General features: G+C 57.1%; 55 protein-coding genes and 1 pseudogene (1 of these 56 running past the window's edge). 33 read left to right on the forward strand and 23 right to left on the reverse strand.

From position 1 onward, the window contains the following. Nucleotides 1-52: 52 nt before the first annotated feature. Nucleotides 53-508: a MaoC family dehydratase gene (locus JL015_RS12410; RefSeq protein WP_201018657.1), complete on the reverse strand. Its 456-nt coding sequence runs from the start codon at nt 506-508 to the stop codon at nt 53-55. 207 nt (nt 509-715) lie between these two features. Between JL015_RS12410 and JL015_RS12415 the strand changes: the two genes are divergently transcribed. Genes JL015_RS12415 through JL015_RS12425 form a run of 3 tightly spaced genes read left to right on the forward strand, consistent with a single transcriptional unit; the run spans nt 716 to nt 2,394 of the window. Beyond that, nucleotides 716-1,078, forward strand: a complete 363-nt coding sequence (locus JL015_RS12415; protein WP_201018658.1) for a CidA/LrgA family protein — start codon at nt 716-718, stop codon at nt 1,076-1,078. Nucleotides 1,079-1,080: 2 nt separating this feature from the next. After that, nucleotides 1,081-1,791: an LrgB family protein gene (locus JL015_RS12420; protein ID WP_201018803.1), complete on the forward strand. Its 711-nt coding sequence runs from the start codon at nt 1,081-1,083 to the stop codon at nt 1,789-1,791. Between the two features lie 12 nt (nt 1,792-1,803). Continuing rightward, complete coding sequence (locus tag JL015_RS12425; protein ID WP_201018659.1) at nt 1,804-2,394, forward strand: LON peptidase substrate-binding domain-containing protein; 591 nt, start codon at nt 1,804-1,806, stop codon at nt 2,392-2,394. A 37-nt stretch (nt 2,395-2,431) separates the two neighbouring features. On the opposite strand, the gene JL015_RS12430 is transcribed toward JL015_RS12425, so the two are convergent. Together JL015_RS12430 and JL015_RS12435 are read right to left on the reverse strand one after the other, a co-directional pair. Beyond that, a complete protein-coding gene (locus tag JL015_RS12430; RefSeq protein WP_201018660.1) occupies nt 2,432-3,748 on the reverse strand; it encodes a bifunctional DedA family/phosphatase PAP2 family protein in 1,317 nt (438 codons plus the stop codon). Nucleotides 3,749-3,751: 3 nt separating this feature from the next. Next, the gene (locus tag JL015_RS12435; RefSeq protein WP_201018661.1) at nt 3,752-4,423 is read right to left on the reverse strand and encodes a DNA-3-methyladenine glycosylase; all 672 of its coding nucleotides are present in this window, start codon (nt 4,421-4,423) and stop codon (nt 3,752-3,754) included. A 274-nt stretch (nt 4,424-4,697) separates the two neighbouring features. On the opposite strand from JL015_RS12435, the gene JL015_RS12440 reads away from it, so the two are divergent. From JL015_RS12440 to lipA, 12 genes are all read left to right on the forward strand, one after another. After that, entirely contained in the window at nt 4,698-5,969 is a 1,272-nt protein-coding gene (locus JL015_RS12440; RefSeq protein WP_201018662.1) for a glutamate-5-semialdehyde dehydrogenase, read from the forward strand. 22 nt (nt 5,970-5,991) lie between these two features. Then, on the forward strand, nt 5,992-6,651 hold the full coding sequence (nadD, locus tag JL015_RS12445; RefSeq protein WP_201007140.1) for a nicotinate-nucleotide adenylyltransferase: 660 nt from the start codon (nt 5,992-5,994) through the stop codon (nt 6,649-6,651). A gap of 60 nt (nt 6,652-6,711) precedes the next feature. Further along, on the forward strand, nt 6,712-7,098 hold the full coding sequence (gene rsfS / locus JL015_RS12450; RefSeq protein WP_201007093.1) for a ribosome silencing factor: 387 nt from the start codon (nt 6,712-6,714) through the stop codon (nt 7,096-7,098). Nucleotides 7,099-7,107: 9 nt separating this feature from the next. Next, nucleotides 7,108-7,575: a 23S rRNA (pseudouridine(1915)-N(3))-methyltransferase RlmH gene (gene rlmH, locus JL015_RS12455; protein ID WP_025261972.1), complete on the forward strand. Its 468-nt coding sequence runs from the start codon at nt 7,108-7,110 to the stop codon at nt 7,573-7,575. A gap of 28 nt (nt 7,576-7,603) precedes the next feature. Further along, entirely contained in the window at nt 7,604-9,499 is a 1,896-nt protein-coding gene (gene mrdA, locus JL015_RS12460; RefSeq protein ID WP_201007095.1) for a penicillin-binding protein 2, read from the forward strand. Between the two features lie 31 nt (nt 9,500-9,530). After that, nucleotides 9,531-10,634, forward strand: a complete 1,104-nt coding sequence (rodA, locus tag JL015_RS12465; protein WP_201018804.1) for a rod shape-determining protein RodA — start codon at nt 9,531-9,533, stop codon at nt 10,632-10,634. 5 nt (nt 10,635-10,639) lie between these two features. Further along, nucleotides 10,640-11,659 carry a lytic murein transglycosylase B gene (gene mltB / locus JL015_RS12470; protein WP_374005052.1) on the forward strand — a complete coding sequence of 340 codons (1,020 nt, stop codon included), beginning with the start codon at nt 10,640-10,642 and terminating at the stop codon, nt 11,657-11,659. After that, the gene (locus JL015_RS12475; protein WP_201018663.1) at nt 11,659-12,672 is read left to right on the forward strand and encodes a septal ring lytic transglycosylase RlpA family protein; all 1,014 of its coding nucleotides are present in this window, start codon (nt 11,659-11,661) and stop codon (nt 12,670-12,672) included. Before mltB ends, JL015_RS12475 begins: the two co-directional genes overlap by 1 nt. A gap of 234 nt (nt 12,673-12,906) precedes the next feature. Continuing rightward, nucleotides 12,907-14,067, forward strand: a complete 1,161-nt coding sequence (locus JL015_RS12480) for a D-alanyl-D-alanine carboxypeptidase family protein (protein ID WP_201007101.1) — start codon at nt 12,907-12,909, stop codon at nt 14,065-14,067. 89 nt (nt 14,068-14,156) lie between these two features. Next, a complete protein-coding gene (locus tag JL015_RS12485; protein ID WP_025261966.1) occupies nt 14,157-14,432 on the forward strand; it encodes a DUF493 domain-containing protein in 276 nt (91 codons plus the stop codon). Continuing rightward, nucleotides 14,432-15,079 carry a lipoyl(octanoyl) transferase LipB gene (lipB, locus tag JL015_RS12490; RefSeq protein ID WP_201018664.1) on the forward strand — a complete coding sequence of 216 codons (648 nt, stop codon included), beginning with the start codon at nt 14,432-14,434 and terminating at the stop codon, nt 15,077-15,079. The genes JL015_RS12485 and lipB overlap by 1 nt, the downstream gene beginning before the upstream one ends. A 1-nt stretch (nt 15,080) precedes the next feature. After that, on the forward strand, nt 15,081-16,088 hold the full coding sequence (lipA, locus tag JL015_RS12495; protein WP_236124366.1) for a lipoyl synthase: 1,008 nt from the start codon (nt 15,081-15,083) through the stop codon (nt 16,086-16,088). Nucleotides 16,089-16,157: 69 nt separating this feature from the next. On the opposite strand, the gene JL015_RS12500 is transcribed toward lipA, so the two are convergent. From JL015_RS12500 to leuS, 5 genes are all read right to left on the reverse strand, one after another. Continuing rightward, nucleotides 16,158-17,477 carry a lytic murein transglycosylase gene (locus JL015_RS12500; RefSeq protein WP_201007105.1) on the reverse strand — a complete coding sequence of 440 codons (1,320 nt, stop codon included), beginning with the start codon at nt 17,475-17,477 and terminating at the stop codon, nt 16,158-16,160. An 84-nt stretch (nt 17,478-17,561) separates the two neighbouring features. Further along, nucleotides 17,562-17,717: an alternative ribosome rescue factor ArfA gene (gene arfA, locus JL015_RS12505; RefSeq protein ID WP_198728013.1), complete on the reverse strand. Its 156-nt coding sequence runs from the start codon at nt 17,715-17,717 to the stop codon at nt 17,562-17,564. A gap of 187 nt (nt 17,718-17,904) precedes the next feature. Then, nucleotides 17,905-18,942, reverse strand: coding sequence for a DNA polymerase III subunit delta (gene holA, locus JL015_RS12510; RefSeq protein WP_201018665.1), 1,038 nt, complete (start codon nt 18,940-18,942; stop codon nt 17,905-17,907). Between the two features lie 41 nt (nt 18,943-18,983). Then, nucleotides 18,984-19,589 carry an LPS-assembly lipoprotein LptE gene (locus JL015_RS12515; RefSeq protein ID WP_201007109.1) on the reverse strand — a complete coding sequence of 202 codons (606 nt, stop codon included), beginning with the start codon at nt 19,587-19,589 and terminating at the stop codon, nt 18,984-18,986. An 89-nt stretch (nt 19,590-19,678) separates the two neighbouring features. Further along, entirely contained in the window at nt 19,679-22,285 is a 2,607-nt protein-coding gene (gene leuS / locus JL015_RS12520; protein ID WP_201018666.1) for a leucine--tRNA ligase, read from the reverse strand. Nucleotides 22,286-22,599: 314 nt separating this feature from the next. On the opposite strand from leuS, the gene JL015_RS12525 reads away from it, so the two are divergent. Together JL015_RS12525 and JL015_RS12530 are read left to right on the forward strand one after the other, a co-directional pair. Continuing rightward, nucleotides 22,600-22,971, forward strand: a complete 372-nt coding sequence (locus tag JL015_RS12525; RefSeq protein WP_201018667.1) for a hypothetical protein — start codon at nt 22,600-22,602, stop codon at nt 22,969-22,971. 84 nt (nt 22,972-23,055) lie between these two features. Then, nucleotides 23,056-23,814, forward strand: a complete 759-nt coding sequence (locus tag JL015_RS12530) for a YdcF family protein (RefSeq protein ID WP_201018668.1) — start codon at nt 23,056-23,058, stop codon at nt 23,812-23,814. 73 nt (nt 23,815-23,887) lie between these two features. Here the strand turns inward: JL015_RS12530 and lnt are convergent, their stop codons facing one another. The 5 genes from lnt to miaB form a co-directional block, all read right to left on the reverse strand. Continuing rightward, nucleotides 23,888-25,408, reverse strand: a complete 1,521-nt coding sequence (gene lnt, locus JL015_RS12535; RefSeq protein WP_201018669.1) for an apolipoprotein N-acyltransferase — start codon at nt 25,406-25,408, stop codon at nt 23,888-23,890. A gap of 17 nt (nt 25,409-25,425) precedes the next feature. Next, the gene (locus JL015_RS12540) at nt 25,426-26,268 is read right to left on the reverse strand and encodes an HlyC/CorC family transporter (RefSeq protein ID WP_201007118.1); all 843 of its coding nucleotides are present in this window, start codon (nt 26,266-26,268) and stop codon (nt 25,426-25,428) included. Nucleotides 26,269-26,273: 5 nt separating this feature from the next. Beyond that, on the reverse strand, nt 26,274-26,774 hold the full coding sequence (gene ybeY, locus JL015_RS12545; RefSeq protein WP_201018670.1) for an rRNA maturation RNase YbeY: 501 nt from the start codon (nt 26,772-26,774) through the stop codon (nt 26,274-26,276). Beyond that, complete coding sequence (locus tag JL015_RS12550; RefSeq protein WP_201007121.1) at nt 26,767-27,789, reverse strand: PhoH family protein; 1,023 nt, start codon at nt 27,787-27,789, stop codon at nt 26,767-26,769. The genes ybeY and JL015_RS12550 overlap by 8 nt, the downstream gene beginning before the upstream one ends. 141 nt (nt 27,790-27,930) lie before the next feature. Next, on the reverse strand, nt 27,931-29,262 hold the full coding sequence (miaB, locus tag JL015_RS12555; RefSeq protein WP_201018671.1) for a tRNA (N6-isopentenyl adenosine(37)-C2)-methylthiotransferase MiaB: 1,332 nt from the start codon (nt 29,260-29,262) through the stop codon (nt 27,931-27,933). Nucleotides 29,263-29,393: 131 nt separating this feature from the next. Here miaB and JL015_RS12560 point away from each other — a divergent pair, with 131 nt between their 5' ends. Further along, a complete protein-coding gene (locus JL015_RS12560; RefSeq protein WP_025261951.1) occupies nt 29,394-29,720 on the forward strand; it encodes a DUF1820 family protein in 327 nt (108 codons plus the stop codon). Nucleotides 29,721-29,752: 32 nt separating this feature from the next. On the opposite strand, the gene JL015_RS12565 is transcribed toward JL015_RS12560, so the two are convergent. Continuing rightward, the gene (locus JL015_RS12565) at nt 29,753-30,301 is read right to left on the reverse strand and encodes a tetratricopeptide repeat protein (protein WP_201007132.1); all 549 of its coding nucleotides are present in this window, start codon (nt 30,299-30,301) and stop codon (nt 29,753-29,755) included. 189 nt (nt 30,302-30,490) lie between these two features. After that, on the reverse strand, nt 30,491-31,774 hold the full coding sequence (hemL, locus tag JL015_RS12570) for a glutamate-1-semialdehyde 2,1-aminomutase (protein ID WP_201018672.1): 1,284 nt from the start codon (nt 31,772-31,774) through the stop codon (nt 30,491-30,493). Nucleotides 31,775-31,966: 192 nt separating this feature from the next. On the opposite strand from hemL, the gene JL015_RS12575 reads away from it, so the two are divergent. After that, on the forward strand, nt 31,967-33,412 hold the full coding sequence (locus JL015_RS12575) for an AlkA N-terminal domain-containing protein (RefSeq protein WP_201018673.1): 1,446 nt from the start codon (nt 31,967-31,969) through the stop codon (nt 33,410-33,412). Beyond that, nucleotides 33,409-33,930: a methylated-DNA--[protein]-cysteine S-methyltransferase gene (locus JL015_RS12580; RefSeq protein WP_095067784.1), complete on the forward strand. Its 522-nt coding sequence runs from the start codon at nt 33,409-33,411 to the stop codon at nt 33,928-33,930. The genes JL015_RS12575 and JL015_RS12580 overlap by 4 nt, the downstream gene beginning before the upstream one ends. A gap of 139 nt (nt 33,931-34,069) precedes the next feature. Here JL015_RS12580 and thiE read toward each other — a convergent pair whose 3' ends face one another. Beyond that, nucleotides 34,070-34,693 carry a thiamine phosphate synthase gene (gene thiE / locus JL015_RS12585; RefSeq protein WP_095067783.1) on the reverse strand — a complete coding sequence of 208 codons (624 nt, stop codon included), beginning with the start codon at nt 34,691-34,693 and terminating at the stop codon, nt 34,070-34,072. A 22-nt stretch (nt 34,694-34,715) separates the two neighbouring features. Next, nucleotides 34,716-35,513, reverse strand: a complete 798-nt coding sequence (locus JL015_RS12590) for a hydroxymethylpyrimidine/phosphomethylpyrimidine kinase (protein ID WP_095067782.1) — start codon at nt 35,511-35,513, stop codon at nt 34,716-34,718. A 366-nt stretch (nt 35,514-35,879) separates the two neighbouring features. On the opposite strand from JL015_RS12590, the gene JL015_RS12595 reads away from it, so the two are divergent. From JL015_RS12595 to JL015_RS12610, 4 genes are all read left to right on the forward strand, one after another. Next, nucleotides 35,880-37,868 (forward strand): sensor histidine kinase, encoded by a 1,989-nt coding sequence (locus tag JL015_RS12595; RefSeq protein WP_201018674.1) that lies wholly within the window; start codon nt 35,880-35,882, stop codon nt 37,866-37,868. Nucleotides 37,869-37,997: 129 nt separating this feature from the next. Then, nucleotides 37,998-39,647 (forward strand): acyl-CoA dehydrogenase family protein, encoded by a 1,650-nt coding sequence (locus tag JL015_RS12600; RefSeq protein ID WP_201018675.1) that lies wholly within the window; start codon nt 37,998-38,000, stop codon nt 39,645-39,647. 52 nt (nt 39,648-39,699) lie between these two features. Continuing rightward, complete coding sequence (gene amn, locus JL015_RS12605; RefSeq protein ID WP_201018676.1) at nt 39,700-41,163, forward strand: AMP nucleosidase; 1,464 nt, start codon at nt 39,700-39,702, stop codon at nt 41,161-41,163. A 65-nt stretch (nt 41,164-41,228) separates the two neighbouring features. Further along, on the forward strand, nt 41,229-41,855 hold the full coding sequence (locus JL015_RS12610) for an rRNA large subunit pseudouridine synthase E (RefSeq protein WP_236250206.1): 627 nt from the start codon (nt 41,229-41,231) through the stop codon (nt 41,853-41,855). 137 nt (nt 41,856-41,992) lie between these two features. Here the strand turns inward: JL015_RS12610 and JL015_RS12615 are convergent, their stop codons facing one another. The 3 genes and pseudogenes from JL015_RS12615 to JL015_RS27955 all read right to left on the reverse strand — a co-directional run. After that, on the reverse strand, nt 41,993-42,199 hold the full coding sequence (locus JL015_RS12615; RefSeq protein WP_201006440.1) for a DUF2788 domain-containing protein: 207 nt from the start codon (nt 42,197-42,199) through the stop codon (nt 41,993-41,995). Nucleotides 42,200-42,211: 12 nt separating this feature from the next. After that, nucleotides 42,212-42,691 carry an Lrp/AsnC family transcriptional regulator gene (locus tag JL015_RS12620; protein WP_095067776.1) on the reverse strand — a complete coding sequence of 160 codons (480 nt, stop codon included), beginning with the start codon at nt 42,689-42,691 and terminating at the stop codon, nt 42,212-42,214. A 353-nt stretch (nt 42,692-43,044) separates the two neighbouring features. Then, nucleotides 43,045-43,503: pseudogene (locus JL015_RS27955) on the reverse strand (hypothetical protein); the annotation flags it as partial. Here JL015_RS27955 and JL015_RS12625 point away from each other — a divergent pair. Beyond that, the gene (locus JL015_RS12625) at nt 43,432-44,154 is read left to right on the forward strand and encodes a DUF6515 family protein (protein WP_177434646.1); all 723 of its coding nucleotides are present in this window, start codon (nt 43,432-43,434) and stop codon (nt 44,152-44,154) included. The pseudogene JL015_RS27955 and the gene JL015_RS12625 overlap by 72 nt on opposite strands. Here JL015_RS12625 and JL015_RS12630 read toward each other — a convergent pair. The 3 genes from JL015_RS12630 to JL015_RS12640 all read right to left on the reverse strand — a co-directional run bounded on the left by JL015_RS12630 (nt 44,151) and on the right by JL015_RS12640 (nt 45,790). After that, entirely contained in the window at nt 44,151-45,056 is a 906-nt protein-coding gene (locus tag JL015_RS12630) for a cation diffusion facilitator family transporter (protein ID WP_201018677.1), read from the reverse strand. The two genes, JL015_RS12625 and JL015_RS12630, sit on opposite strands and share 4 nt — an antisense overlap. Nucleotides 45,057-45,093: 37 nt before the next feature. Beyond that, a complete protein-coding gene (locus tag JL015_RS12635) occupies nt 45,094-45,513 on the reverse strand; it encodes a polyribonucleotide nucleotidyltransferase (protein WP_095067773.1) in 420 nt (139 codons plus the stop codon). Between the two features lie 103 nt (nt 45,514-45,616). Further along, nucleotides 45,617-45,790 carry a hypothetical protein gene (locus JL015_RS12640; protein WP_201018678.1) on the reverse strand — a complete coding sequence of 58 codons (174 nt, stop codon included), beginning with the start codon at nt 45,788-45,790 and terminating at the stop codon, nt 45,617-45,619. Here JL015_RS12640 and hrpB point away from each other — a divergent pair. The 8 genes from hrpB to JL015_RS12675 all read left to right on the forward strand — a co-directional run. Further along, the gene (hrpB, locus tag JL015_RS12645) at nt 45,774-48,308 is read left to right on the forward strand and encodes an ATP-dependent helicase HrpB (RefSeq protein WP_201018679.1); all 2,535 of its coding nucleotides are present in this window, start codon (nt 45,774-45,776) and stop codon (nt 48,306-48,308) included. The genes JL015_RS12640 and hrpB overlap by 17 nt on opposite strands. A 763-nt stretch (nt 48,309-49,071) precedes the next feature. Next, nucleotides 49,072-50,166 (forward strand): DUF6531 domain-containing protein, encoded by a 1,095-nt coding sequence (locus tag JL015_RS12650; RefSeq protein ID WP_201018680.1) that lies wholly within the window; start codon nt 49,072-49,074, stop codon nt 50,164-50,166. Beyond that, on the forward strand, nt 50,163-53,006 hold the full coding sequence (locus JL015_RS12655) for an RHS repeat-associated core domain-containing protein (RefSeq protein ID WP_201018681.1): 2,844 nt from the start codon (nt 50,163-50,165) through the stop codon (nt 53,004-53,006). Before JL015_RS12650 ends, JL015_RS12655 begins: the two co-directional genes overlap by 4 nt. Before the next feature lie 384 nt (nt 53,007-53,390). Then, nucleotides 53,391-53,801, forward strand: coding sequence for a hypothetical protein (locus JL015_RS12660; protein ID WP_201018682.1), 411 nt, complete (start codon nt 53,391-53,393; stop codon nt 53,799-53,801). A gap of 426 nt (nt 53,802-54,227) precedes the next feature. Further along, nucleotides 54,228-54,773: a hypothetical protein gene (locus tag JL015_RS12665; RefSeq protein ID WP_201018683.1), complete on the forward strand. Its 546-nt coding sequence runs from the start codon at nt 54,228-54,230 to the stop codon at nt 54,771-54,773. A gap of 337 nt (nt 54,774-55,110) precedes the next feature. Further along, nucleotides 55,111-55,590 carry a hypothetical protein gene (locus tag JL015_RS12670; protein ID WP_201018684.1) on the forward strand — a complete coding sequence of 160 codons (480 nt, stop codon included), beginning with the start codon at nt 55,111-55,113 and terminating at the stop codon, nt 55,588-55,590. A gap of 33 nt (nt 55,591-55,623) precedes the next feature. Further along, entirely contained in the window at nt 55,624-55,893 is a 270-nt protein-coding gene (locus tag JL015_RS27700; RefSeq protein ID WP_025261929.1) for a hypothetical protein, read from the forward strand. 582 nt (nt 55,894-56,475) lie between these two features. Beyond that, nucleotides 56,476-56,820, forward strand: the 5' portion of a protein-coding gene (locus JL015_RS12675; protein WP_201018685.1) for a hypothetical protein. 72 nt of this gene lie beyond the right edge of the window; only the first 345 of its 417 coding nucleotides appear in the window; its start codon is at nt 56,476-56,478; its stop codon lies off the right edge, out of view.

Genomic DNA, 56,820 nt, shown 5'->3' on the forward strand with positions numbered 1-56,820 from the left:
CGAGTAAGAGGGGTGAAACAGTCTGTTACGACTGTTTCATGTTTCATGGGTGCTACACAAAACACAGGGACAAAGGTTCAGCGATAAAGGCCGGTTTTTCCTGACCTTCGATTTCCAGGGTGGTCGTGGCCTTGAGCAGCCATTGCCCCGGTTTTTTCTCCGTGACTTCCGTCAGCTCGACTTTCAGCCGAACCCGTGAATCGACCTTCACCGGTTGAATGAAGCGCACGCTGTCCAGGCCATAGTTGACCACCATTTTCAGGCCTTCGGGCATGACCAGCAGGTCGCCCATCAGTTTGGGAATCAACGAGAGCGAGAGCAGCCCGTGTGCGATGGTGCTGCCGAAAGGAGTCTGTGCTGCCTTGACGGGATCGACGTGGATGAACTGGAAATCGCCGGTGGCTTCCGCGAACAGGTTGATGCGTTCCTGGTCGATGGTCAGCCATTCGGAACGTCCCAGTTCCTTGCCGATGTAGTTCTTGAGCTCTGTAGCAGGTACAAAAGGCATATCACTCTCCTTGATCTTCGGTTTTGCTTGCAGCTTGCAGTCCATACCCGTGCGGGACATTGTCTGCGGGCGCGTGACAAGATCAGCAGAGGGTTGCCGGTTGGTCAAGTGACTCCTTGTGTACGAATACCTGTCCATAGCCTTGAACGCAGCGTGTTTATAATGGCGCCGTGAGTTCACCGGGTTCATTTATCTTCTGGAGTTCCCATGCTGTTACGGGGTCTGACATGGCTGGTGCTGTTCCAATTGCTGGGGACGGCGCTCAATCATCTGTTCTTGTCGATACTGCCGGGGCCGATCATTGGTCTGGTTTTCATGATCGCGTACCTGATCTGGCGCGGTGAAGTAAGTGAGCCGATCAGTGTGGCTGCCAGCAGTCTGCTGCGTTATCTGCCTTTGCTGCTGGTGCCGCCCGCCGTTGGCGTGATGGTTTATGCCTCGGCCATTGCCGAGGACTTCTGGGCCATCTTTGGCACCCTGTCCGTGTCGCTGATCATTTCGCTGACTTTTGTCGGTTGGTTGATGCAGAAGCTTATCGAGCGTCAGGCACGCCGCCAGGAGCGCTCATGAGTCTGGATTGGCATGGGGCCTGGATGTCGGTGATTCATCACCCTCTGTTTGGCATCGCTATCACATTGGGTGCTTATCAACTGGCGATGGCTGCTTATGAGAAAACCCGCTGGTTGTTCCTGCAACCTGTGCTTGTCTCGATGGTTGTAGTGATCGGCATCCTGTTCAGTTGTGGTCTGGATTACGCCGAATACCGTAAAAGCACAGAGATTCTGGGCATTCTTCTGGGGCCGGCCACGGTCGCCCTGGCGGTGCCGCTTTATCTGAATCTACGGCGGATTCGTCAGTTGTTATGGCCAACCTTAACTACGCTGGTGATTGGTGGTGTTTTTGCCACCGGCTTGTGCTTGTCGTTGGGTTGGTTGCTGGGTGCCGATCACATGATCCTGATGACCATGGCGCCCAAGTCGGTTACTTCTCCGATTGCCATGCTGGTTGCTGAGCAGATCGGTGGTGTCGCAGCGCTGGCGGCGGTGTTTGTCTTGATCACTGGCGTGTTCGGCGCCATTTTCGGTCCTGGCCTGTTGTCACTGGCTGGCGTTGATAATCACGCAGCACGTGGCATGGCGCTGGGGCTTACCGCTCATGCGGTGGGAACCTCACTGGCTCTGCAGGAAGGCGAGGAGGCAGGCGCCTTTGCTGCATTGGCAATGAGCCTGATGGGTGTTGCAACAGCATTGTTTCTGCCATTGGCCGTGTCTTTGGCTGTTTAAGGGTACTTATTTATGACGTTGCCGCTGTTTCCGCTTAATGCTGTGCTGTTTCCGGGATGCGTGCTCGATCTGCAATTGTTCGAGGCGCGTTATCTGGACATGGTTAGCCGTTGCATGAAGCAAGGCGAAGGGTTCGGTGTGGTGTGCATCACTCATGGCAGCGAGATCGGTGTGGCGCCCGAGGGCTATTCGTTGATCGGCTGTGAAGCGCAGGTCACGGACTTTCAGCAGCAGGACAACGGCCTGCTGGGGATTCGTGTCGTCGGCGGTCGGCGTTTCAGAGTCATCAATGCCACTGTGCAGCGGGACCAATTGTTGATAGCCGATGTCCAGTGGCTGGACGAGCAGCAGGAGCGGCCATTGCAGGAGGAAGATGCCGATCTGGTGGCCTTGCTCGAAGCGCTGGGCGAGCACCCGATGGTCGCGTCCCTTAACATGGGGCTTGAGGCCAGTGGTCAGCAATCGTTGGCCAATCAGCTGGCTTACCTGCTGCCCTTCACTGAGCAGGACAAGATCGAACTGCTGGAAATCGACGATCCCGAAGAGCGCCTGGATGCGATCCAGGAGCTGCTCGACGAGATGCAAGGCGATTTACAGGCCTGATGTTGTAGAAGCGAATTCATTCGCGAAAGCCACTACCTCAATACTGATATCGCAATGTCGCATGGGCCAATGCATTGACTGCAAACAGGCCCAGCAGACCGGTTATGGCCGGTACGATCAGCCACCATACTTTTGCCGACATGGCTGGCAACGGCGTCTGATGCTGGATGAGGGTCAGGCTTGCGGCACAGATACAGAACGCCAGCATCATCCCGGCCAGGATATCCGTCGGCCAATGTACCCCCAGATAAACCCGTGACAAGGCAATGGCCAGCGCTGGAACCCCGCCCAGCAGCAGCCAGGTCAGGCGCAGCCTGATCGGTTGTCCACGTCCGGCCAGTACCGCCAGTGTCATGAACAGCGCAAACGCAGCCGAGCTATGTCCGCTGGGCATGCTGTAGGTGGTCAGAGGGTCGAGCAGTACGTCCGGACGGGCGCGGCCAAAAAACGTTTTGAGCGTGCCGTTCGCCACGGCTGTGCCCAGTGTTGTGGCGAGTGCGAAGGCGGCGTGGCGCCATTGCCGGGCTATCAGCAGAACAATGATCAGCAGTGCTGCAGCGAGCAGTTGGGCTTTGAAGTCGCCAATGCTGGTGACCAGCAGGACGATATTCTGGGCCGTCGCGCTGCGATGCTCCTGGACAAGCGTCATCAGGCCCTGGTCAAAATGGTTCAGGTACGGCCAGCCGATCAGCAGTCCGGCCAGCATCAGCACGCTCAACAAGGCAATCACCTTGGTCGCATGGCGCTGCTTGCGGATGCTGCTTTGAATGCTCAGCCCGAACAGAATGGCCAGGCCCGCGCCAATGAATGCGGCTTCGCTCCAGAAACCCTCAGGCAATGGCAGGCGAATGGCCGCGCCTGCTGCCCAGCCCGGCATCAGGTAAACGATCGACCAACCAGCGGCTGCGATGATGCTGACGATGGCAAAGCGCGGGAAGGGCATGTCGAACATGCCCGCAATCATGGGCAGCATCGGGCGCAACGGACCGATGAAGCGACCCACCAGCAGGCTGGCGATGCCGTAGCGATGGAAGTAGGTTTCTGCGCCCGTCAGCCATTCCGGGTGCTGACGCAGGCCGGGTAACTGGCGGATATTCTGATGGAAGTGCTTGCCGATGAAGTACGACACTGCATCGCCCAGCAGGCCCCCGAGAAAACCCAGCAGCAGCACTTCGCTCAACGACAGAATGCCGCTGCCCGCCAGTGCTGCGATGGCGAACATCAGAACAGTGCCTGGCACGACGATCCCGGCAATCGCGACACACTCGATGAATGCCACCACGAATATCGCTATCGCTACCCACGACGGGTTCGCGGTCAACCAGCCAGTAATGCCATCGAGCAGTTCGCCCATGGATCAGTTTCCTTGAGGGATTAGAAAATAGTCGCGGCCTTCGACCTGACCGCGACGTAGTGGGTTCCGCGTGCAGAAGCGGGCGTATTCGGCATCGACGAAGCGGTACATCAGGTGCTCGTCGCGGCCATGGGGAATACCCAGGCGAGTGGTTTGAACGATGAGCTTCGGCGTCTGGCCAATGTCTTCGACAAGCAGCTTTTGCGGATCGAAGCGCCTGGCGTCCCAGACCGGCACTTTCAGGCCCATGGCCTTGCACAGCAGCGTCTGGCCTGCGCACAACCGCTCCGGTGCGCGAAAGGCGCCGCTGGCATCCGGGTTGTTCAATTGCATCTGTGCCAGGGCATTGGCATCACTGAGTTCATCGACCCAGGCAAAGCCGGACTTGATCAACACGGCATTGCCTGGCCCTTCGGCGCTGAAGTTCAGCGAGTCTCCGCCACGGGCGTAATACATGTAGATGTGCCCGCCATCCAGAAACAGCGCCTTGCGTTTTTCGGTGTAGCCCAGCGAGGCATGGCTGCCTTTTTCGGCGCAGTAATAGGCTTCGGTTTCAATGATGCGCGCTGCCAGCCACAGCTCACCGACCTTGTGCCGGATGACCTTGCCCAGAAGATCGCGGGCCAGGACCTGGGCATCTCGATGGAAAAAGCTGTCGGCAAGAGCAACGGGCATAGGCGGACACATGAAGTGAGAGGGCGCAGATCATAACAAGCGCTGTCTTAAATGCAGCTGAATGTACCTTGAAGGCCAACTTTGTTGTTTCTGGAAATGACAAAAGTGCAGGTTTACTCGCAATCTTTCATCGTGAAGGGCCGTATGAGGGTGAAATAAGCCCGACATGGTCATTTTTTGCACTGTTATCGACCATCCGCCTGTCTGCGCTGTCGTTCGTGCGGCGTGACAGCTATAATCGGCCGCTTTCTTATCTGCCAAGACCTCTGAGACCATGAGTGAGTCCGTTCTTGACTACATGACCCGCCTGGGTCGCGCCGCCCGCGAAGCTTCGCGAGTGATCGGTCGTGCCAGCACTGCGCAGAAGAACCGCGCTCTGCAGGCCATTGCCGCCGCTCTGGACGAAGCCCGCGCCGAGTTGTCCGCCGCCAACGAGCTTGACCTGAACGCAGGTCGCGCCAATGGCCTGGCTCCCGCCATGCTCGAACGCCTGGCCCTGACCCCCGCACGTATCGACAGCATGATCGTCGGGTTGCGTCAGGTTGCCAGTCTGCCGGACCCGGTTGGTGCAATTCGCGACATGAGTTATCGGCCTTCGGGGATTCAGGTCGGCAAGATGCGTGTGCCGCTGGGCGTTGTCGGAATCATCTATGAGTCGCGCCCGAACGTGACCATCGATGCCGCGAGCCTGTGCCTCAAGTCCGGGAACGCGACCATCCTGCGCGGTGGCTCCGAGGCCATTCACTCCAACCGTGCGGTGGCTGCCTGCATCCAGCGCGGTCTGGCCGAGTCCGGTCTGCCTTCGGGTGTGGTGCAAGTTGTCGAAACGACAGACCGCGATGCCGTGGGCGCGCTGATCACCATGCCCGAGTATGTGGACGTCATCGTGCCTCGTGGCGGCAAGGGGCTGGTGGAGCGTGTCAGCCGTGACGCCCGTGTGCCGGTCATCAAGCATCTGGACGGCATCTGCCATGTGTATGTCAGTGCCTATGCTGATTTGCCAAAGGCTCAGAACATCGCCTTCAATGCCAAGACCTATCGTTATGGCATCTGCGGCTCGATGGAAACCCTGCTGGTGGATCAGGCCGTGGCTGCCGAGTTCCTGCCTGCAATGGCTGCCCGCTTCCATGAAAAGGGCGTCGAGTTGCGTGGCTGTGAGCGCACCCGCGAACTGATCGATGCGATTCCTGCGACCGAAGAAGACTGGCACACCGAATATCTGGCGGCGATTCTGTCGATTCGTGTGGTAACCGGTCTGGACGAAGCCATCGAGCATATCAACCACTATGGTTCGCATCACAGCGATGCCATCGTTTCCGAGCAGCAGGGCCAGATTCGCCGTTTCATGGCGGAAGTCGACTCCAGTTCGGTGATGATCAATGCTCCGACCTGTTTCGCGGATGGCTTCGAGTACGGTCTGGGTGCAGAGATCGGCATTTCTACTGATAAGCTGCATGCCCGTGGCCCTGTCGGCCTGGAAGGCCTGACCTGCGAGAAATACATCGTGATCGGTGACGGTCAATTGCGTGGCCAGGAGCCTGCCTGACTTGAGCGAGCCCGTAGCAGCCTTGCCCAGACGTATCGGCATGCTGGGGGGAACGTTCGACCCGGTACATATAGGTCATTTGCGCGGCGCACTGGAAGTGGCCGAGCTGCTTGAACTCGATGAGTTGCGCCTGACGCCCAGCGCCAGGCCGCCACATCGCGACATGCCGAGTGTGACTGCACAGGATCGTCTTGCGATGGTCCGGTGTGCGGTGGCCGGTGTGTCACCCTTGACGGTGGATGACCGTGAGCTGAAACGGGATAAACCGTCGTACACCATCGACACTCTGGAATCGATGCGGGCCGAACTGGCCGCAGAGGACCAGCTGTTTCTGTTGTTGGGCTGGGATGCCTTTTGCGGGCTGCCCACCTGGTATCGGTGGGAAGAACTGCTGGAGCACTGCCATATCGTGGTGCTGCAACGCCCGGACGCCGACAGCGAGTCGCCTGATGCCATGCGCAACCTGCTGGCGGCACGCGCAGTCAGCGATCCGAAGGCCCTGAAAGGGCCGGGTGGACACATTACATTCGTCTGGCAGACGCCGTTGTCGGTGTCTGCCACCCAGATCCGTCAACTGCTGGCCAGCGGTAAGTCGGTACGTTTTCTGGTGCCAGACGCGGTACTGGCCTATATCGATGTGCACAGGCTTTACTGTGCGCCGAACACTGATGGGACGCTCTGAAACTGCTTTTATAGATAAGCGTTTGGGCGTTTCCACACATATGAGCTGAATGAGTTTTTTATGACAAAGCAAAAACTGAGTAGTGAAGAAGTCGTAGCACTGGCAACGGCTGCACTGGAAGACGTCAAAGGTTCGGACATTCTGGCACTCGACGTGCGCGACAAGACCAGCATCGCTGATTACATGCTGATCTGCACCGGTACTTCCAACCGCCAGCTCAACGCGCTGGTTGATAACGTTCGCGAGAAGGTCAAGGCTGCCGGCCTGATGCCGCTGAGCGAAGAAGGCAAGGGCGACAGCGACTGGGTTCTGCTGGATCTGGGTGATGTCGTCGTTCACGTGATGACCGCTGCTGCACGCCAGTTCTATGACCTGGAGCGTCTGTGGCAAGGTGCCGAGCAGAGCCGTGCAGCCAGCGCTGCGCACCACACTCCGGGCCACGAATAAGGCATCGCTGTGCGTCTGCGCCTGATCGCCGTTGGTTCGCGTATGCCCAAGTGGGTGGAAGAGGGTTGGCATGAGTACGCCAAGCGTCTTCCTTCCGAACTTGCGCTTGAACTCGTGGAAATTCCGCTCAATACCCGTGGCAAGAACGCCGACGTGGCACGCCTGATCCGTCAGGAAGGTGAAGCCATGCTGGCCAAGGTGCAACCGGGTGAGAGGATCGTCACGCTTGAAGTGCAGGGCAAACCCTGGAGCACCGAACAGCTGGCGAGCGAGCTTGACCGCTGGCGTCTGGATTCGCGCACGGTAAACCTCATGGTCGGAGGGCCGGAAGGTCTTGCTCCAGAGGTTTGCGCACGCAGCGAGCAGCGTTGGTCGCTGTCACCACTGACCTTGCCGCACCCGCTGGTGCGTATCCTGATCGGTGAGCAGATATATCGCGCCTGGACAGTTCTGTCCGGGCACCCTTATCACAAGTAGCATTGCCTTTACTGTGAACGCGCCCTAGATGCCTCAGCCGATCCGCCTAAAAGACCATGAAAAAGACGCACGTCTGGTGCGCAGCAGGGTCGTGTTCGGGGCAGTGGCCATTATGTTGCTGGTGTGCGTCCTGATTGCACGCCTGTATTTCCTGCAGGTCATTCAGTACGACTACCACTCGACACTTTCGGAAAACAACCGCGTTCACGTCCAGCCGATTCCTCCGAGTCGCGGCCTGATCTTCGACCGCAACGGGGTTGTGGTTGCCGATAACCGGCCAAGTTTCAGTCTGAGCATGACCCGCGAGCGTGCCGGCGAGTGGTCCAAGGTGCTCGACACCATTGTCGAAGTGCTGCAACTCACGCCCGATGACCGCATCATCTTTGAAAAGCGCATGAAGCAGGGGCGTCGGCCATTCGAGCCTGTACCCATCCTGTTCGAGCTGACCGAAGAGCAGATTGCCCTTATTGCCGTGAACCAGTTCCGCCTGCCCGGCGTCGAGGTGGTGGCGCAACTGGTCCGGCACTATCCCCAAGGGCCGCACTTTGCGCATTCGGTCGGTTACATGGGCCGGATCAACGAGAAAGAACTCAAGGGCCTCGATCCCGTCAACTACAGTGGCACGCACCATATAGGCAAGACCGGTATCGAACGTTTCTACGAAGACGAACTGCATGGTCAGGTCGGTTACGAAGAAGTCGAGACCAACGCCCGTGGTCGTGTCTTGCGTGTTCTCAAGCGCACCGATCCGATTCCCGGCAAGGACATTGTCCTGAGCCTGGATATCAATCTGCAGGAAGCGGCCGAAGCTGCGCTGGGCGGTCGTCGTGGTGCCGTGGTGGCGCTGGACCCCAATACCGGCGAGGTTCTGGCGATGGTCAGCGCCCCGAGTTTCGATCCGAACCTGTTCGTCACCGGCATCAGCTTCAAGGCTTACGCCGAGCTGCGCGACTCCATCGACCGACCGCTGTTCAACCGTATCCTGCGTGGCCTTTATCCACCGGGCTCGACCATTAAGCCTGCGGTCGCGATTGCCGGGCTGGATGCTGGTGTCGTGACGCCGGGCTCTCGGGTATTCGACCCCGGTTATTACCAATTGCCGAACTATGACCACAAATACCGCAACTGGAACCGCACCGGTGATGGCTGGGTTGATCTGGATGTGGCGATCATGCGTTCAAATGACACCTACTTCTATGATCTTGCGCACAAACTCGGCATTGACCGGCTGTCCAGCTACATGAACAAGTTCGGGCTCGGGCAGAAAGTGTCCCTGGACATGTTCGAGGAGTCTCCAGGCTTGATGCCGTCCCGGGACTGGAAGCGGGCGACCCGGCGTCAGGCGTGGTTCCCCGGCGAGACGCTGATTCTCGGGATCGGGCAGGGCTACATGCAGGCCACCCCGCTGCAACTGGCCCAGGCGACTGCGCTGGTTGCCAACAAGGGCAAGTGGAACCGGCCGCATCTGGCCAAGAGCATCGAAGGCAAGGCGCCGGTGGATGATAACCCTATGCCGGACATCATCCTGCGCGACCCGGCCAACTGGGCCAGGGTCAACCATGGCATGCAGGAAGTGATGCACGGTGCGCGGGGTACGGCGCGCAAGGCTTCCATTGGTGCGCAATACCGGATCGCCGGTAAAAGCGGTACCGCTCAGGTTGTCGCGATCAAGCAGGGTGAAAAGTATGACCGCACCAAGGTTCAGGAGCGTCATCGCGACCACGCCTTGTTCGTGGGCTTCGCGCCAGCCGACAACCCCAAGATTGTTGTTGCTGTGATGGTGGAGAACGGTGAGTCCGGCTCTGGCGTCGCGGCTCCTGTGGTCCGTCAGGTGATGGATGCCTGGCTGCTCGACCAGAATGGCGCACTCAAGCCTGAGTACGCCGGCTCCCTGAATCCGGAGGCTGCGGCCCGTGAAGAGTAATTTCGACCGCATCCTTTCCAGCGAAGATGTGATGCGTCGCCGTGCGACCTTTCTGCAGCGTATTCATATCGATGGCCCGTTGCTGGTCATCCTGCTGACGCTGGCGGCGGGCAGCCTGTTCGTCCTGTATTCGGCCAGTGGCAAGAACTGGGACTTGCTCATCAAACAGGCCAGTTCATTCGGGATCGGGTTGACCGCAATGCTGGTCATCGCCCAGTTCGAGCCGCGTTTCATGGCGCGCTGGGTGCCCGTTTTATATGTCATGGGCGTGCTGTTGCTGGTGGTGGTGGATGTGATGGGTCACAACGCCATGGGCGCTACCCGCTGGATCAACATTCCAGGGGTGATCCGTTTCCAGCCATCGGAGTTCCTGAAAATCATCATGCCGGCGACCATCGCCTGGTATCTGTCCAAGCGGACCTTGCCGCCGCAGCTCAAGCATGTCGCGGTAAGCCTGGGGCTGATCGGGGTTCCTTTTGTGCTGATCGTGCGCCAGCCTGACCTGGGTACCTCCTTGTTGATCCTGGCTTCCGGTGCTTTCGTGCTATTCATGGCCGGGCTGCGCTGGCGCTGGATCATCAGCGTGCTGGCCGCTGCCGTGCCAGCGGCTGTCGCCATGTGGTTCTTCTTCATGCACGACTACCAGAAGCAGCGGGTACTGACCTTTCTCGACCCGGAAAGCGACCCGCTGGGCACGGGCTGGAACATCATCCAGTCCAAGGCGGCCATTGGCTCCGGCGGTGTATTCGGCAAGGGCTGGCTGCTGGGCACCCAGTCGCATCTGGACTTCCTGCCTGAAAGCCACACGGACTTCATCATTGCGGTGCTGGGCGAAGAATTCGGGCTGGTGGGGATCTGTGCGCTGCTGGTCATCTACCTGCTGTTGATCGGGCGTGGTCTGGTCATCACTGCGCAAGCCCAGACCCTGTTCGGCAAGTTGCTGGCCGGGGCGCTGACAATGACATTTTTTGTTTATGTATTCGTCAATATCGGTATGGTCAGTGGCCTGCTGCCGGTTGTAGGTGTACCGCTGCCTTTCATTAGCTATGGCGGAACTTCGCTCGTGACGCTGCTGTCAGCGTTTGGGGTTTTGATGTCGATCCATACACATCGTAAATGGATCGCTCAGGTTTGATTAAGGTGAAGAATTCAATGCAGGTAGTTCGCAACTGGGCTCGATATGCTCCGGTGGTCGGTCTGGTGAGCGTTCTTGGAACCGTACAAGAGGCTATCGCTGGCGACTACGAGGGTTCTCCTCAGGTAGCCGAATTTGTCGGTGAGATGACTCGCGAGTACGGTTTTGCCGGTGAACAGTTGATGAGCGTGTTTCGCGAGGTCGAGCGCAAACAGCCTATTCTCGATGCCATTTCCCGCCCGGCCGAACGGGTCAAGCAATGGAAAGAATATCGTCCGATGTTCATTACCGATGCCCGTATCGCGCGTGGCGTCGATTTCTGGCGTCAGCATGAGGCTGCTCTGGCCCGTGCCGAGCAGGAATATGGTGTGCCTGCGCAGATCATCGTGTCGATCATTGGCGTCGAGACCTTCTTTGGCCGCAACACCGGCAACTATCGGGTAATCGATGCACTGTCCACGCTGGGCTTCGACTATCCGCCCCGCGCCCCGTTTTTCCGCAAGGAACTGCGCGAGTTCCTGCTGCTGGCGCGTGAACAGCAGGTCGATCCTCTGACCCTCAAGGGTTCCTACGCCGGTGCGATGGGGCTGCCGCAGTTCATGCCGAGCAGCTTTCGTGCTTATGCCGTGGATTTCGACGGTGACGGGCATATCAATATCTGGACCGATCCGGACGATGCCATCGGCAGCGTTGCCAGCTACTTCAAGCGCCATGGCTGGGTGGCCGGGCAGCGTGTCGTCAGTCGTGCTTCGGCACGTGGCAGTCGGGTCGATGAGGGGCTGAGCCCTGGCCTGGACCCGATCATGTCGGTCGGGGAGTTGCGAGGTCTGGGCTGGGCGAGTCATGATGCGCTGCGCGATGACCTGCCTGTCACGGCATTTCGCCTTGAAGGCGAGCAAGGCCCCGAATACTGGATGGGGCTGAACAATTTTTATGTAATCACCCGTTATAACCGCAGTGTGATGTACGCCATGGCCGTGTATCAGCTGTCTGAATCGTTGGTTCAAGCTCGAGGCGTGAAGTAATGCGGCCATTGCCGATTCGTACACCTTTGAAATTGCTGGCTTATGCGGGGCTGGCATTGCTTATGGCAAGTTGCTCGTCCACTTCGCGTTCGCCACAGCAGAGCGGCACAGCCGTGCGTTCTGCACCAGGGCTGGATATCAACCGCGCGCACAAGGACGGGGCTCCCTGGTGGGATGTCGATGTCTCGCGTATCCCCGATGCCACGCCAACTGTCCACACCGGTGCCTACAAGGCCAACCCTTACACGGTACTGGGCAAGACCTATTTCCCGATGAGCGAATCCAAACGCTATGTCGCCTCGGGTACGGCTTCCTGGTATGGCACCAAGTTTCATGGCCAGAACACCGCCAATGGCGAGGTCTATGACCTGTATGGCATGAGCGCCGCTCACAAGACCCTGCCGCTGCCCAGTTATGTCCGGGTGACCAACCTGGACAACAACCGCACGGTGATTCTGCGTGTCAACGACCGTGGGCCGTTCTACTCCGACCGGATCATCGACCTGTCCTACGCGGCCGCCAAGAAGCTCGGTTATGCCGAAAGCGGTACTGCGCGGGTCAAGGTCGAAGGTATCGATCCACAGGAATGGTGGGCGCAACGTGGTCGTCCGGCGCCCCTGGCGCTTGATCAGCCACAAGTCGTGGCTCAGGCCGCTACGCCAGCGTTTACAGCCTCTACCGGGGCTGTCGAGCAATACACACCGCCGCCCCAGCAACACGCTGCGCCAGCCGTGCCTTTGCAGGCTGACGCAAAAAAAAACGCTTCCGGACAAGCCTCTGGGCTATTTCTCCAGGTGGGAGCCTTCGCGAATCCAGACGCTGCCGAGCTCCTGAGGTCGAAACTGAGCGGGATGGTTCGGGCGCCGGTTTTCGTGAGTTCGATAGCCCGCAATCAACAGACGCTTTATCGGGTCCGGATGGGGCCGATAGGCACGCAGGGTGAAGCCCAGCAATTGCAGGATAGTGTCAGATCGGCCAACCTTGGTCAGCCGAGCCTTGTAACACTGGATTGAATGAACAGTCGTTCTTGGCGGTATGAAGAGCGATTTGCAGTGGCCCGCAATGCGGACTTGCCGTCAGAGCAAGTGTTGCAGGCACTGCCCGCAGGATCGTGTGTCGAACAGGCGATCTTGTCAGCCAGGGCTTTAGCCTGGCGCCACGGGCCGCAGTGAAGTGCATGCGCTTCGCCGGCCTGTTCCGCTTTGCCCGTGAGGGCATGTTTGCCCATTAGCAATTTCGAGAGACGGATGAACATCACCACCTTTGCAAAACGTTTGTGCCTGCTTGTGCCACTGATTATCGCCCCGGCTGCCTGGGCCGCAGAACAGATGACGCCTGCTGCGCCGCAACTGGCCGCCAAGTCCTACGTGCTGATGGATGCCTCCAGCGGCAACGTTCTGGTTGAAAACAATGGTGATCAGCGCCTGGCTCCTGCGAGCCTGACCAAGCTGATGACTGCCTATATCGCGACCCTGGAAATCCGTCGCGGCCAGATCGGCGAGAACGATCCGGTGACCGTCAGTGAAAACGCCTGGCGTACAGGCGGTTCCCGGATGTTCATCAAGGTTGGTAGCCAGGTGACGGTCAGCGACCTGCTGCACGGCATTATCATCCAGTCGGGTAACGACGCCAGCGTTGCAGTTGCCGAGCACATTGCCGGCAGCGAAGACGCTTTCGCCGACATGATGAACAAGACTGCTGGCGATCTGGGCATGACCAACAGCCACTTCATGAACCCGACCGGCCTGCCGAACCCTGAGCACTATTCGTCTGCTCATGACATGGCAACGCTGGCGCGCGCCATCATCCACGAAGACCCGGCTCACTACGCGATCTACTCGCAGAAAGAGTTCTTCTGGAACGGCATCAAGCAGCCTAACCGCAACCTGCTGCTGTGGCGCGACAAGACCGTCGACGGCCTGAAAACCGGTCACACCGAAGAAGCCGGCTACTGCATGGTGTCCTCGGCAGTGCGTGACGGCATGCGTCTGATCGCCGTGGTGTTCGGCACCAACAGCGAGCAGGCCCGTGCGGCTGAAACCCAGAAGCTGCTGACCTACGGTTTCCGTTTCTTCGAAACCCAGAACTTCTACCAGAAGGGCACCGAGCTGGCCCAGGCGTCCGTCTGGAAAGGCACCACCCGTCAGGTCAAGGCCGGTCTGGCAGAAGACCTGAGCATGACCATGCCCAAAGGCGACATGAAGAAACTCAGCGCCAGCATGACCATGAACCCGCAACTGGTTGCGCCAATTGCCAAGGGTGACGTGATCGGCAAGGTTGAAGTGAAGAAGGAAGACAAGGTTGTGCATACTGCCAACCTCATCGCACTGGAAGCTGTCGAGGAAGGTGGTATTTTCCGCCGCGTGTGGGATAGCATTCGCCTGTTCTTCTACGGCTTGTTCAACTGACCTTCTAGTAATCAATGCCGACCTTCTCGCGACCTGCTTTCTGAGCGGGTCGCGTGTCCGTCGTCACGGCTTGTGAGACCTTTACTGCCATGACCGATACCGACGTCAAGTCGCACAAAATCGAATTCCCCTGCGATGACTACCCGATCAAGGTGATCGGCGACACCAGCGTGGGTTTTACTGCTGCGGTGATCGAGATTCTCGGCAAGCACGCGAAAATCGACGTCTCCACGCTCGCCGAGCGTCAGAGCAGCAACGGCAAGTACACCACCGTACAACTGCATATCGTCGCCACCGGCGAAGACCAGTTGCGCGATATCAATAGTGCTCTTCGCGCTACGGGTGTCGTGCATATGGTGCTCTGATGGGCGAAATCCTGGGCTTTCGTGATCTTGGGCTGATCGATTACGAAAGCGCCTGGCATGCCATGCAGCGCTTCACCGATGGGCGTGACCGGAACACCGCCGATGAAATCTGGCTGGTGCAGCATCCGCCGGTCTTTACCCAGGGACAGTCCGGCAAGGCGGAGCATTTGCTGTTGCCGGGCAATATTCCTGTCGTACAGGTCGATCGTGGAGGCCAAGTGACCTATCATGGCCCCGGCCAGCTGGTTGCCTATCTGTTACTCGATGTCAGGCGCCTTGGATTTGGGGTTCGTGATCTGGTCACCCGGATCGAAAACACCCTTATCGCCTTGCTGGACAGTTATGGGGTGACGGCGGCGGCCAAGGCCGATGCCCCAGGCGTATATGTCGACGGCGCGAAAATCGCGTCTCTCGGCCTGCGTATTCGTAACGGTTGCTCATTTCATGGACTGGCGTTGAACGTCGACATGGACCTGGAGCCGTTCCGCCGCATCAACCCCTGTGGATATGCCGGGCTGGCAATGACCCAGTTGCGCGATCACGCAGGGAAGATGGAATTTTCCGAGGTAAGTGCCCGGCTGCGTGCGCAGCTCGTCAAACACCTCGACTATGCTGAGCAGGCGACCCTTACGGGCGGAATAGAATGATATGACTGACACCGTGCAAACCCTGATCCCGACGCTGGATGTTTCCGAGCGCGCCCCCCGTCCGAAAGTCGAAGCGGGCGTGAAGCTGCGCGGTGCTGAAAAAGTCGCACGCATCCCGGTCAAGATCATCCCGACAGTTGAACTGCCCAAGAAGCCTGACTGGATTCGCGTCCGGATCCCGGTTTCCCCGGAGGTCGACCGTATCAAGCAATTACTGCGCAAACACAAGCTGCACAGCGTTTGCGAAGAGGCATCCTGCCCGAACCTGGGCGAGTGCTTCTCTGGCGGCACCGCGACCTTCATGATCATGGGTGACATCTGCACCCGTCGCTGCCCGTTCTGCGACGTCGGCCATGGCCGTCCGAAGCCTCTGGACACCGACGAGCCGAAGAACCTGGCGGTGGCGATTGCCGATCTGCGCCTCAAGTACGTGGTTATCACCTCGGTGGATCGCGACGATCTGCGCGACGGCGGTGCGCAGCACTTTGCCGACTGCATCCGTGAAATCCGTGCCCTGTCGCCGAATGTCCAGCTCGAAACCCTGGTCCCGGATTACCGTGGCCGCATGGACGTAGCGCTGGAAATCACCGCGGCCGAGCCGCCGGATGTGTTCAACCACAACCTGGAAACCGTGCCGCGCCTGTACAAGGCTGCGCGTCCGGGTTCGGATTACCAGTGGTCATTGACCCTGCTGCAACGTTTCAAGCAGATGGTGCCGCACGTGCCGACCAAATCCGGGCTGATGCTGGGTCTGGGTGAAACCGACGACGAAGTCATCGAAGTCATGCAGCGCATGCGTGAACACGATATCGACATGCTGACCCTTGGTCAGTACTTGCAGCCTTCGCGCAGCCACTTGCCGGTCCAGCGTTTCGTGCATCCGGACACCTTCGCCTGGTTCGCCGAGGAAGGTTACAAGATGGGCTTCAAGAACGTGGCTTCCGGGCCGCTGGTGCGTTCGTCGTATCATGCAGACGAACAGGCCAAGATTGCCAAGACACTGCTCTGAGGGGCATTTGACAGGCAATGAAAAACGGGCCGGATAGTGATATCCGGCCCGTTTTTTTATGGTGGCACGTCAGGGTTTGCGCAGGTTGTTCAGCAACTCGTGAGTCGGATAACCATCGGCAGGCCAGCCAAAGGATTGCTGGGCGCTGCGAATCGCCTTGCGGGTATTGGCGCCGATAATCCCGTCTGGAGCGCCTGCGTCGTATTTGCGGGCCGACAGCAGGGTTTGCAGCTCGATGCGCTCAGAACGGCTCAGCGGCAGGTCTGTGCGAGGCCAATTGCCTACAACGTAACCGCCACCCTTGAAACGGTCGGACAACAGGCTGATCGCCAGGGCGTATGACGTCGAATTGTTGTATCTGAGAATGGCGCGGAAGTTGTCCAGCACCAGAAAGGCCGGACCCCGATAGCCGGCAGGCAGCAGCAGTGCCGCTTGTTGCTGGCTGGCAGCGAGAGGCAACGCCGAGCCATCGGGAAGCTTCAGGCCGAGTTTTTGCCATTCCGGCAGGCTCTTGCGGGTCGATGCGTCAGCCAAGGCATAGTCGAAGTCCGAACTCAGCACCACTTCAAAGCCCCACGGCTGGCCACGCTGCCAGCCGGAGCTTTGCAGGTAGTGAGCGGTGGAGGCCAGGGCATCGGCAGGCGTGTTCCAGATATCGCGGCGGCCATCACCGTCGAAGTCCACTGCATGAGTGTTGTAGGTGGTCGGTATGAACTGCGTTTGCCCCATGGCGCCAGCCCAGGAGCCGATCATCTTGTCTGGTGTGATATCGCCGTGCTGGAGGATTTCCAGTGCCGCCAGCAACTGGCTTTGGGCGAAGTCTGGGCGGCGGCCTTCGTAGGCCAGCGTGGCCAGTGAGCGGATCACCGATTGCGAACCCTGGAATTGCCCGAAGTTACTCTCCATGCCCCATACCGCGACCAATGCCTGACGATCAACGCCATAGCGCTGTTCGATGTTTTGCAGGTCGGTGCTGTACTGGGAAAGCAGGGCCTGGCCCTTGCGTACCCGTGCAGCAGAAATTGCGCCGTCCAGATATTCCCACACCGGGCGGCTGAATTCCGGCTGGCTACGGTCGGCCTTGACCACGCTCATGTCCGGTGTCACGCCGCTGAATGCGCGGTCGAATATGTCTGCGCGGATGCCTGCTCTGAGTGCCTGATTACGAAAGCCTGCCTGCCATTCCGAGAAACTGATGACGGGTTGGATCGTGAGGTTCTCATCGACAACCAGCGTCGGTGTTGGCACCGCAACCGCCTGGGGCTTGCTGGCTTGAAGCGGAGTGGCATCGGCAGCAGTGGGTTTTTCTGCGCAAGCTACCAGAGCGATAAGGCTGGAGGCGGCGATGAGTTGGCGCAACTGCCAGGGATGGGTAAAACAAGAAGGCATGCTTGGGTCCAAAGGGATTACCGACAGATGCAGACCTTAACACGGCTGGGCGGTTGAAAGCGCCTGGAGGGTTGTTGCTCTTTATCACGCAGCCAGAAAGCAAGAAGCCTCCCAGCTTTTAGACTGGAAGGCTTCGCGGCGGTAGCTGCCTTTGCCCTTGGCTGGTCGTTCCTGACGACTGCGGAACAATGGCTGGGCAATGATGGACTTGGCCTTGTTCGGCCGCTTCGGTTTGCTCATGGCGGGGTACTCTCGGGTGGGGGTGAACGGTGCGCATGATCAGGCAGGGCGGGGCGTCTGTCTAATAGTTGTGTGCTATGGATTCGCAGTCTGCTGCTCCGGGCTTGCTCCCAACGTCGCGCGTAGGAGCGAATTCATTCGCGAGACGGCATTTCGCGAATGAATTCGCTCCTGCGCAGTCTGTTCGCTATTCGGCGGGCAGAGGGAGACGTTGACCTGCCATCAACAGGGCCAACCGACTCAGGCTGCTCCAGGGCGAACCGGCGGCCTGGCCTTTGATTTGTGCGTCGATACGTTGTGCATCCATCAGCAACTGTCCCCAGCGCTTGGCCGAGTAGCGTTGCAAGGCTTTGCTCATCAGGGGTTTGCGCTTGTCCCAGATCGGCGGTCGGGCCGAGCTGAAGACTTTATCCAGCGGTATGCCCTGGCTGTATTGCAATGACATGTTGGCCAGTACCCGAAGCTCGCGGGTCAGCGCCCAGAGAATCACTGGCGTCTCGACACCCTCGCCGCGCAGACCTTCAAGAATGCGCAAGGCATGGGCTGCTTCGCCATTGAGTACCGCATCGGTCAGGCCGAAAACATCGAAGCGAGCGCTGTCAGCCACCGCTGCTTGCACGGTGTCGACGGTGATCTGTCCTTCTTCGGCCATCAGTTTGAGCTTTTCGACTTCCTGCGCTGCGGCCAGCAGGTTGCCTTCGACACGCGCAGCAATCAGCTCGACGGCATCCTGAGTGGCGGACAACCCGGCCTGGGAAAGGCGCTGGCGAATCCACTGCGGTAACTGGCCGATATCAACCGGCCAGATCTGCAGGAATTGGGTCTGTGCGCCTTCGATCAGCGCCTTGCCCCACTTGGTCTTCTGAGCGCTGCCGTCCAGCTTGGGCAGGCTGATCAGCAGCAGCGTGTCTTCGGCAGGGTTGGCGCAGTATTCCATCAGCGCGGCAGCGCCTTTGTCGCCGGGTTTCCCCGAAGGCAGGCGCAGCTCCAGCAGGCGGCGTTCAGCAAACAGCGACATGCTGGCGCCCGCCTGCAGCAGCGTGCCCCAGTCAAAGCTGGCGTCGGCGCTGAATACCTGGCGTTCGTCAAAACCTTGCTGGCGTGCTGCCGTGCGGATGGCGTCGGCGGCTTCCTGGCAGAGTAGCGGGTCATCGCCGCTGATCACGTACACAGGCGCAAGTGCGCCTTGCAGGTGCTTGTTGAGTTGGGCGGGAGCGAGTTTCATGATTCAGATAATGTCAGGGCCAGCAAGCTGGCCCCGGACACTTACTTGCCTGGAATTTCGAGAGGCGACTGTTGAGGCGTCTCGTCACGCACTCGTTGAGCGGCTTCCAGAGCATCGGCCTGAGCCTTGGCGATGTCGTTGGCCTTTTGCTGCAATTGCGCCAGACGTTCCGGCGTCAGTTGTTGCAGGCGAGCCATCATCTTTTGAACCAGTTCGCTACGCATTTCATTGCGCACCTGCTGGGCTTCGTTATCGGAGCCGGTCAGGTTGTTGCCATCGTGGGAATAGATCTTGTCCACGCTGACTTTATCGCCCAGCAGGACGAGGTCTTTCTCGCCACGCATTTCATAGTTGAGCGTAGAGGTCAGCTGGATCTCGGCCGAGCGACCGGAGCCCGAGTAGCTGGCGGTGCGCTGGGTTTCGGCCTCGTTGGTCAGGATCAGCTTGTATGGCGCGCCGGTGTAGATCTTGACGCCCGAGTTGGTCAGCGTGCGATTGAGCTGGGTGACCGTCTCGCCGTACTGGTTGCGTGCGCTGAGATCCAGTTCCTTGATCGCCAGCTCGTTGGTGCCGGTACCACGCAGCTGGAAGCCACAGGCACTCAACAACACTGCGAGGCCCATTACCAGCAAATTGCGTTTGATCATCTTGATGCTCCCCTTGAATCCGTTTGGGCCGACCTTGCAGCCCCTGGAAATATGTCTGGTGCCCGACCTCTGCCAGGCGCCCGATCCAATCAGCTTGCGACGATATTGACCAGCTTGCCAGGCACTACGATCACTTTGCGGATCGTCAGGCCATCGATGAAGCGCAGTACGTTTTCATTGACCCGTGCAGCCGCTTCGATTTCTTCGCGGCTGGCGCTGGCTGGCATTTCGATCTGGCCACGCAGTTTGCCGTTGACCTGAATCACCAGTTGCAGGCTGTCCTGTACCAGTGCGCTTTCATCCAGCTTCGGCCAGCCCGCATCGATGACTGCATTCTCATGCCCCAGCTGTTTCCACAGCTCATGGCTGATGTGCGGCGTGATCGGAGCCAGCAGCAGCGCAACGGTTTCCAGACCTTCCTGAAGCAATGCACGATCCTGGGCAGTGGCCTGAGGGGCTTTTTCCAGCACGTTCATCAAGGTCATCACCTGAGCGACGGCCGTGTTGAATTTCTGGTTCTGACCAATATCCTGGCTCGCCTGCCTGATTGCCTGATGGATGGAGCGGCGAATGGCTTTCTGGTCGTCGCTCAGGGTCGTCAGATCAAGGCTGCCCGGCAGGCCCTGGCCAACATGGGCCTGAGCCAGACGCCATACGCGGCGCAGGAAGCGGTGCGAACCTTCGACGCCGGAGTCGGACCATTCCAGGCTCATGTCAGGCGGCGAGGCGAACATCATGAACAGGCGGCAGGTATCTGCACCGTACTGATCGATCATGGTTTGCGGGTCGATGCCGTTTTTCTTCGACTTCGACATCTTTTCGGTGCCGCCGATTTCCACCGGCAGGCCGTCGCTGGTCAATACCGCGCTGATGACCTTGGCCTTGGCGTCGCGCTCCAGCGTCACGTCGGCAGGATTGATCCAGGTCTTCTTGCCGTTGGCTTCCATGCGGAAGTAGGTTTCGGCGTTGACCATGCCCTGGGTCAGCAGGTTCTTGAACGGCTCGTTGGACGTTACCAGGCCTTCGTCGCGCATCAGCTTGTGGAAGAAGCGCGCATACAGCAGGTGCAGGATCGCGTGTTCGATACCGCCGATGTACTGATCCACCGGCAGCCAGTGGTTGGCTGCGTTCGGCTCGACCAGACCGCCCTCGTAGTGCGGCGAAGCGTAGCGTGCGTAGTACCAGGACGACTCGACGAAGGTGTCCATGGTGTCGGTTTCACGCTTGGCCGGTGCGCCGCATTTCGGGCAGCTGCACTCGTAGAACTCGGGCATGCGCGCCAGTGGCGAGCCAGCACCGTCGGGTACGACGTCTTCAGGCAGTACGACCGGCAGTTGATCTTGTGGCACGGGCACGTCGCCGCAGGTGTTGCAATGCACGATCGGGATCGGGCAACCCCAGTAGCGCTGACGGCTGATGCCCCAGTCGCGCAGGCGGAACTGGGTACGCGACTGGCCCAGGTTCTTCTTGAGCAGTGCGGCTTCGATGGCGTCGAAAGCGTCCTGGAAGTTCAGGCCGTTGAATTCGCCGGAATTGATCAGCTCGCCATGCTCTCCGTAAGCTTCCTGCCACGGCGCTGGTGTCTCGTCGCCCGCGCTGGTACGGACCACGGCCTTGATCGGCAGGTTGTACTTGGTGGCGAACTCGAAATCGCGCTCGTCGTGAGCCGGTACGGCCATGACCGCGCCGTCGCCGTAGTGCATCAGCACGTAGTTGGCGACCCACACCGGCAGTTTTTCACCGGTCAGTGGATGTTCGACGAACAGAGAGGTCGGCAGACCTTTCTTTTCCTGAGTGGCGACGTCGGCTTCGGCGACGCTGCCGCTCTTGCATTCATCGATGAAGGCTTGCAGTTCGGCATTGCCTTGCGCCGCCAGGGTCGCCAGCGGGTGCTCGGCGGCCACGGCCACGTAGGTGGCGCCCATCAGGGTGTCGGGGCGGGTGGTGAATACTTTCAGCGCGCCGGCTTCGCCAATCGAGGCTTGATGGTAAGGGAACTGGACTTCCATGCCACGGGACTTGCCGATCCAGTTGCGCTGCATGGTCTTGACCTGTTCAGGCCAGCCCGGCAACTCGTCGAGGCTTTGCAGCAGCTCATCGGCGTAGGCCGTGATCTTGAAGTAGTACATCGGGATTTCGCGCTTCTCGATCAGCGCGCCCGAACGCCAGCCGCGCCCGTCGATGACCTGCTCGTTGGCCAGTACGGTCTGGTCGATAGGGTCCCAGTTGACGGTGCCGTTCTTGCGGTAGATCACACCTTTCTCGAACAGGCGAGTGAACAGCCATTGTTCCCAGCGGTAGTAATCAGGCTTGCAGGTGGTCACTTCACGGGACCAGTCGATGGCCAGACCCAGGCTCTTGAGCTGGGCCTTCATGTAAGCGATGTTTTCGTAAGTCCACTTGGCCGGCGCGACGTTGTTGTCGATCGCGGCGTTTTCCGCAGGCATGCCGAAGGCATCCCAGCCCAGTGGCTGAAGGACATTCTTGCCTTGCATGCGCTGGTAGCGAGAGATCACGTCGCCAATGGTGTAGTTGCGCACATGACCCATGTGCAGCTTGCCGCTCGGGTAAGGAAACATCGACAGGCAGTAGTAGGTTTCCTTGCCTGGCTGCTCACTGACTTCAAAAGACTTTTGCTCTTCCCAAAAGGCTTGGGCGGCGGCTTCGATTTCGCGGGGCTGATAGAGTTCGTGCATGGCTACTTTTTACTAAAGATTGGTGACCCTTGACCTCTTCATTGCTTCGCCGAGTCAGCTTGGCACCCTTTGCCGGACAATCGTGACTGTCTTTGCGGTGCGTACAGGCTCATGGAGAGCGGAAGTGGAATTACAGGAAGCGCCGTAGCATACATGAGCGCTGTCTACCGAGGGAAACGCTGATTGTTGCACCGCTCCTCCAAAAACCGTTCAGACGGCTCTATCTGGCCGTTGGTCGCAGTATCACGCCTGTTTTTACAGCAGCGCTAAGCTCAATAGCGAGGGTATGTTCTTATCTTCAAAGAGGTGAGCGGATGACAGAGTTGCAGCACACAGTAAGCACTCCTGAGCTGTATGAACGTTTGATCCATCGTCTGGGGCTTGCTCTGGAAACGGCCAACACTGCGGTTCGACTCCGTAACGAGTCGCCCGTCGAGCTTGAACTTGAAGGTTTAAGCAATGCCGAGCTGGAGTTTATCGAGGCCTACCTTGAGAAAGGGACGATGGAGGCGAGCGGGGCTGTTAAGGGTAAGTCAGAGGGCAGTTTTATTGTTTCGCCGGAGCAGGCTCAGTCGATAGCGTCGCCCAAAGAGTCCGCCAGAATCATCTGGCTGAAGGACAAGAGGCGGGCAAGGGCGTCGACGGGGTCAGGCCGTTACACTTCAAATACCACGTTCAAGCTTTAACCATCGCGGGCTGCGGGTCCGCTTTATAAGCATTGCTGCTTAGTTATAAAAAACATAGGCTTCGGGCATCTCTGGAGATGCTCGATGCCTATACGCTACATACTCAAATCCCTTCTTTTACCACCGGGTATTTTCTTTCTGTTGCTGGCCAGTGCCTGGTGGTTGCGCCGCTCCCGCCCGCGTATCGCGGCTGTCTGTTTCACGCTTGGCCTGGGCGGCCTCTGGGTGATGACTCTTCCTGTGGCGGTTGAGTGGGCTGCGCGAGGTCTGGAAAACGAGCAGCCCTTGTCGCGCCAGCAGTGGGCGACGCTGGCGCAGCAGGCTGATGCCATTGTGGTTCTGGGCGCCGGGCGCGAGCGCAATGATCCGGCCTGGGGGGCCGATACGCCCACGGGTGTCGGGCTGGAGCGGTTGCGTTTTGCTGCGCAGTTGTCGAAGGCATCCGGTTTACCGATTCTGACCACGGGCGGCCTGCATTTCGGTGAGCCTCCGAGCGAGGCGGCGATCATGGCGCAATCGCTTCAAGATGACTTTGGTGTTGCGGTGCGCTGGCAGGAAGGGCTTAGCCGCACCACCTGGGAAAACGCGACGATGACAGCCGACATATTGCAGCCGTTGGGTATCAAGCGGGTCGTGGTAGTGACTCAGGCCTGGCACATGGCGCGCTCACGGTGGAGCTTCGAGGAGGCGGGCTTCACCGTTGTGGCCGCTCCCGTCGGATTCCTGAGCGGCGCCAATGACCAGCCACTGGGCGGCTGGATGCCGGAAGCCAAGGCGTTCATGCAGAGCTTGTGGTTGATCAATGAAGCGCTGGGGCAATTGTTTTATAGAGCAATTTATTGAGCCGCAAGCTTCAAGCTTCAAGCTTCAAGTCAAAAGCTTGTAGCTTGTAGCTTGTAGCTTGTAGCTCCCTTCCCTATACCGTCTTCGCAATACGCGCCGCCAGCAAGGCCCAGCCAAACAGCAGCCCGCAGACGATGATCAGCGGCCATGAGCGCCAGTGCAGGTAGGGTGTCAGTTCCTGCATCGGGACTACTTCGCCATACAGCACGCCGCGCTCGAATTGCGGTATCTGTGCCGTGATCTTGCCGAACGGGTCGATCAGGCCGGTGACGCCGTTGTTGGTGGAGCGGATCATCCAGCGACCGGCTTCCAGGGCGCGCATCTGCGCCATCTGCAGGTGTTGCAGCGGCCCAATGGAGGTGCCGAACCAGGTGTCGTTGCTGATGGTCAGCAGCACGTCGCTTTGTGCCGCAAGGCTGACCGCGAATTCCGGGTAGACCACTTCATAGCAAATGAACGGTGCAATCTGATAACCCTTGGCCTGCAGCATGCTCTGGTCGCTCGGGCCGCGGGCGAAGTCTGACATCGGCAGGTCGAAGAAGGCGATCAGCCCGCGCAGAATGTCCTGTAGCGGCACGTATTCGCCAAACGGAACGAGCTTCTGCTTCAGGTAGGTGCCATCTCCTTCGCCGGTTACCGTGATGCCGTTGTAATAACGGGACTCGCCGCGTTCGGTCACTTCACGCACCGGCACGCCGGTAATGAGCGCCGAGCCACGTTGCGCGGCAAACTTGCCCATCATCGTCAGATAACCTTCCGCCGACTCCTTGAGCACCGGTACGGCTGTTTCCGGCCAGACAATCAGGTCGGCCTGCTGCGAGTTGAACGTCATGTCGCGGTAAAGCGCCAGTTGAGCGTTCAACTGCTTGGGGTCCCACTTCATGCTTTGTTCGATGTTGCCCTGTATCGCGGCGACTTTCAGCGGTGCGCCCGCAGGCGAGGTCCAGGCATGGCCTTTGAGTGCGATGCCGGTAATCCAGGGGGCCAGCAATAGCACCACGCCTGCTGCGAGGAAGGACTTGCGTGCCCGTAAACGATGCAGATTGCTCAGCAAGGCAACGGTAAGAGCCAGGACGAAGGAGATGAGCCAGATACCGCCGACAGGTGCCAGACCGGCCAGCGGGCCATGAAGCTGGCTGTAACCCGAATACAGCCACGGGAATCCGGTCAGGAACCAGCCGCGAAAGGCTTCCTGTGCTGTCCACAGTGCCGCGAAGGCCAGAGCGTCGGCCAGTGGTGCTTCGTTGCGGCGAATCCAGCGCGCCCAAAGCCAGGCCGGCAGGGCAAAGAACAGGGCGATCAGGCTGATGAACAACAGCATCAACAAGCTGGCCAGTAGTGGCGAGGCACCACCGTAGGTGTTGATGCTGACGTAGATCCAGCTGGTTCCTGCGCCGAACAGCCCGAAACCGTAGCTCCAGCCCCGGACGAATGCCTGGCGCGGGCTCAGCTCGCGCAGGCCCAGATAGAAGAACGCCACCGCCACCAGAGCCAGAGGCCAGATGTCGAAGGGCGCCAGGGCCAGGGTCGTAAGTCCGCCAGCCGCCACGGCCAGCAGGTTACCGGGCCAGCCGGGGCGGGTTATCCAGCGCATGTCTATTCCTTGAAACGTTACGGGCGAGAGATAGGGCTCAGGCGTAGTAAGTGAATGCGACGGCTGTCAGCGCTCAGGATGCGGAAACGATAGGCACCGATTTCGGTGATTTCGTTGCGCTTGGGCAAATGACCGAAGGCATTCATGACCAGCCCGCCGACCGTATCGAATTCGTCATCGGAAAACTCGCTGTCGAAGAACTCGTTGAAGCTCTCGATAGGCGTCAGGGCCTTGACCAGGAAGTCGCCGCTGGGCAGCGGTTTGATGTAGCTGTCCTCTTCGACGTCATGCTCGTCTTCGATGTCGCCGACGATCTGCTCCAGCACGTCCTCGATGGTTACCAGCCCCGCCACACCGCCGTATTCGTCAATGACGATGGCCATGTGGTTGTGGTTGGCGCGGAACTCGCGCAGCAGCACATTGAGGCGTTTTGACTCGGGGACGAATGTCGCCGGGCGCAGCAGGCTTTTGATGTCGTCGCTGTCGCCGTTGGGCTTGAGAATCAGCGGCAGCAGATCCTTTGCCAGCAACACGCCGAGTACATCGTCGTGGCTCTCGCCGATCACCGGGTAGCGCGAGTGCGCAGCATCGATGACGGCAGGCAAAAACTCGCGGGGTGTCTGGGTCGCCTTGATGCTGATCATCTGCGAGCGCGGCACCATGATGTCGCGTACTTGCAGGTCAGCCACTTGAATGGCGCCTTCGACAATGGCCAGCGCTTCGCTGTCCAGCAGCTTGTTCTGTTGGGCTTCGCGCAGCAGCTCAAGCAGCTCCTGGCGGTTTTTCGGCTCGTGGACAAAAGCCTGGGTCAGTTTCCCCAGCCATGACTTCTGTCCGTTGCTCGATCGATCTTCGCTCATAGCCCTTACTCGTGATCCTTGCTTGTTGTTTCTGAATGTTGATGTTCGGCGCTTTCGTCGTCTGCATAAGGATCCGGATAGCCCAGCTCCTCAAGCAACGTTCGTTCCAGTGCTTCCATTTCCTCGGCTTCTTCATCGTCGATATGGTCGTAACCAAGCAGATGAAGGCAGCCGTGAATGACCATGTGCGCCCAATGCGCATCAACGGTCTTGCCTTGTTCCCGGGCTTCGCGATTGACCACTGCAACGCAGATGACCAGATCGCCCAGCAGCGGAATGTCCAACAGGTCGTCAGGCACGTCCGCAGGAAAGGAAAGCACGTTGGTGGCGTAATCCTTGTGTCGCCAGGTGTGATTCAGTTCGCGCCCTTCGGGTTCATCGACCAGACGGATGGTCAGTTCCGAATCGGCGCTGCGTTGACGCAAGCCCATCTCGCACCAAAGGCGGAACTGGGCTTCGCTGGGGGCTTTTTCTTCACTTGCCAGTTGCAGATCCAGCTCAAGCATCGCGGCGGCTATCCCGTGAGGAATTGAAGCTGCTGGTCTGCGTGTCGCTGAAGCGGTCATCGAAGCGCTCATAGGCTTCGACGATGCGCTGCACCAGCGGATGGCGAACCACGTCCTTGGGTTTGAAGTGGGTGAAGCTGATGCCTGGCACGTCCTTCAGGACATCGATGACATGTGTCAGGCCCGACTTCGTGCCTTTGGGCAGGTCGACCTGGGTAATGTCGCCGGTTATGACGGCGGTAGAGCCGAAGCCAATACGGGTCAGGAACATTTTCATCTGCTCGACGGTGGTGTTCTGACTCTCGTCGAGAATGATGAAGCTGTTATTAAGGGTGCGCCCGCGCATGTAAGCCAGCGGTGCAACTTCAATGACCTGCTTCTCGATCAGCTTGGCGACATACTCGAAGCCCAGCATTTCATAGAGTGCGTCGTAGAGCGGGCGCAGGTAAGGGTCGATCTTCTGTGCCAGATCACCGGGCAGGAAGCCGAGCTTTTCACCGGCTTCAACGGCCGGACGCACCAACAGGATGCGGCGGATCTGCTCGCGCTCCAGTGCATCCACCGCGCAGGCGACGGCCAGATAGGTCTTGCCGGTACCCGCAGGGCCGATACCGAAGTTGATATCGTTGCCGAGGATTTCCTTGACGTAGCGCTGCTGATTCAAGCCGCGAGGGCGAATCATGCCTTTTTTGGTGCGCAGGGCCACGCCGACTTCGGCGGCCGGATGGTTGTCCAGCCCTTCGACGCCTGATTCCTGCAGGAACAGGTGAACCATGTCCGGCGTCAGGTCTGTACCTTTGGTTTCACGGTACAGGCGGCGCAGGAGGTTTTCAGCCGAAGTGGTTTGTCGGGATTCGCCAATGAGCTCGAATTGATTTCCGCGATTGCGGATCTCGATGTTCAGGCGCTGTTCGATCAAGCGCAGATGCTCGTCGAGTTGCCCGCACAAGTTGGCGAAACGATGGGCCTCGAAAGGTTCGAGGATAAAGCGATGAGGTTCTGTGGGAGCGTTCAAGGTCGTTTTTAGCCGCCCGACGGCAATTGAGATGAATTGAAGAATACCCCTAGAGAACCTTGGGCGAAAGGTCTGAAGTCGTTCGCGAATGAATTCGCTCCCACCGGGCCATCCGTAGGGGCGAGTTCATTCGCGAAGAAATCATTGCTGCAACAGCGAACCCCGCAGCGAATGCGGCTGTGCGTCATCAATGTACACATCGGCAAACTGCCCGATCAGCTTGGGGTTATCGCAGCGAAAGTTGACGATCCGGTTGTTCTCGGTGCGCCCTTGCAGCTCGCCGGGGTCCTTTTTCGAGTAATCGGTCACCAGGATGCGCTGGATGCTGCCGACCATTTGTCGGCTGATCTCGAAACCTTGCTGGTTCAGGCGATGTTGCAGGGCCGCCAGACGCTCTTTCTTGAGTGCTTCCGGGGTGTCGTCTTTCAGATCGGCGGCTGGCGTACCAGGGCGCGGGCTGTAGATGAACGAGAACGAGAAGTCGAAACCCACGTCCTGAATCAGCTTCATGGTGTTCTCGAAGTCTTTCTCGGTTTCGCCCGGGAAGCCGACGATGAAGTCCGAACTGATGCTGATACCCGGCACGGCAGCCTTGAGCTTGCGCAGCTTGGACTTGTATTCCAGCGTGGTGTGGTTGCGCTTCATGGCCGCCAGGACACGGTCGGAGCCTGATTGCACCGGCAGATGCAGGTGTTTGACCAGCTCCGGCACTTCGGCGTGGGCCTGGATCAGGCTGTCGGAAAACTCCAGAGGGTGCGACGTGGTGTAGCGGATGCGGTCGATGCCGTCGACTGCCGCCACCACGCGGATCAGGTCGGCCAGATCGGCGACGCGGCCGTCATGGGTGGTGCCGCGATAGCCGTTGACGTTCTGGCCCAGCAGTGTGATTTCGCGTACGCCGTTTTCAGCCAGGTGAATCACTTCAGCCAATACGTCATCGAACGGACGGCTGACTTCTTCGCCGCGGGTATAAGGCACGACGCAGAATGTGCAGTACTTGCTGCAACCTTCCATCACCGACACGTAGGCACTCGGGCCATCGATGCGCGGCTCGGGCAGGTGGTCGAATTTTTCGATTTCCGGGAACGACACATCGACCTGAGGCAGGCGGGTGATGCGTGCGGTATCGATCATTTCCGGCAGGCGGTGTAGGGTCTGCGGGCCGAAGACCACGTCCACGTAAGGGGCGCGATCACGGATTGCCGCGCCTTCCTGGCTGGCGACGCAACCGCCGACCGCGATGACCATCTCGGGATTGGCCAGTTTCAGTTCGCGCCAGCGGCCCAGCTGGGAATAGACCCGATCCTGGGCGCGCTCGCGAATCGAGCAGGTATTGAGCAGGATCACGTCGGCATCTTCCGCGCGAGCGGTTACTTCCAGGGCCTGATGTTCGCCCAGCAGATCGACCATGCGCGAGCTGTCGTACTCGTTCATCTGGCAACCGTGGGTTTCGATATAAAGCTTCTTGGCCATGCGTGATCATCAGCTGATTCAAAGAACCGCGCATTATAGGGACGATGCTCACGGGTTCCTAGCGTTGGCTGTCTGATGGGCATGCTATAATTTGTGCCCTTTTTTCCATCCCCGATTGTTATCCGGCTTTTATGACCAAACGCGAAGCTCCAATCTACAAGGTGATTTTCCTCAACCAGGGCCAGGTGTTCGAGATGTACGCCAAGCAGATCTATCAAAGTGATCTGTGGGGCTTTCTGGAAGTGGAGGAGTTCGTCTTCGGCGAGCGTACGACTGTCGTGGTTGACCCCAGCGAAGAAAAGCTGAAGGCACAGTTCGAGGGCGTGGTGCGCAGTTTTGTGCCGATGCATTCGATCGTGCGGATCGATGAGGTCGAGCGCATGGGCACGCCAAAGATCAGCGAGGCACGTGGCGGTGGCAATGTGATGCCGTTTCCTATGCCGATGCCTGAAAAGTAGAAGTGAAGAAAGCCTGCCCTGACGCTATTCGATCAGGGCAGTGGAGAGAATGGAGAGCGTCCTTCGGCGGTTTGCAGCTCCATCAGGTACTTGCGGAAAATCTGGCCCAGGACCTGGGTCGCGACTTCCAGTTCATCGCGCTTCATCTTTGCCGACACTTCGTCAGCAGCATCCAGCGCTTCTTCCGAACCGTTGACCGCAGCCATCTTCAGCACGATATACGCCTGAATGTTATTGGCCTGCACGCCTTCGCCGCGAGCAAACATCAAACCCAGTTGATATTGCGCCTGCGCATGGCCCAGCAACGACGCCTGCTCGAAATAGTTGAGTGCCTGAGGCAGGTCGCGAGGGGTGTTCTGGCCCTCGTAATAGAACTCGCCCAGTTCGTATTGCGCTTGCGCATCCCCGGATTGTGCAGCTTGCTGGCATGCCGAAAGCGCAGCCGGAAGATTCTCGGGCTGAGTATTGAGGGTGCAACGACCCACCGCTGGGATTAACAACGAGTTGCCGCCTGCATTGGTCAGCAGGGGATAGACAAGCAACAGGCAGCCCAATGCAAGGGTGCGGCCGGTGCGGTTCATGGGAGTCGACTTACCTCTGAAAAAGGTGCGGGCGTACCCGTCCAGCGAAACGTGCTGGCTGGCCATTATGAAATAAGCAGGGCCAACCTTACAAAGTCTTTACGGATTTTCTGCTGCACGGCCCCGATTTATCTGGTTTAAACCCGTGGGAGCGAATTCATTCGCGAATGAATTCGCTCCTACATTAGCTTATTTCAGAGCGGCGAACGCTTTTTCGGCAGCATCGAGGGTCAGTTTCAGCTCCGCTTCGCCATGGGCGATGGAAGTAAAGCCTGCTTCAAATGCACTTGGCGCCAGGTACACGCCGCCTTCCAGCATCAGGTGGAAGAAGCGTTTGAAGCGGTCGGCATCGCTGGTCATGACGTCCTGGAAGGTCACGATTTCCCTAGCGTCACTGAAATACAGGCCAAACATGCCGCCCGCCTGAGTGGTCACGAACGGGATGCCCGCTGCATCGGCACGCTGTTGCAGGCCTTCGAGCAGGCGGCGAGTGTAGTCGCTCAGCTCATCGTGGAAGCCTTCGCGGCTGATCAGGCGCAACGTGGTCAGACCTGCGGCCATGGCCAGCGGGTTGCCCGACAGCGTGCCAGCCTGATAGACCGGCCCTAGCGGTGCGATGTGCGACATGATTTCGCGTTTGCCGCCAAAGCAGCCCACGGGCATGCCGCCGCCAATGATCTTGCCGAAGGTGCTCAGGTCTGGTGTAACGCCGTAGTAAGCCTGGGCGCCGCCGAGTGCCACGCGAAAGCCGGTCATTACTTCGTCGAAGATCAGCACCACGCCATGCTCGTCGCACAGGTCACGCAGGCCTTGCAGGTAGCCCGGTGCAGGCGGAACGCAGTTCATGTTGCCTGCGACCGGCTCGACGATGATGCATGCCACTTCCTGACCGACATCGGCCAGCAGTTGGCGGACCGCTTCCAGATCATTGAACGGCACGGTCAGGGTGTGCCTGGCGAACGCTGCCGGAACGCCTGGCGAGCTTGGCACGCCCAGCGTCAGTGCGCCGGAGCCAGCTTTTACCAGCAGGCTGTCGGAGTGACCGTGGTAGCAGCCCTCGAACTTGATGATGCTGTCGCGACCGGTGTAGCCACGGGCCAGACGAATCGCGCTCATGGTCGCTTCGGTGCCGGAGCTGACCATGCGCACCATTTCCATGGACGGCACGAGTGAGCAGACCAGATCGGCCATTTCGGTTTCCATGGCGGTCGGTGCGCCATAGGACAGGCCGTGTTCCAGTTGGCTGCGCACGGCGTCGAGCACTTGCGGATGGCTGTGACCCAGAATCATCGGTCCCCAGGAACCGACATAATCGACATAACGCTTGTCGTCTTCGTCAGTCACGTAAGCACCGGCAGCATGCTTGAAGAACAGTGGCGTGCCGCCAACGCTCTTGAAAGCGCGAACGGGCGAGTTGACACCGCCGGGAATGTGTTTCTGGGCGTTGGCGAAGAGTGTTTCGGAACGGGACATGATCGGGTCTCTGCTTTTGAACCGGGAAGTCGTTTCTACGCTGAGTGTGCAGCTCTGTGCATGGCTGCTTCGGTGACGTCACGAGGCCTGGAGGCGTAGGGAGTCGCACTATAGCAAATGCCACATGGCTGCCGGATGCACATGTCCGAATTCAGCCAGACTTTTTCCCGGTGCTGGAGTAGGGTCAGCCTTATGAAAACTCTTGATCCTGATGTGTGTTATGCAGCTTTTATCGCCCGGGACCGCCGTTTCGACGGCTGGTTTTTCATGGGCGTAGCGACGACCGGGATTTATTGTCGGCCGATGTGTCCGGTGCGGGCGCCGCTGGCGAAGAATTGCAGCTTTTATGCAACGGCGGCGGCCGCCGAGCAGGCGGGGTTTCGTCCTTGCTTGCGCTGCCGCCCGGAACTGGCGCCGGGTCACGGGCTGCTGGATGTCTCCAGCCGGTTGGCCCAGGCCGCCGCGCGACTGATTGAAGAAGGCTTCTTGAGCGGTAGAAGCCTCGATGCACTGGCTGACCGTGTGGGCGTTACCTCACGGCATCTGCGGCGGATCTTTGAGGCCGAGTTTGGTGTGTCCATGATCGACTTTGCCCAGACCCAGCGCCTGTTGATCGCCAAGCGTTTATTAACCGATACGGGGATGTCCATGGCCGAAGTGGCGCTGGCTTCCGGGTTCGGCAGCGTCAGGCGTTTCAATGATGTGTTTCAGGAACGCTATGGTCTTAACCCGCTGCGCTTGAGAAAGGCCACGCACCGCTCCGGTGAGGCCAGCATGCGTTTCGAGTTGTCGTACCGACCGCCTTTTTCATGGGATGGTGTGCTGGAGTTTCTGGCTCATCGCTGTATTGCAGGGGTTGAGCATGTCGCTGAAGACGCCTACACCCGGGTGCTCACCATCGAGCATGCGGGGCGTCGTCTGGCCGGTTGGGTGACCGTGAGCCATGCGCCGTTGCGTCATGCCTTGGTGGTGAGTGTATCGGCGTCTCTTCAGTCGGGTATTGCCCAGGTGTTGGGACGAGTGCGGCGGGTTTTCGACACCGGCTGCCGGCCCGATCTGGTGGATGCGCACCTTGGAGCACTGGTTGCCGAGTTGCCGGGCATGCGTGTACCGGGTGCGTTTGACGGTTTCGAGATTGCGGTCCGGGCGGTGGTCGGCCAGCAGATATCGGTGACTCAGGCCAGGTTGATTCTTGGCCGTATTGCCGAGCGTTTCGGTACGGCGGTGGATGAGGCACCTTTCGGGCTGCATCATGCGTTCCCGACGGCCGAAGTGATGGCTTGCCTGAGTCCTGAAGAGATTATTGCAACGGGTATTATCCGTATTCGCGCCGAGGCCATCATCGCGGTAGCCCAGGAGGTGGCAGCAGGACGCATCATGCTTGAGCCCTTGGTGCCTCTGGATGAAACCCTGTCGGCCTTGCGGCATATTCGGGGGATCGGTGAGTGGACCGTGCAATATATCGCCATGCGCGCCTTGGGCTGGCCCAATGCATTTCCGGAGGGCGATGCGGTACTTAAAAAACATCTAGGCTGTGCAACGGTCGCCCAGCTCAATGAATACGCAAGCCAGTGGGCACCCTGGCGCGCTTATGCGACGGTGCATGTCTGGCGTCAACGTGAGGAGGCCAAAAAATGATTCATGGCTATCTGCTTTCCAGCCCGCTGGGCGATGTTGCCTTGCGAGCCGAGGACGATGCGCTGACGGGCGTGTACTTCGTCGGCCAGAAATACTTTCCGCAACTGATATTGCTGCCCAACGATCATGCTGTCCCCAAGGTGATTCGCCAGGCTCAGGAGCAACTGACCGAGTTCTTCAATGGCCAGCGCCGGGTATTCGAGGTGCCGCTGCGTTTTCGTGGCACTTCCTTTCAGGAGCAGGTCTGGCGCGAACTGGCGCGCATTCCCTATGGCGAGGTACTGTCCTACGGTGCCATGGCCCGGAAAATGGGCCTCAGCCCAGGGCATTCCCGAGCGGTAGGCACGGCCAATGGCAAGAACCCGATTTCGATCATTGTGCCTTGCCATCGGGTCATCGGTTCAGGCGGGGATTTGACAGGCTATGCCGGTGGCGTTGATCGCAAGCGAGCGTTACTGGCGCTGGAGAATGCCAACGGGATGCCTGATTTTGAACTGAAGGTTATTGGAGTCGTGTAGCGGCTTTCGCGAATGAATTCACTCTCATCAAACATAAACACAACATCATGAATTAAAAAGTTTTTCTGTAGGAGCGCGCTTGCCCTGGGCGGCGGGTGATCTCCTACAGTGGGAGCGAATTCATTCGCGAAAAGGTATTTCACTCACGAAAAAGATCATTGAACGCCTTCGCCCGTCGCGTCACTTCCTGCGGATTCTCTGCCCCGAACAACCCGTGTACCACTGCCAGCAGATCAGCTCCGCGGGCCAGTAGTTGCGGTGCGTTTTCCAGAGTGATGCCGCCAATCACGGCAATCGGCAAAGACACTTTGGCGCGTACCTGATCCAGCAGATCGAAAGGCACGGCAGGCGCATCGGGTTTGGTCTGGGAGTTGAAGAACCGCCCGAACGCCACGTAGGTGGCACCGTCGGCACGCGCTTTTTCCGCCAGCTCAAGCTTGCCGTGGCAAGTCGCACCGACAATCGCCTTATGACCCAGCAGTGCCCTGGCATCCGGCAGCGAGCCATCGGTTTGTCCCAGGTGAACACCAACGCCCAGACGGGCTGCCAGTTCGGCGTCGTCGTTGATGATCAGCCGGGTCTTGTATTGCTCGCATAGCTTGAGCAGTTCAGTGGCTTCGCGCAGGCGGCGCGATTCGTCGTTGGTCTTGTCCCGGTATTGCAGCAAGGTCACGCCGCCATCGAGTGCGGCTTTGACGTAAGGCAGGAATTTACCGGCCAACAGTGCGCTGTCGGTAATGGCATACAGGCCACGTAGTTTCATCGAATGGGCCTCATGTCAGGCGTTACGAACAAAAGTCCAGGGGGAGACGGCGAGGAACGAATTGTCCCTTGCCCAACTGCTCAGCGTCCCGCAACGTTCGCCAAGTGTAGTCGAGCGCTGTCTGCACAGCGCTGATCAGTGCTTCTCCCTGAGCCAGTCGTCCGGCGAGGGCGCTGGCCAGTGTGCAGCCCGAACCGTGATAACTGCCAGGCAGGCGCTGGCAGATAAAGGTATGGGACTGGCCGCCACGGATGTACAGGCGGTTATGGACTTCCTGTTCATCGCCATGACCGCCGGTGATCAGCAGGTTTTCACAGAACGGCAGCAGCTTTTGCGCACATTCGTCTGCCGTGCCTTCAGGCAATTCGGCCAGAATCCGGGCTTCCGGCAGATTGGGGGTGGCAATGGTCGACAGTGGCAACAGCCGTTCACGCATCGCGTAGCCGACCTCATCCTTGCCCAGCCGGCCACCGCCGCCAGCGCGCAGAACCGGGTCGCAGACCACTGGCAGGCCGGGATGCGCCATCAGCAATTGCGCTACGGTATCGACCATTTCCAATGAACCCAACATACCCAGCTTGACTGCTGCTACGCTCGAATCATTGAAGACAGCATTGGCTTGAGCCAGGACCCATTCACGGTCCAGCACGCGAAAGTCGCTGACATTGACGGTGTCCTGCACGGTCAGGGCCGTTACGGCCGGTGCGGCATGACAGCCTTGGGCAAGCAGGGCTTCGATATCAGCCTGCAGACCGGCACCACCGCTGGGGTCGTGGCCGCTGAGGCAGAGGACTACGGGACGGGAGCTATAAATATTCATGGTGCGCGAGCTTATCACTAAACCTTTCCCGAGCCGCCGGTCGTTCCGGGTTTTTCTGGGGGGGGCTGAAAAATCAACGACCCTTGCAAGGGTAAAAAATTTTCAGTTTGCCCGGTGATGGCCGAGATAGAGCCATTGCTTAAATTTTAAAGTGGTAGTGACTAAAAGCCATTAACCGCTATGCTTGGTTATTCCTGAAGCCTTTTTACCGCTGGTGATTTTTATTGCCACGAGTCAGGCATATCAGCGTAAGCAAGGTCCACACTGACATATCTGTTTTTGAACTATTGCCTGTTTCAAGGAAAGAAATTGCGGGGCGTCGTCATCAACGGATGAAATGACAGCGACGTTCTACCTTGGGGCTTTATGCGCTATTTGCTGATAATGCTGGTTGTCTGGTTTCCATTGCTGGCCCATGCCGTCGAGTTTGATGAAACCACTCGCAGCTTGCCGCTGGGGCGCGAGCTTCAGGTTTTTGAAGACGTGAGTGGCAAGGCGAACATCGAGAGCATCTCATCCGAGGCAACGGCTTTTCGTGTGCCCGACAGTGAAACATTCAATGCAGGTTATTCTCATTCGGCGTTCTGGCTGAAGGTCGATCTGTTGTACAAGCCCAACCCTCGGGCAAAGCATTCCGACTGGCTGCTGGAGCTGGCCTATCCGCCGATGGACCATGTCGATGTCTATTTGCCGGATGGAAACGGACGCTATCAACTGGCCTGGAAAACCGGCGACATGCTGCCGTTTTCAAGCCGTGATGTTAAGCAGGGCAACTTTGTGTTTGGCCTGGATTTGCAGCCGGGCAAACCCATCACGGTCTATCTGCGTGTTTCCAGCAAGGGGCCGATCCAGGCGCCGATCAATCTCTGGTCCAGCCATGCCTACATGGAAGAGCAGCCTGCAAAGGTCTACATCCTGGGGCTGATCTATGGCGTGTTGACGGGCATGCTGGTCTACAACCTGTTCATCTATATCAGCGTGCGTGACCCCAGCTATCTGTATTACATCCTGTACATTGCCTCGTTCGGCTTGTATCAGTTGTCGATCAATGGCGTTGCCGTCGAATACCTCTGGCCGGACAGCCCCACCTGGGCCAATACCGCGACGCCTTTCCTGATGGCGATATCCGTATTGTTCGTCAGCCAGTTTTCACGCAGTTTTCTGCAGACCAGAGCCCTGGCGCGCTGGCTGGATGGTCTGTTGATCACAGTGATGGCGGGTGCCGTCGTAGCAATGCTGCTTGCCCTGTTTGCCAATTACGGGGTGGCGCTGCGAACGGTGACGATGCTGGTGCTGACGTGTTTCCTGGTGATGCTGGCAACGGGTATCACGGCCGTACTCAAAGGCGTACGAATCGCTCGCTACTTCCTGGTCGCATGGGTTGTGTTTTTGATGGGCGGGCTGGTCAACGCCGTGATGCTGTTCGGTTATATCCCCAATACCTTCCTTAACTTGTATGCCAGCCAGATCAGCTCGGTGCTGGAGATGGCGCTGCTGTCTCTGGCACTGGCTGACCGTGTCAACCATATCCGCGAGCAACAGGCTCAGACATTGCTGGAAGCCGGCAAGGATATGGAACGCCTCAATCGGCAACTGGCCACGAGCAACCGGCTCAAGGACGAGTTTCTGGCCACGCTCACCCACGAACTGCGGACTCCGATGAATGGCGTCATCGGTTCGCTGGAACTGATGCAGACGGTGAAGATGGACGGCGAGCTGGAGATGTATCAGCAGACGGCCGCCGCCTCGGCTCAGGACATGATGAGCATGATCAACGGCATCCTGACCCTGACCGAGCTTCAGGCCGGTGTGCTGTATGCCGAAAGCGATGCCTTTGACACGTGCGGCCTGTTTGAGCAGTTGCGTGATCGCTTTCGCAGTGCAGCACAGGCCAAGGGTCTGGAGTTGAGGTTCGAGCTGGACGGGCAGTTGCCGGAAAGTGTCCGTGGCGATGTCCACAAGCTGTACCAGTGCCTTGAATGCCTGCTGGACAATGCGATCAAGTTCACCAAGCGAGGCGCGGTCAAGGTTCGGGCCATGGCGCAACAGCATGACAACGACGTCTTGCTGCTGCGAGTCGAGGTGATGGACACCGGTATCGGTTTCAGCCAGCTCGATGAGGCGACGCTGTATCAGCGGTTCTTCCAGGTCGATGGCTCCATGACGCGCGAATATGGCGGGCTGGGTATTGGCCTGGCGATTTGTCGGCAATTGGTCGAGTTGCAGGGTGGTAGCCTGAGTCATCGTTCCGAGCCGGGCAGGGGCAGTTGCTTCACCCTGAGCCTGCCTTTGCTGATGGCCATACCGGGCGCTGTGCGCAAGGCTCCGGCAGCCAAGGCCCAGTGGGGGATCTGAAGGCAGGAAAAAAGCCCCGCTCATTCGTCATGAACGGCACTGTTTAAAGCTGTGTCTGCATGGTTCACTGCTGCGCATCAGGCTGTGTTAAATGGCTCGCATGCGCGCCCGCAGACAAGGAGGCTACTCATGAACCTGCATCCACTCGCTGAAACCCACGAAGTGACCAATCAGCCGCCTTCACTGGATGGCGCCAATCTCTACCGTATCGATCTGCCGCTGCAAGCGTGGGTAAAGCGCTTTGATGCAGGCTGGGCCGAGCCCCGGATCGATGCTTATGGCGCTTTGGCGGGCGGACCTCTCATGGAGGCCGGTTTCCTCGCCAATCAGAACAAGCCGACCTTTGCCAGCCATGACCGATACGGCCACCGCATCGATCTGATCGAGTTTCACCCGGCTTATCACCAGTTGATGAGTGCTGCCATCGAGCATGGCATTCTTTCCTTGCCCTGGACCGATCCGCAACCCGGCGCCCATGTGGCGCGGGCCGCGATGAGCTATCTGCATACCCAGGCCGAGCCTGGCAGTGGTTGCCCGCTGACCATGACCTTTGCCAGCGTACCGGCGCTCAGGTTGCAGCCTGAACTGGCGCAGATATGGTTGCCGAAAATCCTCTCCACTCGCTACGACCCGCGCAATATCGGCATCGCCCATAAAACCGGTGCAACCATCGGCATGGCAATGACCGAGAAGCAAGGTGGCACCGACGTGCGCGCCAACACCACACGGGCTTATCCGGTGGGCGCGAGCGGGCCGGGGCAGGCTTATGAACTGGTCGGCCACAAATGGTTCTGCTCTGCGCCCATGTGTGATGCATTCCTGACTCTGGCACAGACCGACAAGGGCCTGAGCTGCTTCCTGTTACCGCGCCATCGACCGGATGACACCCGTAACGAGTTCTATATCCAGCGTCTGAAAAACAAGCTGGGCAACTGGTCCAACGCTTCCAGCGAGATCGAACTGCGCGGCGCGCTGGCCTGGATGATCGGTGAAGAAGGGCGTGGTGTGCCGACCATCATTGAAATGGTCGCAATGACCCGTTTCGACTGCATGATCGGCTCCAGCGCCCTGATGCGTCAGGCCTTGACCCAGGCGACGCACCACTGCGCCCATCGCAAGGTCAGCGGGCGATTGCTCAGCGAACAACCGTTGATGCAGAACGTGCTGGCCGACCTGGCGCTGGAAAGCGAAGCCGCACTGGCGCTGACCCTGCGCATGGGGCGCGCGCTTGACCATCTCGATGACGATCATGAGGCGCGCTTTGTGCGGCTGGTCACGGCGGTGGGCAAGTACTGGATCTGCAAGCGTGCGCCGGCCATGATCAACGAGGCCGCCGAATGCATGGGCGGTGCCGGTTATGTCGAAGACAGCATTCTGCCGCGTCTGTATCGCGAAGCGCCGGTCAACTCGATCTGGGAAGGTTCCGGCAATGTGCAGTGCCTGGACGTGTTGCGAGCGCTGTCCAAGGAGCCCGGCGTGCTTGATGCCCTGTTCCATGAACTGGGCGACGGGCATGGTGATCGGCATCTGAAAGCGCATATCGAAAAACTGAAAGCCGCATTCAAGGACACCCGCGATATCCAGTATCGTGCCCGGCAGTTGACTGAAGATATCGCGGTCGGCTTGCAGGCCAGGCTGCTGCTCGAAGGGGGCAATGCTGCCGTCAGCGACGGTTTCATTGCTGGCCGATTGTTGTCCTCGGGGCGCGTTTATGGCGCTTTGCCGTTAGGTGTCGATGCAGAAACTTTACTGGCTCGCTCTTCGCCGCAGGTGGCATAAGCACGGGAACCCGTTAGGATGCAGGTCTGCAAGATCAGACAGGACCTAAACCGTGACGCAAGCCTTTGTTGTTGTAGAAAACGCCGAGCAAGCTGTGGAGCGGCTCGCAGAACTGCATGAACGTGCAACCAGCGCGCTGAGCCAGGCGCTCAAGCGCTACCTGAAAGACCGTGTCGAGCCCGACGCCGAGCAACGAGCGCTGTTCCGCTACCCGGAGTTGCGCCTGACCTACGCCTACCAGGGCGATGTGCCGCTGACGACTCGTGCCTACGCCAAGGTGCAGTTGCCCGGCACCTATAGTGTCACCGTGACCCACCCCAAGGCATTCCGCAAATACCTGCTTGAGCAATTGCGGCCGTTGATGAGCGACTTCACTGTCACGATCGAAGTGGGCGTCAGCGAGCAGAACATTCCTTATCCGTACGTGGTCGAGCAGGGCGATGAACTGGCCGGTTCCGGTGTGACAGCCGCCGCGCTGGCACGGGTTTTCCCAAGTACCGACCTGTCTGCTGCGACCGACGGCATTGCTGACGGCCTGTATGACTGGGCCAATACCGATCCGCTGCCTCTGGCACTGTTCGACGCGGCACGGGTGGATTTCTCGCTGCGACGGCTGGTGCATTACACCGGCAGCGACTGGCGGCATGTACAGCCGTGGATTCTGCTGACCAACTATCACCGTTATGTTGACCAGTTCATCCTGCATGGTCTGGAAAAACTGCGCGACGACCCGCGTTTCGTACGCATGGTGTTGCCGGGCAACGTTGTGGTCGACAAGAGCATGGGAACCGAAGAGGCACAGGCCATCGTTGCCAGCGTGGTCTGGCACCGTTACCAGATGCCGGCCTATCACCTGATCGCCGAAGATGGCCACGGTGTCACGCTGGTCAACATCGGTGTCGGCCCGTCCAATGCCAAGAACATCACCGACCACCTGGCTGTGCTGCGTCCTCATTGCTGGCTGATGATCGGCCACTGCGGCGGCCTGCGTCAGTCCCAGACCATTGGCGATTATGTGCTGGCTCACGCTTACATGCGCCGTGACGGCATTCTGGATCGCGTGCTGCCTCCGCATATCCCGATCCCGGCCCTGGCCGAAGTGCAACTGGCGTTGCAGGAATCGGCGGCGCAGATCACCGGCGAGCGTGGCGAAGGGCTTAAAAAGCGACTGCGCACCGGCACCGTCCTGACCTACGATGACCGGAACTGGGAGCTGCGCTGGGCACAGGAGCGACCGCTCATCAATCTGTCTCGTGCGGTGGCCGTGGATATGGAAAGCGGCACCATTGCGGCTCAAGGCTATCGTCTGCGCGTGCCTTACGGCACCTTGCTCTGCGTATCGGACAAGCCTCTGCACAGTGAAATCAAATTGCCGGGTTCGGCCAACGCTTTCTACGAGCGTGCCGTCAGCCAGCATTTGAAGATCGGCATTGCGGCCCTGGACTTGCTGCGTACCGAACTCAATTCGCTGCATTCGCGCAAACTGCGCAGCTTCGATGAGCCGCCTTTCCGTTAAGTGATTGGTATTTATGTAAAGGGCCACTAAAGTGGCCCTTTCTGTTTTCAAGTCTCTAAGCTCCCATGTCCCGCACTCAACGTCCTGTGTCTCGTCGTCCAGCCCCCAAGAATGCCAGCGCTGCCCGGCGTGTCGCCAAAGCGCCTCCGGCCGAGCCAAAGCTCATTCTGTTCAACAAACCTTTTGATGTGCTGACGCAATTCAGCGATGGCGAAGGCCGGGCAACGCTCAAGGACTTTATCGACATCCCCGGCGTCTATCCGGCCGGGCGTCTGGACCGCGACAGTGAAGGTTTACTGCTGCTGACCAACGACGGCCAGCTTCAGGCCCGTATTGCCGACCCCAGACACAAACTGCCCAAGACGTATTGGGTGCAGGTCGAAGGCGAGCCGAGCGAGGAGCAATTGCAGCAGTTGCGTAACGGGGTGGAACTCAACGATGGCCCGACCTTGCCTGCCGAGGCTCGTCAGTTGGACGAGCCGCAACTCTGGCCACGCAATCCACCGGTGCGTTTTCGCAAAAGCGTACCGACCAGTTGGCTGGAACTGATTGTCAAGGAAGGCCGTAATCGGCAGGTGCGACGCATGACTGCCGCTGTGGGCCTGCCAACCCTGCGGCTGGTGCGGGTCAGGATCGGCGACTGGACACTGGAAGGGCTGGATCAGGGGCAGTACCGGGAGATCAAGCCCTGACCGAATCCGTTAAGGTCATAAATCACTTTGTGGGAGGCAGCTTGCTGGCGACTCAGAATATCTGCCGGTTTTGAGGCCTTTTTCGCCAGCAAGCTGCTTCCTACAAGTTTGTGTGTGCCTTAATTGATCGGGGTGGCTCATGAGCCATTCTCGATATAGGCAATCACCAGGCTTTTGATCACGAATGCCATGATGCCCAGGCCCAGCACGAAGAACAGGATGAAGGTGCCGAATTTGCCCGCTTTGGATTTCTTCGCCAGATCCCAGACGATAAAACCCATGAAACCAATCAGGATGGTGACCAGAATGGTCATCATCCACTCTTCAAAAAGCACGGGGTCCATCGTTTACTCCGTCTAGCTGCGTAGATGAGTCAAGGGCAACTCAGTGCTGGCCAGCACCTGATTGAGCACGAAGCTCGACTTGACGCTGGTGACGCCTTCGATGCGGGTAAGATGGCCCAGCAGCAGTTTCTGGTAGTGATCCATGTCAGGAACCACCACTTTCAGTTGATAATCGGCGTCCATACCGGTCACCAGACTGCATTCCAGTACTTGAGGCAGGCTGCGGATCTGTTGCTCGAAATGCTCGAATCGCTCCGGCGTATGTCGATCCATGCCGATCAGCACATAGGCAGTAAGGTTCAGGCTGAGCTTCTTGCGATCCAGCAAGGCAACCTGTCGCACGATATAGCCGTCGTCTTCCAGTTGTTTGACGCGGCGCGAGCAGGGCGATGGCGATAGCCCGATACGCTCTGCCAGTTCCTGGTTGGAAATGCGTGCGTCGCGTTGCAGTTCAGCCAAAATGCTCAGGTCATATCTGTCGAGCTTGCTCACGATGTTCCCCTTTGTGAGTTTAATTGCGCTGAATTATTGATATGAAGTAAAAAATTGCGCAAGTAATGTTTTTGTAAGTGATCTTCGCAATCTTTTGTCGGTCCGGCAGGCCTATTCTTTTCAACAGAATCACTGCCCGGACATAGCGTCCAGCGCGGCTCGCCCAATCAGGCAGTCGCGGCCTCCCACCCGACAGGGTCGGCGAGGCCCCCGGGCTACATACAGTCCAGAAGACGTATGAGGTGAGCCGATGTCATAAGCGTCGCGCCAGGACGAAGTATCCCAAGGGGGCCAGACAGGTCCCCTTTTCTTTGCGTCCTGATAAAGTGCGCAGAACGGCGCGCCACTATTACAGTCTTAACTACGTCTATCCGCGCCCTAGTGAGGAAAGCATGAAATCTGGCATCTGGAAGCTGACAGGGTTAAGTCTGCTGTGTTTGAGCATCAGCGCCCATGCATTGGCTGAGGATGACTCCTTCAAGGATCAGTATCGCGGCAGTTCCGGCGACAATGGACAGCAGCAGCAGCGCAGAATCCAGCAACAGCAGCAGAACCAGCAGTTTCAGGGCGAACGTCAGCAACAGCAGCAGATCTACCAGCAGCAACAGAATCAGCAACGCCAGATCCAGGACCAGCAGAATCAGCAGCGTCAGGTCGAGCGCCAGCAGCAACAGCAGATTTACCAGCAACAACAGAATCAGCAGCGCCAGATCCAGGACCAGCAAAATCAGCAACGGCAGATCGAACGTCAGCAGTTCCAGCAGCACCAGAACAATCTGCCGATCCAGACCGCACCTCGGGAGTCCTGGCAAACCCAGCAACCACGTCAGGGTTATTATCAGGACAACCCGCGTGGCAATCGCAACTGGTCGGCCGGTAATGGCCGTCCCAATGATCGCTGGGAAGGTCGACCCGACGGGCGTGGCAATGGCTGGGGGCCGGGCCCGCAGTATCGACCCGGTTATACGATAGACCGAGTTCCCGGTGGCTACGCGCGTGTTCCGTATCGCGGACAGGATTACTTCTATTCACAAGGCTATTGGTATCGCCCGCAAGGCCCGCGCTATGTGGTGGTGACGCCGCCTTATGGCTTGCGCGTGCGCAGCCTGCCGTCTTACTCGCAGGAAATCTGGATCGGCAGTTCGTTGCTGTTCCTGGCCGCCGGTACTTACTACGCCTATCAGGCCGACAGTCAGGAGTATGTGGTGGTCAACCCGCCACAGAATCAACCGACCTACAGCCAGGTGCCAGCGCAGAATGCTTATGACCCGGTTTCCTACCCACTCAATGGCCAAAGCCCTGAGCAGGTCGAGCTGGATCGTTACCAATGCTACCGCTGGGCCGTAGAGCAAAGCGGCTTTGATCCGGCGAACATTACTTCCCAGCCGCAGGCCGAGGTGGTGGATCTTTATCGTCGCTCGATGGGCGCCTGCCTTGCGGGGCGAGGCTACAGCGTCAACTAGGTTGTTGATGTTGCCTGAGCCTGTTTCACCACTTCCTGTGGATCGGCATGCACCAGCACTTCCGCTTTTGGATACTGCTGGTGTATGGCGTTTTCCACCTGATCGCACAGCCCATGGGCGACGCTGAGCGTCAGACTCCCCGGTAACTCCAGATGCAACTGCACGAACCAGCGATTGCCGGAAATCCTCGTACGCAGGTCATGTGCGCCCAGAACCCCCGGCACGCCGCACGCGAGCTCCAGCATGTGCTGGCTGACATCGGCTGGTAACTCTTCGTCCATCAGCACCGATACCGTCTCGCGAGCAATTTGAAACGCACTCCAAAGAATGTAGACGGCAATTCCCAGTCCGAAGTAGGCATCCAGCTGTTGCCAGCCGAATAACGTCAGTGTCAGAGCCAGCAGAATGCTGAAATTGAGCAGCAGATCGGAGCGATAGTGCAGCGAGTCGGCGCGGATGGCCGCCGAGCCGGTTTCCTTGATGACCCTGTGTTGCAGCCAGAGCAGGGCCATGGTCAGGATCAGTGACAGCACCATCACCGCGATCCCGAGTCCCGCCGCGCCCAAGGGCTCGGGATGCTGAATGCGTTCGATGGCCTGAAAGGCGATCAGCCCGGCACTGACGGCAATGAACAGCGCCTGAGCCATGCCCGACAGCGCTTCAGCCTTGCCGTGACCATAACGATGATCCTCATCTGCCGGGCGCAGCGCGTAATGCACCGCCAGCAGATTGAGGAACGAGGCCGCGCCATCCAGCAGCGAATCGGTCAGCCCGGCCAGCAGGCTCACCGAACCGCTGAACCACCATGCCACGCCCTTGGCGATGATCAGGGTGCTGGCAACCAGCAACGATGCCCGCGTTGCAAGCCGCAGCAGGCGGGCATGTTCGGTGCTGGTGTTCATGGCGCTTCCTTTCTATGAGCATCAAGCTCTATGGGCATCAAGCCGCTGGGTGAAGGCCCAGTGTTGCCAGTTGCTCGACGCTGCCCTTGTACTGGATCAGGCGAGGGTCGTTGAGCGGCAGGGATTGGCCCAGCTCGCTTTCCAGAATGGCTTGCAGCTTGCTGTTGTCGACACTGCCGTCAGCATTGATCGCCGGTTGCAGCTTCTGCGGATCGACCTGCGCATGCCCGGTCGGCGTGTAGTAGATCGCGCCCGTGGTGAAGTCCACAGCCAGGGCAATGACGCCCGGAATCACATAAAACAACAGGCCAACGGCATCCAGAGCAAGAATGGCCGGGTCGATCTTGCCTTCGATCTGTCCGCGACGATCAGGATAGAAAATGCTGCCGCACGCAGAAATCTGAGTCAAAAGCGTGGCGACCAGAACGCCGCCGATAAAACGGGATGGAATGCGCATGGAGAACTCCTGAAGTGAGGTGGCAACTATACAAGGCAAAGGCTACGTCGCTAAGACTATTGCGTGTTCTGCAGGTTCTTCGAGTAAACATATATTCATCACGTTAGCTTGCGCCGCGAAAATGGGGCGATTGCTGTGTGGGAGCGGATTCATCCGCGAAGAAGCCGGAACAAACAACGCTTCCCTGGATAAATCCGCTGCTGCTGACCTTCTGCAAACGCCTGTGCAGCTTATAATCGGTCGCCTGTTCTGGAGCCGCCATGATTTCCTTGCCCATCGATGCTGTCCTGCCGGCCTTGCGCCAGGCGCTGACCTCCCGCCATGAAGCCATCCTCGAAGCACCTCCCGGCGCAGGTAAAACCACACGAGTGCCGCTGGCGATGCTCGATGAGCCGTGGCTGGCCGGGCAGACGATCCTCATGCTGGAGCCTCGTCGTCTGGCCGCCAGGGCTGCGGCCGAGCGGCTGGCCAGTGAGCTGGGGGAGAAGGTCGGGGAAACCGTTGGCTACCGGATCCGGCTGGACAGCAAGGTCGGCCCGAAGACTCGCATCGAAGTGGTCACCGAAGGGATTCTGACCCGCCGCTTGCAGGATGATCCGGCGCTGGAAGGTGTGGGGTTGCTGATTTTTGATGAGTTTCATGAGCGCAGTCTGGATGCCGATCTGGCGCTTGCCCTGAGCCTCAACGGTCGCGACCTGTTCCGTGACGAACAGCCGCTGAAGATTCTGTTGATGTCGGCCACTCTGGAAGGCGAACGCCTGTCCGCGCTGCTGGATGACGCGCCAGTGGTACGCAGCGAAGGGCGTATGTTCCCGGTGAGCATGCAATGGGGGCGACCTTTTCAGCCCGGCGAATTCATTGAGCCTCGTGTGGTGCAGACCGTTCTCGACGCTCTGGGTAATGAGCCCGGCAGTCTGCTGGTGTTTCTGCCTGGGCAAGCCGAGATCCGGCGCGTCAATCAGCAACTGGCCGAGGCCCTGGGCGAGCGTGCCGATATCCTGCTCTGCCCGTTGCATGGCGAATTGGACCTTGCCGCTCAGCGTGCAGCCATCGAACCTGCGCCCAAGGGCTCGCGCAAGGTTGTGCTGGCGACCAATATCGCGGAAACCAGCCTGACCATCGATGGCGTTCGGGTTGTGATCGATGCCGGTCTGGCGCGGGTGCCGCGTTTCGATCCGGGCAGCGGCATGACACGCCTGGACACACAGCGAATATCTCGCGCCAGCGCGACCCAGCGAGCCGGTCGGGCAGGGCGTCTGGAGCCGGGCGTGTGTTATCGCCTCTGGTCCGAAGCCCAGCATGATCAACTCGCCGCCTATGGTTCGGCGGAAATCCTCCAGGCGGATCTGGCCGGGCTCGCACTGCAACTGGCACGCTGGGGCGTGATGCCGACCCAGCTGGTCTGGCTCGATGTACCTCCAGTGGCGGCTTATGCACAGGCCCAGGATCTGCTTGTCCGGCTGGGTGCCTTGAGCAACTCGCAGGGCCAGGAGCGCAAGCTGACGACTCATGGTCAGGCGATGGCGCAAGTCCCTGCGCATCCTCGAATCGCTCATCTGCTGTTGCGCGGCCATGCACTTGGGTTGGGTGAACTGGCCTGTGATGTCGCGGCATTGCTGGGTGAGCGGGATATCCTGCGTGGTGCCGGAGCCGACTTGCACAGCCGCCTGACCTTGCTGGCCGGAAGCGAACGTGCCGCCCTTGGTACTCAAGGCGGTGTGCAGCGGGCCAGACAACTGGCGCGTCAATATCGTGGTTATTTGAGGGGCGCTGCCACAACGCCAGTCAGCGATCCCGATCATTCACGCTGGCTGGGTTGCCTGCTGGCGCTGGCTTACCCGGATAGGGTTGCGCAGCAACGCCGTGCGGGCGGTGCCGAATACAGGCTGGCCAACGGTCGTGCAGCCTTGTTCGCTGAAGTCGATGCGCTGATGAAACAACCTTGGCTGGTGATCGCCGACCTTGGCAGTCGTCAGGGCCAGCGCGAAGAGCGGATCTATCTGGCGGCGGAATTCGATCCTGCACTGTTCGATTCCGTGCTCTCTGAACAAGTGGCCGAGTTCGATCAACTGGACTGGGATGAGCGAGAAGGCGTATTGCGCGCCGAGCGTCAACGCAAGGTCGGCGAACTGATCCTCAGCCGCGAGCCACTGACCGGCCTCGATGAGTCCGCCCGAGGCCAGGCCTTGCTGGGATTGGTTCGACGCAAAGGGCTGGAGCTGTTGCCGTGGACGCCGGAGCTTCGCCAATGGCAAGCCCGTGTGACCTTGCTCCGCCAACTGGACCTGGAGAAACAGGACGCCAGCGAGTGGCCGGACGTTCGCGATGCTGCCTTGCTCGAAACCCTGGAGTCCTGGCTGCTGCCATATCTGGGCAAAGTCACCCGACTCAGCCATTTCGGCAACCTGGATCTCTCGTCGATCCTGCACAATCTCCTGCCATGGCCACTGCCCCAACGCCTGGACGAACAGGCCCCTCATCACCTGAGCGTGCCATCCGGCTCATCGGTGCGCCTGGATTACAGCGAATACCCCCCGATCCTCGCCGTCCGCCTGCAAGAACTATTCGGCCTGTCGGATACACCGCGAATCGCCAATGGCCGGCAAATCGTCAAACTGCACCTCCTGTCCCCGGCCCGCCGCCCGGTGCAAGTGACGCAAGACCTCGCCAACTTCTGGCGCAGTACTTATGCGGAGGTGAAGAAGGATTTGAAAGGGCGGTATCCGAAGCATTACTGGCCGGATGATCCGTTGGTGGCGGAGGCGACTGCGCGGGTTAAGCCGAGGAAGAGTTAGCGGAAATATCAACTACCGTGCTGAGTAGGAGCGGATTTATCCGCGAGACGTGATTGAAGGCGGTAAATTTCTTTGAGTGTACGGTGAGTTTTTACAGCTGGAGAGTGGCTGCATTATTTAAAGAGGACGATTAATTTACACTTAGAGTTAATACTGTTTCTGGCGGTTGTTGACTGCCGCGTGCGTATCATAAATACTATTTTGGCAGAGCTTGGCAGGGGCAGTGGTGCTGTGGTTTTTAATAAGTTGTTTGGGTTTTTTCTTGCTCAGTGTGTCGCGGAATGTATTGGCTTTGGCGCGGGGATGGCTTTGTGAATTAAAGTGGTTTGTGAAAGTTTGAGAGGCTTTTATAGTGTGTTCACTGGATGGGACAGGGATATGAAGCGTTTTGGGATGGCGTTGTTTTTATTTTTTGCTATTAGCTGCTCGGGCTTGAAGGCGGAAGAGTTTACTTACTGGGATTCGGGGCCGAATGGGAGTATTACTGTATTTTCAAAGCCGTGGCAAGGATGTGAGTATCTATTTTATGAGTATGCGCCCGCTGGGAGTAATTCATATGCGCCGCATCTTAATAGGGATACTCCGTGGGGGTATGAGTGCTTTTATTTGACTGTTGGAGGGTGGGGTAATCATTGGGGGACTATTTTTAAAAAAAACAATTTCTTGTGAGGGAGGTGCTACTTTAAACTATACAACCGCCCAGTGCAGTTTTAATGGGCAAAAAGGTGAAGAGGACGATGAGTTGTCCTGCAAAACCCCCTCTATGCAAGTCGGTAATCCAATTAATGCCGCGACCGGCAATAAGTTTCAGTATGAAGAGGATTTTAGGGGCGGAGCTGCTAGTCCTATAGTTGTCGGGCGTTATTACAATAGTATGGATGGGCTCTGGAGGCATAGCTATTCAGCTGCTCTGAATGTGGGTGCGGATTTTGTGGTTCTAGTCCGTTCGGATGGACGAGAGTCTTTGTTTAAATTGACTGATGGTAAGTATTCCTCTCCTACTGATCTGGGTTCACTGGTTGTTACTGATACAGGATGGGTTTTCAAATCCTTGGATGGCTCGATCATGAGCTTTTCTGAAGGTGGGCAGCTGACCAAGATCGTCAATCAGCAAGGTTTAGTGCACAACGTTTCGCGTGATAAATATAATGTCACCGTCACTAATGAAGCAGGCCAGTCAGTAAAGTTTTCTGAAGATATTCTCGGTCAGCTAAAAACGCTTGAGTCTGGCGGGACGAAGATACAGTACCTATACCAAGCTCAGCGCTTAACCAGTCTTTCAAAAAATGTAAATGGGGTGGTTTCAACCCGAAGCTATCATTATGAAGATACGCGCAACGCTGGATTGCTGACGGGGATTACCGATGAGCGCGGTGTTCGCTTTGCTACATGGTCCTATGATGAAAGAGGCAGAGCCATTAGTAGTCAGCACAGCGGTGGAGCAGGGCTGACCCAGATTTTTTACAATGCAGATGGTTCCAGCTCGGTAACCAATGAGCTAGGCAAAACTACGGTGTACCGTTATAAGCAGATTGATGGTGTTAAGAGAATCATCGCAATCGAAGGTGAGCCAACGCCAACTTGTCCGGCAAGTAACTCGACCTACACCTATAATTCCCAAGGCCAGATATTGACCAAAACTGATGCCAAGGGACTGATTACAACCTACTCCTACAATGCTCGTGGCCTGGAGGCTAGTCGTACTGAAGCAGCTGGGACTGCTGTGGCTCGAACTACGTCAACTGAGTGGGACCCTGATCGATCATTACCAGTTAAAGTTATTGAACCCAATCGTATTACTGCATATAGCTACGACAATCAAGGACGGGAACTCACTCGGCAGGTCACTTCCCGATGAGTAATTATTGTCTGAAGGACCTGAGTATGTTTGCTTTTTCTTCGCGTCAGCTGATCGCAGGCCTCGCCTGCGCATGGCTTGCATGTTCTGCTCATGCCAGCACTATCAATCACACTTATACATCTTTGGGTCAGGTCGCAAGTGTCGACGGTGCCCGAACGGATGTCAGTGACATTACTTTGTATGCATATGATGCTCCAGGCAATCTTACGACTGTCACCAATGCGCTTGGCCATGTTTATACCCTTGGTAATTTCGACAGTTATGGCAATCCACAGATTGTCACCGATCCTAATGGAGTAGCCACAACACTTGGTTATACCCCGCAAGGATGGCTTGCCAGCCGAACAGTTGACTCATCGACCACGCAGTATAGCTATAATGAAGTCGGCGATATTCTGCAAATCACCATGGCTGATGGTAATTGGATAAAGTACCGCTATGACGACGCGCGACGCCTTATTGGGGTGACGAACCTGCTCGGTGAAAGCATTGACTACACGCTTGATTCGATGGGTAACCGCACTTCGGACACTATAAAAGACAGCAATGGAGCCATTGTTCACCTCCAGCGGCGAGTGTTCGACGAGTTGGGACGTTTGATCAAGGCGGTGGGTGCTGATAACCAGACCCGGCGTTATGATTACGACCTGAATGACAATCAGGCTGGCTCTACCACTGCGCGTGATCACAAAACGCAGCAAGCTTTCGATGCCCTGAATCGTCTCAGTAAGATTGTTGATCCCCTGCAGGGCGTTACTGCCTTGAGTTACAACCCTGATGATAAGGTCACACAAGTTGTCGATCCGCGTGGCGTAACGACACGATACACCTATGACAGCCAAGGCAATCAGACCAGCAGTATAAGTGCAGATTCCGGCACCAGTACTTTCGCTTATGATGAAGCCAATAACCTTATTCGCAGTACCGATGCCCGTGGTGTTGTAACCGATTACGGGTATGACGCGCTGAATCGCCTGATCAGCAAAAACTATCCCGCTACTCCTGCACTTAATATCAAGTTTCTCTACGATCAGACGGCGAATGGTAATTACGGTATCGGCCGCCGTACCGGTATTCAAGACAGCGCAGGCGTATTGACGTACACATATGATGCCAAAGGCAATCTGACCAACCAACACCGTTCGGTAGGTGTCAATGCTGGGGATTATTACGAAAATATAAGTTATGGCTATGATGCAGCCAATAATCTTGTTCAGATCGGATACCCGTCGAATATAGCTTTAACGTACACCCGCAACAGCGCAGCCCAAGTGACCGGTATCAAACTAACACTCGGTGGTAGAACAGTCACTCTGGCCAGTAGTATCGCGTATCTGCCTTTTGGCCCGCTGAAGTCCCTGACCTGGGGCAACGGCATCCTGCTGTCGAAAACATACGATCAGGACTATCTACTGACACAGCAACAAGTCGGTAACTGGCAAACGACTTATCGCTATGACGCTGACAGCAATATCAGTGCTACGACCAATAGCCTCTGGGGGGCGGTGCAGTACGAATATGATGCGTTGGGACGTTTGACTCAGGAGCAGACCAACACCACCAGGAAAGGTTATAGCTTCGACGCCACCGGTAACCGGACTCAGCGCATTACCAGCAACCTGAACAGCAGCGATAGCAGTGAAACCCAGTCCCTGGCTTACGCCGACGACAGCAATCGACTGGTCAGCCTCAATGGTTCGACATTAGCAACGGATCTGATCGGTAATCACACTCAACTCAACGGGCGACGCTATACCTATGACAGCCAGGGGCGGCTGAGCCAGGTTCATCAAGCCAGCATTTACCAAGTCGCCGAGTACAAATACAACGCCTTGGGGCAACGCATTACCAAGCGTACTTACGAAATGGGTAGCCAGGCGCTTATAGGCACTACGGCGTATTTGTATGACCTGAGCGGCAAGCTCATTGGCCAGACGTTTTACGATGCTAACGGCCTGAAAACCAGCGGCCAATACTGGTTCTGGCTGGATGACATGCCTCTTGCTCAGTTGACGGCCAATTTCTCGACGCTGGGAGAGCTGAGCAGCAGCAAGCTAATCTATCTGCACACTGATCATCTGAATACACCACGGCTGGCCACTGATAGTACGCAGACCTTGCTGTGGCGCTGGAACAGCGATGCTTATGGCGTGGGTGCGCCTGAAGAAGATGTTGACGGTGATGGCAAGGCGACGATCGTAGCGCTCCGGTTTCCAGGGCAGATTTACGATGCGCAGACGCAGCTGAACTATAACTACTATCGTGATTACAATCCGGACACTGGGCGGTATGTGCAGAGTGATCCGATTGGGCTTGAGGGGGGATTGAATACTTACGGGTATGTGCTGGGTAACCCGCTGAGCTATTCAGATCCGTCTGGACTGGTAGTGGATGATGGGCTAGGTGGAAATGTGTGTACGCCTGGCTTTGAGGGGTTGATCTGTAGTCCAGTTGGCGGTGTTGGGCCAATTGGGGGACTCAAGGGCGGTCTAACCCCAAAAGGTGAAACGGCGTATTGCCCTCTTCCTTCCGGGTTATCCGCTCGTACACCAGTAGGCCGATCTGGACAAAGCTCTAATTTCGTTAACCTTAATGCTCCTGGTTCGCGAAACCCTCCAGGTACTATCGATGGCAGAAATTACAGTGGTCATGCATTTGATAGAATGCAGGAGCGTGGCTACACGCCATCGGTAATAGAGAGCACCATAAAAAATGGTACTAGCGCTCCGGGGAATAAGCCAAACACCACGGTTTATACTGATAATTCAAATAAGGTCAATGTGGTTGTAAACTCTCAGAACGGAACCGTAATTACAGTAATACCTGGAGTTAGGTGAAATGAATACTAGTATACAGTCTGCACTATATGATCAGGTACGGGTGGCCATTCATAAGCAATGGGATCCTATCGGTGTTTCAGTCTATTCGGATGAAATGGGTGAGTACGATGGATACATTCCTGAACTATGTAAGCTTATAGAAAATAAGGCTGATAGAGAAGTAGTCATCGAATATCTATGGTCAGTAGAGACTATTGCAATGGGACTGAGTGGAGATAGGCCCCATACGGAGAAGTTCGCAGATCAGCTTTTATCCTTGTAGTGTGAGTTATTTGGCCCGAGCGGAAAAGAATGCTATGACCTCCATCCAGGCCGTAGCATTCACACACTCCTGCGTTTGAGCGCGCTTTGTGGCTCTGAAGTACCTCTTCACAGGTAGGTATGGCGAAAATTATCCCATCAGATCGATTTTTCCCTAAATCTGTTGCCTGTAAAGAGTGCATGGAGGATGTGAAAGCACTCGGAGATGGAAATAGAAATGTTCGATCTCGTCAATTGCAAGGCAATAATATGAAAAATATCCAGATAATAGATGGCGCAAAAAATTGTGTTTACGATATCTTTTCAGCCACAGAGGAAGAGTTTGATAAAATATTTCCTCAGGGAACAAATATCGCTTTTATTGATGAGGTTTATTCGAGAAAAAGCGAGTCGGAACTTGATAGGGTGTTCAATAGTATATGGAGCCGCCCTGTGCGAAAATTACATGCGCAGGGGATTCATGGAATTGTTTTTATGAGTTGGATGAAAAGAAAGTTTACTATCCGAATAGAGTGGATGAGGATGCTGTAAATCCAGGTGGAAGTTGTTTGAGGTGATACTATTTTAGGCGGATGGTGTATTTTTAGTGCTAGTGCTAGGTTTCAGTGTTTTTAGTAAGTAGGCTCTCATCTTTATGAAGCTTATATGTAAGTGATATGTTGTCTTGTACCCACGATAGGAAATCAAATTTCTGAATCAGATCGATGCCCCACTTGAATTTCTACCTAACCAATTGGTCGGTTATCTGTCGCCTTCGCTCAAGACCTTCATTCGTCAATCAGATTGGTTTTTCCTGTTCACCTGATTACTGATGAAACGTATCGGCCCCATGCCCCACCTATCTTTCGGTAGCTGCAGCATGGAGCGGGCCGAAGCCTAGTGTTTCTACTAAGAAAGGAAGTAAAATTACTGTATCTGATGGCGGAGCAATTATTAATATTGATAAGTGAGTGAGTGATGGATATTTCTAAATGTATAGATTTGCATAGTTACTCATCTTCTAAGGGGTTTCTAGGGTATATTGATCATGCCGGGGATGATGCCAGGTCGGGAGCGGATTATGCGCTCGATATTTTTGAAAGTTTTCTTAGCTCGGTTGGGGGCGAGGTTGTCGTATTTACTACAATGGCTTTCAAGGGGAGTGGGAGTGAGCTAAAAAAAATCTATGGATATGAAGGTGCTGATTTTGAGAGTTTTATAGAGTCTGCATCTGGCTTCATTAGTGATGAATATGGTGAGTCATGCAGCTTTAGAGTCTTGCCATTGAAAAGCAATGACTTTAGACAGTCTGGTCTTGCTAGTGCTTGCTACATAATTATGGCGTTGGGCGGTGTGTGCGGTCATTTATTTATATTTTCAAAGGCTGCATCCGTAATTGTGTATCCACACGACGACACAGGGTTTGGTGTGATCTCTGTAGATGATGATAATCTATCTTCCTGTTTTTTTGATTTTTTCAACACGAGTTGTTTTAATATCCATTTAAAAAAGCAATCTCTTTGAAAGGATGTTGTTAGGCGTTAGGGGAGAGAAAACTACACGGAAGCTCTTTTCGCTTGGTGATGTGGGTAAAGTAAGTTTTTACCTGCATGCCTATAATTTGGGCATAGTCGCAGCCCCAAATCCAAGTGTCTTATTTTGAATAAGTGGGGTTGTTAAACGGCTGAATATTCTGGAGTGGTAGTCGAATAAAAAGTTTGTATAGGGTTGGTGTTTTTGTGTCGGGTGCAGCATCGGGCTTGTCGCTGAATTCAAGCTGGAAAGTGTGCTGGTGGTCATGAATCACCTAGGGTAAAAGGTACTGGTAGTTAAGCGTTCGGTTTAAGGTGCGGAGGTTTGTGTGGAGCATGTTGTAAGTGTTGTCCGAGGTATTACTCCCCATGCATATGACTCGCTGCCTAACGCAGTTGCTCTTTCTAGGGTGACGAAGGAGCGTAAAGAAAAATGTGATTTGATTGGGGGTGGTTTTGTAGTCGCTTATGAGTTAGGTGGTGATTCTTTAGTTTTAAGTTTTAATAATGGATGGCGTTTGGTTGTGTCTGCCGGAGATAATAGAGTTGATTGGGATGTTGTGCCTGTTAAACCGGCTATTAAAGAAGGTGGGCGGAAAGGGGTTGTCTATCGTCTACACCCCGATGGTGAAATAGTACTGTGGAAGCCGCGAATATTTCTGAACAAACTTTTGGGGAAACAAGCGGCAATATCGCCAAGTAATCAATACCTCTTCTTGTTTGTTCGGGATGAGGCTGATTATATTTTTGATTTTCTTATCAATGTTGATATTCCTGACGAAAGATTTCTATTCCTCTCCGAGGTGTAGGCTGAAAGAAAAGCTTTTTGTTTGGTGAAGAAAATGCATGATTGGACCCTACAGTCGATTCACGTTGATTGGGCTCGTGGAGTGGCAAAAATCGAACTTAAGGACTCGATGTCCATGGTTAGATTTATCGAGATCAACGAGCTAAAGAGTGTAACCATACCAAGAAGGAATCCTTGGGGTGAAAGTGTTTCAATTAACGAGGCAATTTACCTTGTTAATGAGGGAGGGGAGCATGCTCTAATTGTTGAAATGCAATCGGGAGATTACATAAAAGTGGAAGCTGGATTTATAAGTAAGTTATAGTTTTTATAAATTTTACAGAGAGGGATTTCTCTGGCACCGGCTTTTTGCCGGTGTTTCCTTCGCTATATGTCCTTTGCCACCGCCTCTAGATACTAGCTGTGAAGAGGACTGGAGGCAGATATTCCAAGTGGTGGAGTTGTATCAGGGGTCCCAGGGCGTGCAGGAGTCTTGGCAGGAGCTCAGTTAAATCCGGACGGGACAGTATGCGGTTGGGTCGGTCTCATGGGAGGTATTCCCGGTCCCAATTGGAGTACTCGCCCAGTGGAGTTGGATAAATGATAGTATATGTTTTCTCGTTTTTTGATTTTTTCAACACAAGTTGTTTTAATATCCATTTAAAAAGCAATCTCTTTAAAAGGATATTGTTAGACGTTAGAGGGGGGAGCTACACGGAAGCTCTTTTCGCTTGGTGATGTGGGTAAGGTAAGTTTTTATCTGCATATCCATAATGAGGGTAAGCCCAAAAGGGATTATGACCAGCCACATCAAGGCCATGAAACGCCGCACGTTCATGAGTGGGAAAACGGGGTTAGAGAGCATCCCGGTCGTAACTACTCACCGTTGCCATAAGAAGGAGCTGACATGAGCAGTTGGGAATTTTTGGTCGAGTCAACTATTGATAGCGTACACGTCAATGCATTGAACAAAGAAATAAGAATCAATGTTACGTGTGCATGCGAAGGCAAAGGTAGACAACAGATTATCGCAACTGGCGTCGATGATTTCGTTGTGAGTGAAATGCGAATTTCTAATATTATTGATCGAGTAAATAGATTTGATGGCGACGATCTTGATAGGAGCGATTCAGATACATCAAAGCGTCTATTTTTTCTGATGAGAGGTAAGGCTCCAAGTTTTTCTGAACTGGAATGGGACGTTCTACAGAAAAAATTATCTTATATTCGTGACGGTAAATTGAGCCTTTTG

The sequence above is a fragment of the Pseudomonas cichorii genome (genome assembly GCF_015471405.1).
Taxonomy (GTDB): domain Bacteria; phylum Pseudomonadota; class Gammaproteobacteria; order Pseudomonadales; family Pseudomonadaceae; genus Aquipseudomonas; species Aquipseudomonas serbiensis.

Coding starts and splice junctions, on each gene's coding strand:
- JL015_RS12565 (WP_201007132.1), bottom strand. CDS start 30,301: ATGAACCGCACCGGCCGCACCCTTGCATTGGGCTGCCTGTTGCTTGTC.
- arfA (WP_198728013.1), bottom strand. CDS start 17,717: ATGAGCAAACCGAAGCGGCCGAACAAGGCCAAGTCCATCATTGCCCAG.
- hemL (WP_201018672.1), bottom strand. CDS start 31,774: ATGTCCCGTTCCGAAACACTCTTCGCCAACGCCCAGAAACACATTCCC.
- rsfS (WP_201007093.1), top strand. CDS start 6,712: ATGACAAAGCAAAAACTGAGTAGTGAAGAAGTCGTAGCACTGGCAACG.
- JL015_RS12630 (WP_201018677.1), bottom strand. CDS start 45,056: ATGAACACCAGCACCGAACATGCCCGCCTGCTGCGGCTTGCAACGCGG.
- JL015_RS12425 (WP_201018659.1), top strand. CDS start 1,804: ATGACGTTGCCGCTGTTTCCGCTTAATGCTGTGCTGTTTCCGGGATGC.
- leuS (WP_201018666.1), bottom strand. CDS start 22,285: ATGCACGAACTCTATCAGCCCCGCGAAATCGAAGCCGCCGCCCAAGCC.
- JL015_RS12640 (WP_201018678.1), bottom strand. CDS start 45,790: ATGGGCAAGGAAATCATGGCGGCTCCAGAACAGGCGACCGATTATAAG.
- JL015_RS12665 (WP_201018683.1), top strand. CDS start 54,228: ATGGATATTTCTAAATGTATAGATTTGCATAGTTACTCATCTTCTAAG.
- lipA (WP_236124366.1), top strand. CDS start 15,081: ATGACTGACACCGTGCAAACCCTGATCCCGACGCTGGATGTTTCCGAG.
- ybeY (WP_201018670.1), bottom strand. CDS start 26,774: ATGCTTGAGCTGGATCTGCAACTGGCAAGTGAAGAAAAAGCCCCCAGC.
- JL015_RS12475 (WP_201018663.1), top strand. CDS start 11,659: ATGCGGCCATTGCCGATTCGTACACCTTTGAAATTGCTGGCTTATGCG.
- JL015_RS12595 (WP_201018674.1), top strand. CDS start 35,880: ATGCGCTATTTGCTGATAATGCTGGTTGTCTGGTTTCCATTGCTGGCC.
- JL015_RS27700 (WP_025261929.1), top strand. CDS start 55,624: ATGCATGATTGGACCCTACAGTCGATTCACGTTGATTGGGCTCGTGGA.
- miaB (WP_201018671.1), bottom strand. CDS start 29,262: ATGGCCAAGAAGCTTTATATCGAAACCCACGGTTGCCAGATGAACGAG.
- lipB (WP_201018664.1), top strand. CDS start 14,432: ATGGGCGAAATCCTGGGCTTTCGTGATCTTGGGCTGATCGATTACGAA.
- mrdA (WP_201007095.1), top strand. CDS start 7,604: ATGCCTCAGCCGATCCGCCTAAAAGACCATGAAAAAGACGCACGTCTG.
- JL015_RS12660 (WP_201018682.1), top strand. CDS start 53,391: ATGGCGAAAATTATCCCATCAGATCGATTTTTCCCTAAATCTGTTGCC.
- rodA (WP_201018804.1), top strand. CDS start 9,531: ATGCGTCGCCGTGCGACCTTTCTGCAGCGTATTCATATCGATGGCCCG.
- JL015_RS12410 (WP_201018657.1), bottom strand. CDS start 508: ATGCCTTTTGTACCTGCTACAGAGCTCAAGAACTACATCGGCAAGGAA.
- JL015_RS12560 (WP_025261951.1), top strand. CDS start 29,394: ATGACCAAACGCGAAGCTCCAATCTACAAGGTGATTTTCCTCAACCAG.
- JL015_RS12590 (WP_095067782.1), bottom strand. CDS start 35,513: ATGAATATTTATAGCTCCCGTCCCGTAGTCCTCTGCCTCAGCGGCCAC.
- JL015_RS12485 (WP_025261966.1), top strand. CDS start 14,157: ATGACCGATACCGACGTCAAGTCGCACAAAATCGAATTCCCCTGCGAT.
- JL015_RS12610 (WP_236250206.1), top strand. CDS start 41,229: ATGTCCCGCACTCAACGTCCTGTGTCTCGTCGTCCAGCCCCCAAGAAT.
- hrpB (WP_201018679.1), top strand. CDS start 45,774: ATGATTTCCTTGCCCATCGATGCTGTCCTGCCGGCCTTGCGCCAGGCG.
- JL015_RS12530 (WP_201018668.1), top strand. CDS start 23,056: ATGCCTATACGCTACATACTCAAATCCCTTCTTTTACCACCGGGTATT.
- JL015_RS12525 (WP_201018667.1), top strand. CDS start 22,600: ATGACAGAGTTGCAGCACACAGTAAGCACTCCTGAGCTGTATGAACGT.
- JL015_RS12415 (WP_201018658.1), top strand. CDS start 716: ATGCTGTTACGGGGTCTGACATGGCTGGTGCTGTTCCAATTGCTGGGG.
- JL015_RS12515 (WP_201007109.1), bottom strand. CDS start 19,589: ATGATCAAACGCAATTTGCTGGTAATGGGCCTCGCAGTGTTGTTGAGT.
- JL015_RS12540 (WP_201007118.1), bottom strand. CDS start 26,268: ATGAGCGAAGATCGATCGAGCAACGGACAGAAGTCATGGCTGGGGAAA.
- JL015_RS12480 (WP_201007101.1), top strand. CDS start 12,907: ATGAACATCACCACCTTTGCAAAACGTTTGTGCCTGCTTGTGCCACTG.
- JL015_RS12655 (WP_201018681.1), top strand. CDS start 50,163: ATGAGTAATTATTGTCTGAAGGACCTGAGTATGTTTGCTTTTTCTTCG.
- JL015_RS12435 (WP_201018661.1), bottom strand. CDS start 4,423: ATGCCCGTTGCTCTTGCCGACAGCTTTTTCCATCGAGATGCCCAGGTC.
- JL015_RS12500 (WP_201007105.1), bottom strand. CDS start 17,477: ATGCCTTCTTGTTTTACCCATCCCTGGCAGTTGCGCCAACTCATCGCC.
- JL015_RS12440 (WP_201018662.1), top strand. CDS start 4,698: ATGAGTGAGTCCGTTCTTGACTACATGACCCGCCTGGGTCGCGCCGCC.
- JL015_RS12580 (WP_095067784.1), top strand. CDS start 33,409: ATGATTCATGGCTATCTGCTTTCCAGCCCGCTGGGCGATGTTGCCTTG.
- JL015_RS12650 (WP_201018680.1), top strand. CDS start 49,072: ATGCAAGTCGGTAATCCAATTAATGCCGCGACCGGCAATAAGTTTCAG.
- JL015_RS12615 (WP_201006440.1), bottom strand. CDS start 42,199: ATGGACCCCGTGCTTTTTGAAGAGTGGATGATGACCATTCTGGTCACC.
- lnt (WP_201018669.1), bottom strand. CDS start 25,408: ATGCGCTGGATAACCCGCCCCGGCTGGCCCGGTAACCTGCTGGCCGTG.
- thiE (WP_095067783.1), bottom strand. CDS start 34,693: ATGAAACTACGTGGCCTGTATGCCATTACCGACAGCGCACTGTTGGCC.
- JL015_RS12430 (WP_201018660.1), bottom strand. CDS start 3,748: ATGGGCGAACTGCTCGATGGCATTACTGGCTGGTTGACCGCGAACCCG.
- holA (WP_201018665.1), bottom strand. CDS start 18,942: ATGAAACTCGCTCCCGCCCAACTCAACAAGCACCTGCAAGGCGCACTT.
- JL015_RS12600 (WP_201018675.1), top strand. CDS start 37,998: ATGAACCTGCATCCACTCGCTGAAACCCACGAAGTGACCAATCAGCCG.
- JL015_RS12575 (WP_201018673.1), top strand. CDS start 31,967: ATGAAAACTCTTGATCCTGATGTGTGTTATGCAGCTTTTATCGCCCGG.
- JL015_RS12635 (WP_095067773.1), bottom strand. CDS start 45,513: ATGCGCATTCCATCCCGTTTTATCGGCGGCGTTCTGGTCGCCACGCTT.